Origin of the sequence: Magnetospirillum sulfuroxidans, from assembly GCF_018224925.1 — a bacterium.
GTDB classification, from domain to species: domain Bacteria; phylum Pseudomonadota; class Alphaproteobacteria; order Rhodospirillales; family Magnetospirillaceae; genus Magnetospirillum; species Magnetospirillum sulfuroxidans.
Genome location: NZ_JAGTUF010000010.1, coordinates 56,135 through 112,673 on the forward strand (window position 1 = coordinate 56,135; position 56,539 = coordinate 112,673).

The 56,539-nt window shown below is 63.5% G+C and carries 56 protein-coding genes (2 of these 56 cut by a window edge); 28 read left to right on the top strand and 28 right to left on the bottom strand.

The features are described 5' to 3' along the window. Positions 1 to 10, bottom strand: partial view of a cytochrome b/b6 domain-containing protein gene (locus KEC16_RS11570; protein WP_211549021.1) — the beginning only. The gene continues 641 nt to the left of window position 1, outside the view; only the first 10 of its 651 coding nucleotides appear in the window; the start codon lies at positions 8 to 10; its stop codon lies beyond the left edge, outside the window. Further along, entirely contained in the window at positions 3 to 1,580 is a 1,578-nt protein-coding gene (locus tag KEC16_RS11575; protein ID WP_211549023.1) for a tetrathionate reductase family octaheme c-type cytochrome, read from the bottom strand. The genes KEC16_RS11570 and KEC16_RS11575 overlap by 8 nt, the downstream gene beginning before the upstream one ends. Before the next feature lie 217 nt (positions 1,581 to 1,797). On the opposite strand from KEC16_RS11575, the gene KEC16_RS11580 reads away from it, so the two are divergent. Further along, positions 1,798 to 2,457: a hypothetical protein gene (locus KEC16_RS11580; protein ID WP_211549025.1), complete on the top strand. Its 660-nt coding sequence runs from the start codon at positions 1,798 to 1,800 to the stop codon at positions 2,455 to 2,457. Between the two features lie 3 nt (positions 2,458 to 2,460). Here KEC16_RS11580 and tam read toward each other — a convergent pair whose 3' ends face one another. Next, positions 2,461 to 3,225, bottom strand: a complete 765-nt coding sequence (gene tam / locus KEC16_RS11585; protein WP_211549027.1) for a trans-aconitate 2-methyltransferase — start codon at positions 3,223 to 3,225, stop codon at positions 2,461 to 2,463. A gap of 158 nt (positions 3,226 to 3,383) precedes the next feature. On the opposite strand from tam, the gene rpmH reads away from it, so the two are divergent. The 6 genes from rpmH to argB are packed head-to-tail and all read left to right on the top strand — an operon-like array spanning position 3,384 to position 7,542. Further along, positions 3,384 to 3,518: a 50S ribosomal protein L34 gene (gene rpmH / locus KEC16_RS11590; RefSeq protein WP_211549028.1), complete on the top strand. Its 135-nt coding sequence runs from the start codon at positions 3,384 to 3,386 to the stop codon at positions 3,516 to 3,518. A gap of 11 nt (positions 3,519 to 3,529) precedes the next feature. Further along, positions 3,530 to 3,967, top strand: a complete 438-nt coding sequence (gene rnpA / locus KEC16_RS11595; protein ID WP_211549030.1) for a ribonuclease P protein component — start codon at positions 3,530 to 3,532, stop codon at positions 3,965 to 3,967. Continuing rightward, positions 3,964 to 4,242 (top strand): membrane protein insertion efficiency factor YidD, encoded by a 279-nt coding sequence (gene yidD, locus KEC16_RS11600; protein WP_211549032.1) that lies wholly within the window; start codon positions 3,964 to 3,966, stop codon positions 4,240 to 4,242. Before rnpA ends, yidD begins: the two co-directional genes overlap by 4 nt. Next, a complete protein-coding gene (gene yidC, locus KEC16_RS11605; protein WP_211549034.1) occupies positions 4,239 to 5,966 on the top strand; it encodes a membrane protein insertase YidC in 1,728 nt (575 codons plus the stop codon). Before yidD ends, yidC begins: the two co-directional genes overlap by 4 nt. After that, positions 5,930 to 6,625, top strand: a complete 696-nt coding sequence (gene yihA, locus KEC16_RS11610; protein ID WP_211549037.1) for a ribosome biogenesis GTP-binding protein YihA/YsxC — start codon at positions 5,930 to 5,932, stop codon at positions 6,623 to 6,625. The genes yidC and yihA overlap by 37 nt, the downstream gene beginning before the upstream one ends. Further along, positions 6,622 to 7,542, top strand: a complete 921-nt coding sequence (argB, locus tag KEC16_RS11615; RefSeq protein ID WP_211549039.1) for an acetylglutamate kinase — start codon at positions 6,622 to 6,624, stop codon at positions 7,540 to 7,542. The genes yihA and argB overlap by 4 nt, the downstream gene beginning before the upstream one ends. A 48-nt stretch (positions 7,543 to 7,590) precedes the next feature. On the opposite strand, the gene KEC16_RS11620 is transcribed toward argB, so the two are convergent. From KEC16_RS11620 to hisN, 5 genes are read right to left on the bottom strand one after another with little or no spacing between them, the layout of a single operon-like run. After that, on the bottom strand, positions 7,591 to 9,204 hold the full coding sequence (locus tag KEC16_RS11620; protein WP_211549041.1) for an ABC transporter ATP-binding protein: 1,614 nt from the start codon (positions 9,202 to 9,204) through the stop codon (positions 7,591 to 7,593). Next, on the bottom strand, positions 9,201 to 10,217 hold the full coding sequence (locus KEC16_RS11625; protein WP_211549043.1) for an ABC transporter permease: 1,017 nt from the start codon (positions 10,215 to 10,217) through the stop codon (positions 9,201 to 9,203). Before KEC16_RS11625 ends, KEC16_RS11620 begins: the two co-directional genes overlap by 4 nt. Before the next feature lie 3 nt (positions 10,218 to 10,220). Further along, entirely contained in the window at positions 10,221 to 11,309 is a 1,089-nt protein-coding gene (locus tag KEC16_RS11630) for a microcin C ABC transporter permease YejB (protein WP_211549045.1), read from the bottom strand. Position 11,310: 1 nt separating this feature from the next. After that, a complete protein-coding gene (locus tag KEC16_RS11635) occupies positions 11,311 to 13,101 on the bottom strand; it encodes an extracellular solute-binding protein (RefSeq protein WP_211549047.1) in 1,791 nt (596 codons plus the stop codon). Then, complete coding sequence (gene hisN, locus KEC16_RS11640; protein ID WP_211549049.1) at positions 13,098 to 13,874, bottom strand: histidinol-phosphatase; 777 nt, start codon at positions 13,872 to 13,874, stop codon at positions 13,098 to 13,100. The genes KEC16_RS11635 and hisN overlap by 4 nt, the downstream gene beginning before the upstream one ends. Positions 13,875 to 14,007: 133 nt before the next feature. On the opposite strand from hisN, the gene KEC16_RS11645 reads away from it, so the two are divergent. After that, positions 14,008 to 14,754 (top strand): 3-deoxy-manno-octulosonate cytidylyltransferase, encoded by a 747-nt coding sequence (locus KEC16_RS11645; protein WP_211549051.1) that lies wholly within the window; start codon positions 14,008 to 14,010, stop codon positions 14,752 to 14,754. Next, positions 14,751 to 15,620 carry a prephenate dehydratase gene (locus KEC16_RS11650; protein ID WP_211549053.1) on the top strand — a complete coding sequence of 290 codons (870 nt, stop codon included), beginning with the start codon at positions 14,751 to 14,753 and terminating at the stop codon, positions 15,618 to 15,620. Before KEC16_RS11645 ends, KEC16_RS11650 begins: the two co-directional genes overlap by 4 nt. Here the strand turns inward: KEC16_RS11650 and KEC16_RS11655 are convergent. The 10 genes from KEC16_RS11655 to KEC16_RS11700 form a co-directional block, all read right to left on the bottom strand. Continuing rightward, on the bottom strand, positions 15,601 to 16,746 hold the full coding sequence (locus tag KEC16_RS11655) for a patatin-like phospholipase family protein (protein ID WP_211549055.1): 1,146 nt from the start codon (positions 16,744 to 16,746) through the stop codon (positions 15,601 to 15,603). The two genes, KEC16_RS11650 and KEC16_RS11655, sit on opposite strands and share 20 nt — an antisense overlap. Before the next feature lie 92 nt (positions 16,747 to 16,838). Beyond that, positions 16,839 to 17,459, bottom strand: a complete 621-nt coding sequence (locus tag KEC16_RS11660) for a TetR/AcrR family transcriptional regulator (RefSeq protein WP_211549057.1) — start codon at positions 17,457 to 17,459, stop codon at positions 16,839 to 16,841. 46 nt (positions 17,460 to 17,505) lie between these two features. After that, positions 17,506 to 20,967 carry a double-strand break repair helicase AddA gene (gene addA / locus KEC16_RS11665; protein WP_211549059.1) on the bottom strand — a complete coding sequence of 1,154 codons (3,462 nt, stop codon included), beginning with the start codon at positions 20,965 to 20,967 and terminating at the stop codon, positions 17,506 to 17,508. 2 nt (positions 20,968 to 20,969) lie between these two features. Continuing rightward, on the bottom strand, positions 20,970 to 23,924 hold the full coding sequence (gene addB, locus KEC16_RS11670) for a double-strand break repair protein AddB (RefSeq protein WP_211549061.1): 2,955 nt from the start codon (positions 23,922 to 23,924) through the stop codon (positions 20,970 to 20,972). Further along, on the bottom strand, positions 23,921 to 24,643 hold the full coding sequence (locus KEC16_RS11675; RefSeq protein WP_211549063.1) for a nucleotidyltransferase family protein: 723 nt from the start codon (positions 24,641 to 24,643) through the stop codon (positions 23,921 to 23,923). Before KEC16_RS11675 ends, addB begins: the two co-directional genes overlap by 4 nt. Beyond that, on the bottom strand, positions 24,640 to 25,638 hold the full coding sequence (locus tag KEC16_RS11680; RefSeq protein WP_211549065.1) for an aminoglycoside phosphotransferase family protein: 999 nt from the start codon (positions 25,636 to 25,638) through the stop codon (positions 24,640 to 24,642). Before KEC16_RS11680 ends, KEC16_RS11675 begins: the two co-directional genes overlap by 4 nt. After that, positions 25,635 to 26,099: a tRNA (adenosine(37)-N6)-threonylcarbamoyltransferase complex ATPase subunit type 1 TsaE gene (gene tsaE / locus KEC16_RS11685; protein WP_211549067.1), complete on the bottom strand. Its 465-nt coding sequence runs from the start codon at positions 26,097 to 26,099 to the stop codon at positions 25,635 to 25,637. The genes KEC16_RS11680 and tsaE overlap by 4 nt, the downstream gene beginning before the upstream one ends. A 3-nt stretch (positions 26,100 to 26,102) precedes the next feature. Continuing rightward, complete coding sequence (locus KEC16_RS11690) at positions 26,103 to 27,047, bottom strand: tyrosine recombinase XerC (protein ID WP_211549069.1); 945 nt, start codon at positions 27,045 to 27,047, stop codon at positions 26,103 to 26,105. A gap of 162 nt (positions 27,048 to 27,209) precedes the next feature. Beyond that, positions 27,210 to 27,593, bottom strand: coding sequence for a DUF805 domain-containing protein (locus KEC16_RS11695; protein WP_211549071.1), 384 nt, complete (start codon positions 27,591 to 27,593; stop codon positions 27,210 to 27,212). A gap of 62 nt (positions 27,594 to 27,655) precedes the next feature. Then, on the bottom strand, positions 27,656 to 28,369 hold the full coding sequence (locus KEC16_RS11700; protein ID WP_211549073.1) for a DUF484 family protein: 714 nt from the start codon (positions 28,367 to 28,369) through the stop codon (positions 27,656 to 27,658). 54 nt (positions 28,370 to 28,423) lie between these two features. Between KEC16_RS11700 and KEC16_RS11705 the strand changes: the two genes are divergently transcribed. The 8 genes from KEC16_RS11705 to KEC16_RS11740 all read left to right on the top strand — a co-directional run bounded on the left by KEC16_RS11705 (position 28,424) and on the right by KEC16_RS11740 (position 38,130). Next, on the top strand, positions 28,424 to 30,646 hold the full coding sequence (locus KEC16_RS11705) for a primosomal protein N' (RefSeq protein ID WP_211549074.1): 2,223 nt from the start codon (positions 28,424 to 28,426) through the stop codon (positions 30,644 to 30,646). Between the two features lie 357 nt (positions 30,647 to 31,003). After that, positions 31,004 to 31,558, top strand: a complete 555-nt coding sequence (locus tag KEC16_RS11710; protein ID WP_211549076.1) for a F0F1 ATP synthase subunit delta — start codon at positions 31,004 to 31,006, stop codon at positions 31,556 to 31,558. Next, positions 31,558 to 33,087: a F0F1 ATP synthase subunit alpha gene (gene atpA, locus KEC16_RS11715; RefSeq protein ID WP_211549078.1), complete on the top strand. Its 1,530-nt coding sequence runs from the start codon at positions 31,558 to 31,560 to the stop codon at positions 33,085 to 33,087. Before KEC16_RS11710 ends, atpA begins: the two co-directional genes overlap by 1 nt. A gap of 15 nt (positions 33,088 to 33,102) precedes the next feature. After that, on the top strand, positions 33,103 to 33,984 hold the full coding sequence (locus KEC16_RS11720; RefSeq protein WP_211549080.1) for a F0F1 ATP synthase subunit gamma: 882 nt from the start codon (positions 33,103 to 33,105) through the stop codon (positions 33,982 to 33,984). A 19-nt stretch (positions 33,985 to 34,003) separates the two neighbouring features. Further along, positions 34,004 to 35,428, top strand: a complete 1,425-nt coding sequence (atpD, locus tag KEC16_RS11725; protein ID WP_211549082.1) for a F0F1 ATP synthase subunit beta — start codon at positions 34,004 to 34,006, stop codon at positions 35,426 to 35,428. A 75-nt stretch (positions 35,429 to 35,503) separates the two neighbouring features. After that, positions 35,504 to 35,905, top strand: coding sequence for a F0F1 ATP synthase subunit epsilon (locus tag KEC16_RS11730; RefSeq protein ID WP_211549084.1), 402 nt, complete (start codon positions 35,504 to 35,506; stop codon positions 35,903 to 35,905). Between the two features lie 124 nt (positions 35,906 to 36,029). Beyond that, positions 36,030 to 36,845: an acyl-ACP desaturase gene (locus KEC16_RS11735; RefSeq protein WP_211549086.1), complete on the top strand. Its 816-nt coding sequence runs from the start codon at positions 36,030 to 36,032 to the stop codon at positions 36,843 to 36,845. Between the two features lie 212 nt (positions 36,846 to 37,057). Further along, a protein-coding gene (locus KEC16_RS11740) for an IS630 family transposase (protein ID WP_211549088.1) occupies positions 37,058 to 38,130 on the top strand; the annotation gives its coding sequence in 2 pieces (ribosomal slippage) (positions 37,058 to 37,550 and positions 37,550 to 38,130; 1,074 coding nt in all). 44 nt (positions 38,131 to 38,174) lie between these two features. Here KEC16_RS11740 and KEC16_RS11745 read toward each other — a convergent pair. The 8 genes from KEC16_RS11745 to KEC16_RS11780 form a co-directional block, all read right to left on the bottom strand. Further along, entirely contained in the window at positions 38,175 to 38,687 is a 513-nt protein-coding gene (locus KEC16_RS11745) for a hypothetical protein (protein ID WP_211549089.1), read from the bottom strand. A 122-nt stretch (positions 38,688 to 38,809) separates the two neighbouring features. Then, on the bottom strand, positions 38,810 to 41,266 hold the full coding sequence (locus KEC16_RS11750; protein WP_211549091.1) for a helicase-related protein: 2,457 nt from the start codon (positions 41,264 to 41,266) through the stop codon (positions 38,810 to 38,812). A 4-nt stretch (positions 41,267 to 41,270) separates the two neighbouring features. Beyond that, on the bottom strand, positions 41,271 to 41,801 hold the full coding sequence (locus KEC16_RS11755; RefSeq protein ID WP_211549093.1) for a 6-carboxytetrahydropterin synthase: 531 nt from the start codon (positions 41,799 to 41,801) through the stop codon (positions 41,271 to 41,273). Positions 41,802 to 41,806: 5 nt separating this feature from the next. Continuing rightward, a complete protein-coding gene (queE, locus tag KEC16_RS11760) occupies positions 41,807 to 42,448 on the bottom strand; it encodes a 7-carboxy-7-deazaguanine synthase (protein WP_428846058.1) in 642 nt (213 codons plus the stop codon). A 39-nt stretch (positions 42,449 to 42,487) separates the two neighbouring features. After that, the gene (locus KEC16_RS11765; protein WP_211549095.1) at positions 42,488 to 42,829 is read right to left on the bottom strand and encodes a hypothetical protein; all 342 of its coding nucleotides are present in this window, start codon (positions 42,827 to 42,829) and stop codon (positions 42,488 to 42,490) included. Between the two features lie 28 nt (positions 42,830 to 42,857). Continuing rightward, complete coding sequence (locus KEC16_RS11770) at positions 42,858 to 43,595, bottom strand: 16S rRNA (uracil(1498)-N(3))-methyltransferase (protein WP_346344072.1); 738 nt, start codon at positions 43,593 to 43,595, stop codon at positions 42,858 to 42,860. Further along, positions 43,592 to 44,029 (bottom strand): NfeD family protein, encoded by a 438-nt coding sequence (locus KEC16_RS11775; protein ID WP_211549097.1) that lies wholly within the window; start codon positions 44,027 to 44,029, stop codon positions 43,592 to 43,594. The genes KEC16_RS11770 and KEC16_RS11775 overlap by 4 nt, the downstream gene beginning before the upstream one ends. 2 nt (positions 44,030 to 44,031) lie before the next feature. Then, entirely contained in the window at positions 44,032 to 44,991 is a 960-nt protein-coding gene (locus tag KEC16_RS11780) for an SPFH domain-containing protein (protein WP_211549100.1), read from the bottom strand. A 123-nt stretch (positions 44,992 to 45,114) separates the two neighbouring features. Between KEC16_RS11780 and KEC16_RS11785 the strand changes: the two genes are divergently transcribed. The 8 genes from KEC16_RS11785 (at position 45,115) to KEC16_RS11820 (ending at position 52,599) form a co-directional block, all read left to right on the top strand. Beyond that, positions 45,115 to 46,107, top strand: a complete 993-nt coding sequence (locus KEC16_RS11785; RefSeq protein ID WP_428846059.1) for an NAD(P)H-dependent glycerol-3-phosphate dehydrogenase — start codon at positions 45,115 to 45,117, stop codon at positions 46,105 to 46,107. Between the two features lie 14 nt (positions 46,108 to 46,121). Next, positions 46,122 to 46,403, top strand: coding sequence for a YciI family protein (locus KEC16_RS11790; protein ID WP_211549104.1), 282 nt, complete (start codon positions 46,122 to 46,124; stop codon positions 46,401 to 46,403). 25 nt (positions 46,404 to 46,428) lie between these two features. Then, positions 46,429 to 46,842 carry an EVE domain-containing protein gene (locus KEC16_RS11795; RefSeq protein WP_211549105.1) on the top strand — a complete coding sequence of 138 codons (414 nt, stop codon included), beginning with the start codon at positions 46,429 to 46,431 and terminating at the stop codon, positions 46,840 to 46,842. Further along, entirely contained in the window at positions 46,839 to 47,183 is a 345-nt protein-coding gene (locus tag KEC16_RS11800; RefSeq protein ID WP_346344073.1) for a Rieske (2Fe-2S) protein, read from the top strand. The genes KEC16_RS11795 and KEC16_RS11800 overlap by 4 nt, the downstream gene beginning before the upstream one ends. Before the next feature lie 177 nt (positions 47,184 to 47,360). After that, the gene (acs, locus tag KEC16_RS11805; RefSeq protein ID WP_211549107.1) at positions 47,361 to 49,298 is read left to right on the top strand and encodes an acetate--CoA ligase; all 1,938 of its coding nucleotides are present in this window, start codon (positions 47,361 to 47,363) and stop codon (positions 49,296 to 49,298) included. 111 nt (positions 49,299 to 49,409) lie between these two features. Next, positions 49,410 to 50,219, top strand: a complete 810-nt coding sequence (locus tag KEC16_RS11810) for an alpha/beta hydrolase (RefSeq protein WP_249209135.1) — start codon at positions 49,410 to 49,412, stop codon at positions 50,217 to 50,219. A gap of 85 nt (positions 50,220 to 50,304) precedes the next feature. Continuing rightward, positions 50,305 to 51,882: a hypothetical protein gene (locus tag KEC16_RS11815; protein WP_211549109.1), complete on the top strand. Its 1,578-nt coding sequence runs from the start codon at positions 50,305 to 50,307 to the stop codon at positions 51,880 to 51,882. A gap of 69 nt (positions 51,883 to 51,951) precedes the next feature. Continuing rightward, entirely contained in the window at positions 51,952 to 52,599 is a 648-nt protein-coding gene (locus KEC16_RS11820; RefSeq protein ID WP_211549111.1) for a MarC family protein, read from the top strand. A gap of 62 nt (positions 52,600 to 52,661) precedes the next feature. Here the strand turns inward: KEC16_RS11820 and KEC16_RS11825 are convergent, their stop codons facing one another. Together KEC16_RS11825 and KEC16_RS11830 are read right to left on the bottom strand one after the other, a co-directional pair. Continuing rightward, positions 52,662 to 53,864, bottom strand: a complete 1,203-nt coding sequence (locus KEC16_RS11825; RefSeq protein ID WP_211549113.1) for a pyridoxal phosphate-dependent aminotransferase — start codon at positions 53,862 to 53,864, stop codon at positions 52,662 to 52,664. 26 nt (positions 53,865 to 53,890) lie between these two features. Continuing rightward, entirely contained in the window at positions 53,891 to 54,574 is a 684-nt protein-coding gene (locus tag KEC16_RS11830) for a hypothetical protein (RefSeq protein WP_211549115.1), read from the bottom strand. A 273-nt stretch (positions 54,575 to 54,847) separates the two neighbouring features. Here KEC16_RS11830 and KEC16_RS11835 point away from each other — a divergent pair, with 273 nt between their 5' ends. The 3 genes from KEC16_RS11835 to KEC16_RS11845 form a co-directional block, all read left to right on the top strand. After that, on the top strand, positions 54,848 to 55,285 hold the full coding sequence (locus KEC16_RS11835) for a phasin family protein (RefSeq protein ID WP_211549117.1): 438 nt from the start codon (positions 54,848 to 54,850) through the stop codon (positions 55,283 to 55,285). 165 nt (positions 55,286 to 55,450) lie between these two features. Next, complete coding sequence (locus tag KEC16_RS11840; RefSeq protein ID WP_211549119.1) at positions 55,451 to 56,419, top strand: ABC transporter ATP-binding protein; 969 nt, start codon at positions 55,451 to 55,453, stop codon at positions 56,417 to 56,419. Beyond that, a protein-coding gene (locus KEC16_RS11845; protein WP_211549121.1) for an ABC transporter permease crosses the window boundary here: on the top strand, positions 56,416 to 56,539 show its 5' end (the start). It continues 650 nt past the right edge of the window; only the first 124 of its 774 coding nucleotides appear in the window; it begins with the start codon at positions 56,416 to 56,418; its stop codon lies off the right edge, out of view. The genes KEC16_RS11840 and KEC16_RS11845 overlap by 4 nt, the downstream gene beginning before the upstream one ends.

Genomic DNA, 56,539 nt, shown 5'->3' on the forward strand with positions numbered 1-56,539 from the left:
GTTTAGTCATGGCGGGTCTTCCCTCTCAACACGAAGCGCAACAGGCCGTGCAGCATGACGCCGGCCAAGGCGCCGCCCAGGGCGAGATAGCCCAGCAGATCCAGCCAACGGACGGCGTCGCGGCCGGGCATATAGAAGCCGGGGACTTGGGCCAGACGGCCGTCTTCCCCCTTCATGTGGCATTCGCCACATTTGACCGCCTGTTCCTTCGGCGCCACCATGTGGGTGATCGGCCAGTACATGCGGGTTTCGATAAAGTCGATCTTGCCGCTCCATGGCAATCCGGCATAGTCCATGCCGAACTTGATCGACTTGTTGATGTCGAAATTGGTCCAAAAGGCGCTGTCATCCGGGCCGAAGACGTGGTTGACCAACAAGGTCTTCAGCTCGGGGTCATAGGGCTGCTTGCCCTTCATTTCCTTGAACGGCCAGATGCGGGCCTTGGGGTCGGCGGCGTCGCCGTGCAGCCGGTTCAGCACCAAAATCGACGAATCATCGAATGTATCGCCGGAATTGGTCTGGTCGATGGTGCCGTTGAACCATTTATAGGTCGGGCGGACGTTCTCGCCGTAGTCAAAGTCGCCCTTTTCCGCCGAGTATTTCAGGTGGCCGTGATCGTCTTTGACGAAGAGCGGCTTGCCGTTTTCATCCTTGCGGCCGGCGGTGGACCAGTCCCACCATGTCTTGGTGGCGACGCCGCCACGGGCGAATTCAGGGATATGGCAGGTCTGGCAGGCCACCCGGTCGGTGTGGTCGTTCAGTTTGGCCTGATGGTGGGGCACATCGCCATGACAGGATTCGCAGGTGGCGCGGTTGTGGTCATCCTTGGGCAGATCCTTGCCGTGGCTGTCCATGGCCGTGGGGGCATAGCGTGATCCCGATGGGATATGGTCGTTAAAGGTGTGGCAGGTGGCGCAGGTCATGTCGGCGCCATCGGCGGCCATATGCACGTCCAGGCTTTTCGCCGGCTTGGACAGCGACGAATCCAGGTCGCCGTGCTTGACGCCATCGCCGCCGCCGCCATTGAAGTGACAGGCGCCGCAATTGTCGCGCCCAGGATCGCCGACGCTTTGCGCCACCTTGGCCAGATCGGGGGGCGAGACCAGCTTGCCCTTCATCATGCGGGGTTCGTAGAGCGGGTGACCGGCGTCGGTGGGGACCTTGGAATAGCCGCCGGAACGGTCGTGGCAGACCAGGCAATCGACGTTTTCCGCCACCGGAGCCGGTGGCTGACGAGTATCGGTCCAGCCATAGCCGGCATGGCACGAGGTGCAGCGCGGCTCGTTCGAAACCGGCGATCCGCAAAAGCTGTTCATGGTCCGCGCCTTGCCCAGGCGCTGCCCCGTGGCGGGATTGGTGATGTCCCAGGTCCAGTGAATGGACTTCATCACCTGATGCGAGGCTTCGGTGTGGCAGGCCAGGCAGGCCTTGGTCACCTCGGGGGCCGAGGAAAACGGTCCCTTCAGTGATTCGAATTTCGAATGATCGGCGGTGGATGCCGCCTGAGCCAGCGCCGGCATCAATGCCGCCAGGATCAGGGGTCGCAGCCACCGGCCAAAACGCAGGCCGGGTCGTTTCATTGATCGCGCTCCACCAGACCGCTCCCCCGAGCGGAAAACATGTATTTGCGATATTTAAGGAAACGACACGGACCTGGCATTGCGAAATCGCAAGGGTGCATGCGGTTTTGCTAAAATATCGCTTTCTTGTGTTTCAGGCTGGCTGAATCGCGCCGCCGTGTGTCCTAATGCGGGTATTTCGCGTGGGCAGGTTTCAAAGATTGTGAGGGGGGAGAGGATGGGCGCCATCCCGGCTTTCGGTGTTGTTTGTCGGCATGAGCGGCTGGAATGGCTGACGCCGATCTTGCGGCGGTGGGGGCATCTGATCGACGATTACTGCGAAAGCCATCGCGGGGACACGCCCTATTTTTACAGTGAATGGACCAATGTGGGCATGCTCGCCGGTGCGGCTTGGGGACCGGGGAGCGGGGCGTTGCAGGAATATGCCTGTCGCCGGACAGGGGGAGACGGCGACAGCGGCAGGAGCGGGCGCGCCGATCTTTATCTATACGACCAGAACAATAGCGCCATCCTTGAGGCCAAGCAGCTTTGGGGACATGCCAAGCTGGACAGCGCGCAGGTGAATGGCTGTTTCAGGGCCGGCAATGCCCAGGCGGTCAGCAACCGTGATAGCGACATGGCGGTGGCTGCGGTCTTTTTGACCGTCAAGGTCAAGAAGACCATCGATCCGGTGGCCGACGGCCGGGCGGTGGACGCGGCATCGGCCGCGGCGCTGCGGGCCATGGAAAACGCGGCGGCCCATGCCTGGGCCTGGGCATTTCCGTCTTCCAAGCGGATGTTCGCGGAAACCGAACGGGCGTCCGACACGATGTATTATTGGCCGGGGGTGGTTTTGGGGGTGCGTCTTGCCCATGCCAATTTCGGCCGAGGCAAATAACCCTCAGATCTCGGCGATCAGGAAGAGCCGGCGGAAGGCGAACACTGTCTTGCCATCGGCGCGGCGCGGATAGGCGGCGGCGATGCGCTGGCTGTATTCGGCCAGGAACGCGCGGCGCTGCGGTTCGTCCAAGGCGTCGAGCAGCGGCCGCAAGGCAGTGGCCATGGTCCATTGCACCACCGGATTGTCGCCTTCCAGCACATGCAGATACTCGGTTTCCCAGATATCGAGGCGGCGGGCCAAGGGACTGAGGATGTCATAATAGACAGCGGCGTCGGCGACGGGAAAGCGGCGGGCCAGCGGCCGCAAAAGGGCGGCCCAGGGACCGGCTTCGGCCGCTTGCGCCATGATGCTGTGCGAAGCGGCGTAATGATTGTGGGGCATCTGCACCGCCAAGACCCCACCGGGGGCGATGTGGCCGATCAGTCGCGGCAGCAAGCGATGGTGATCGTCCAGCCAGTGCAAGGCGGCATTGGAAAACAGCACATCGACCTGATCATCCGGGGCCCAGCCGCCGATGTCGGCTTGGCGCCAGGTGATCGGGCTGGCCTGTTCGGTGGCGGCGGCAAGCATTTCGGCCGAAGCATCGACGCCTTCAATCCGCGCCTGCGGCCAGCGCGCCGCCAACAAGCGGGTGACGTTGCCGGTGCCGCAGCCCAAATCGACCACATGGGCTGGGGCTTCACGGTCGATTCGGGCCAGTAAATCCAGCGCCGGGCGCAGGCGGGGGGCGGCAAAAGCGGCGTATAGCTTGGGGTCCCAGGCCATGATAAACCTCCGGGTCAGCGGATTTTCAGCATAATCCGGGGCGGTGGGACGAACATCCCGGGTAATTCCCAGGCAGTGACCGTTGACTCTGGGGCATGGTTGGGCTTATAAGCGCGGCTTCGTATTTTCCGTAGACCGTTTGTTTTGGAGTTACCGACGTGAAGCGCACTTATCAGCCGAGCAAGCTCGTCCGCGCCCGCCGCCACGGCTTCCGCGCGCGCATGGCCACCGTTGGCGGCCGTAAGGTCATCACCAACCGTCGCCGTCAGGGCCGCAAGCGCCTGTCGGCTTAAGCCCGAAGGCCATGCCTGTTTCACTGGCTCGTTTGAAAAAGCGCCCGGATTTCCTCCGGGTTGCTGGCCAGCGTAAGAAATGGGCGGCCCCTGGCTTGATTCTGCAAGTGGCGCCGCTGCCTGCCTCGCAGCCGGATGCGCCCGCACCAAAAGCCGATGCGATACGCATCGGCTTTACGTGTTCCAAGAAGGTCGGAAATTCCGTCGCCCGCAATCGCGCCAGACGGCGCTTAAAGGCGGCGGTGGACGAGATTTTTCCCGATTACGCCCGCGCCGGATTGGACTATGTGGTCATCGGTCGGCGCGAAACAATCGACCGAGATTATTCTCTTCTCTTGCAGGATCTGCGAACCGCGCTAAAACGTGTCGGTGCGTCGCCGCCAAAAGACGAATCCCGTGGGGAAGAGTCCCAGGCGGCGCCGATCAACGGGGAGAGGCCGAGCCCATGAGTCCGCTGGCCTGGGTGCTGACCGGACTGGTGCGCGCCTACCAGCTGCTGATCTCGCCGGTTCTGCCGCCGAGTTGCCGCTTTACCCCATCGTGTTCCGCCTATGCCGTCGAGGCCTTGGCGAAGCACGGGGCGGTTAGGGGCTTGTGGTTGGCGGTGACGCGGGTATCTCGGTGTCATCCCTGGAACGATGGGGGCTATGATCCAGTCCCCGAACCGAAGTGCAAGGCCTGTGCCGGCAATCCGCCGTCCCAGCCCCCGGATAGGACGTCATGAACGAACAGCGCAACCTGTTTCTCGCTATCGCCCTCTCGGTCCTGATCCTGTTCGGGTTCCAGTGGTTGTTCCCCTCGAAGAAGCCGGCGCCGGAAAGCGTGCCGACGGTCGCCTCTGGCGCGCCGCCGGTGCCCGCCGCGGCCGGCGATGCCGCCGTGCCGGTGCCGCAGCAAAGCGCGGCGGTGATCGCCGCCAAAAGCCGCGTCGACGCCTTGAACTCGGCGCAACGGATCCGCATCAACACCCCGACCCTGCATGGGTCGTTGTCGCTGACCGGGGCCAAGCTGGACGATCTGACCCTGGCCGGCTATCGCGAAACGCCCGATCCCAATTCCAAGGAAATCGAGCTGTTGTCGCCGGCCGGTTCGGCCAATCCCTATCACGCAGAATTCGGCTGGGTTCCCGCCGATGCCGGGGTCAAGGCGCCGGGCGCCGACACCATCTGGAACGTGACCTTGGGCGGCGAGTTGAGCCCGAGCTCGGAAGTGGTGCTCAATTGGGATAATGGCGAGGGATTGCGCTTCGTCCGCACCATCAGCGTCGACGAGAACTATATGTTCCAAGTGGCGCAGCGGGTGGAAAATTACGGCCCCAAGCCGGTAACCCTGCACCCCTATGCCCTGGTGTCACGCACCGGAACCCCGCATACGGCGGGCATGTACATCCTGCACGAAGGTCCGATCGGCGTGTTCGACGGCACCTTGAAGGAACATAAATACGCCGATCTGAAGAAGCTGGGCACCGAACGCAGCAAAAGCGTCGGCGGCTGGGTCGGCATCACCGACAAATATTGGCTGACCGCGCTGGTGCCGGATCAGAAGGCCGAGTTGACCGGTCGCTTCGTCTATCAGCAGGTCGATAATTCCGACCGCTATCAGGTGGATTTCACCGGCGCCGCCAAGGTGGTGCAGCCGGGGGCGTCGGACGAGGTCACCTTCCATCTGTTCGCGGGCGCCAAGCAATTGTCGCTGCTGGATGCCTATGCCGAAAAGTTCGGGATCGAGCGTTTCGATCTGGCCATTGATTTCGGCTGGTTCTATTTCCTGACCAAGCCGTTCTTCTATCTGCTCAAGATGATGCATACCGCCCTGGGCAATATGGGGCTGGCCATTCTGGCGCTGACCGTGCTGATCAAGGCGGTGATGTTCCCGCTGGCCAACAAGTCTTATGCCTCCATGAGCAAGATGAAGCTGTTGCAGCCGCAGGTCAAAGCGCTGCAAGAACGCTTTGGTGACGACAAGATGCGCCTGCAACAGGAGATGATGGCCCTTTACAAGAAGGAAAAGGTCAATCCGGTTTCCGGCTGCCTGCCCATCCTGATCCAGATTCCGGTGTTCTTCGCCCTCTATAAGGTGTTGTTCGTCACCATCGAAATGCGCCATGCGCCGTTCTATGGCTGGATTCACGATCTGTCCGCGCAAGACCCGACCACCGTCTTCAACCTGTTCGGTCTGATCCCCTGGGACCCGGCCTTGTATCTGCCGGCCTTCCTGCATATCGGCGTCTGGCCGCTGGTGATGGGCGTGACCATGTGGTTGCAGCAAAAGCTGAATCCGCAGCCGGCCGACCCCATTCAGGCCAAGATGATGATGTTCCTGCCCATCGTTTTCACCTTCATGCTCGGTCAGTTCGCTGCTGGTCTGGTGATCTATTGGGCGTGGTCGAACACCCTGTCGATCGCCCAACAATGGGTGATCATGCGTCGCTACGGGGTCAAGCCCTGAGCGCCGGGGCCGTTACCGACGCGGCGGCTGGCCTGATTGAGGCCGGCCGTCTGCTGTTCGCCCGCGACATCACCTTCATGCGCGGTGCTGTCGATCTGGAAACACTGCCGCCCTTCGGTCTGCCGGAACTGGCCTTTGCCGGACGCTCCAATGTCGGCAAAAGCTCGTTGATCAACGCGTTGTGCGGACGCTCGACGGTGGCGCGGACCTCGAACACGCCGGGCCGGACCCAGGAGTTGAACTTTTTCGACGTCAACAGCCGCCTGATCCTGGTTGACATGCCCGGTTACGGTTTCGCCAGCGCGCCGAAAGACAAGGTCGATGCCTGGACCCGATTGATCAAGGGTTTCCTGCGCGGCCGTCCGACCTTGCGCCGTTGTATCTTGCTGGTCGATTCGCGCCACGGGATCAAGGATAACGACCGCGAGATGATGGACATGCTGGACAAGGCGGCGGTGGTCTATCAGGTGGTGCTGACCAAGATCGATAAGTTGAACCTGGCCGAAATCGAGGCGGTGCGCGAACGCACCCTGGCCGAGATTTCCAAGCGCGTCGCCGCCTATCCCCATCTGATTTTGACCAGCTCGGAAAAAGGCGTCGGCATCCCCGAGCTGCGGGCTGAAATCCTTCAATTGGCCAACCCGGAGACGGCACCATGACCACGCCCGAGACTCCCGATATCCTGCAAGACCGCGCCGCTTGGCTGGAACGGGCCAAGACCTTGTCGGAATCGCTGCCGTTCATGCGGCAGTATTCGGACGAGACGGTGGTCATCAAGTTCGGCGGCCACGCCATGGAATCCAATGATCTGGCCCGTCTGTTCGCCCGCGACATCGTGTTGCTGAAGCAGGTCGGCGTCAATCCGGTGGTGGTTCATGGCGGCGGTCCGCAGATTGACCAGATGCTCAAGCGTCTGGATATCCAGACCCCGCGTGTCGATGGCCTGCGCTTCACCGACGAAGCCACCGTCGAGGTGGTGGAAATGATCTTGTCGGGCAAGATCAACAAGCAGATCGTTTCCGCCATCAACGAAGCCGGCGGGTTCGCCGTCGGCCTGTCGGGCAAGGACGGCCATCTGATCCGCGCCCGCAAGCTGCGTCGGACCAAGAAGGACCCGGATTCCAATATCGAAAAGATCTTGGATTTGGGCTTCGTCGGCGAGCCGACCGAGATCACCCCGCATATTCTTGACGTGTTCCAGCAGACCGACGTGATCCCGGTGATCGCCCCGGTCGGCATGGGTAATGCCGGCGAGACGTTCAACATCAACGCCGACACCGCCGCCGGCGCCATCGCCGCCGCCACCGGCGCGCGCCGGATGATCATGCTGACGGATGTGGCCGGCGTGCTGGATAAATCGGGAAATCTGATCCCGGAAATGACCGCGTCGCAGGTCTCGGGCTATATCGCCGACGGCACCATCTCGGGGGGCATGATTCCCAAGGTGGAAACCTGTCTTGAAGCGGTGAACCAGGGCGTCGAGGCGGCGGTCATCCTGGATGGCCGGGTGCCGCATGCGGTGCTGCTGGAATTGTTCACCCCCCATGGCGTCGGCACCCTGATCAAGGGTGATTGAGGATAGCCGGTCTTATGCGGCGGCGGCGGGGCCAAACGACCGCCGCCCTCAGCCTTCGATGGCTTCCATCCGGAACGCCGCCGCCATCAGCGCCTTGGTATAGCTTTGCTGCGGATTGGTGAAGATGGTTTCGGCGGCGCCGTGTTCAACCACACGACCGTCTTTCATCACCATCACCTCGTCGGCCAGGGCACGAACCACGCGCAAATCGTGACTGATGAACAGATAGGCGATGCGGTGGCGGCTTTGGATGTCGCGCAGCAAATCGACGATCTGCGCCTGAACCGAGACGTCCAGGGCGCTGGTCGGTTCGTCCAGCACGATCAGTTGCGGCTTGAGCACCAAGGCGCGGGCGATGGCGATGCGTTGGCGCTGACCGCCGGAAAATTCGTGCGGATAACGTTCTTGGGTGTCAGGGTCCAGGCCGACCTCGCGCAGGGAATCGGCGATCAGGGCGCGGCGTTCATTGGCGCTGGCGCCGATCTTGTGGACCTCAAGCCCCTCGCCGATGATTTGGCCCACCGACAGCCGCGGCGACAGCGAGCCGTAAGGGTCCTGAAACACCATCTGCATGTGACGGCGGTGCGGGCGTAATTCCGCCGGGCTTAGGCTTTGGATCGGTTGACCGGCAAAATTGATCTCGCCATGCGATTCCAACAACCGCAACAGCGCCAGCCCCAGCGTCGTCTTGCCCGATCCCGATTCCCCCACCACCCCCAAGGTGTGGCCGCGCCGAATTGCGGCGGAGATGCCATCGACGGCCTTGATATGGCCGCTGGTGCGTCGCCACAATCCGCTTTTGATGGCGAACCAAACCTTGAGATCGGTGCATTCCATCACGATCGGGGCATCGGCGGCGGCATTGACCGGCTTGCCCTTTGGCTCGGCCGCCAGCAGCTTTTGCGTATAGGGATGGGCGGGGCGGACGAAAATGTCTTCGGTCAGTCCGGCTTCGACCACCCGCCCCTGATGCATGACGCAGACATGGTCGGCCATCTTGCGGACGATCCCCAGATCATGGGTGATGAACAGCAGGGCCATGCCCAGGCGTCGTTGTAAATCCTTCAGCAATTTCAGGATCTGGGCCTGGATGGTCACATCCAGCGCCGTGGTCGGTTCGTCGGCGATCAGAATGTCGGGCTCGTTGGCCAGGGCCATGGCGATCATCACCCGCTGACGCTGGCCGCCCGACAATTCATGCGGCAAGGCATCCAGGCGCTTTTCCGGTTGCGGAATGCCGACCAGCCTCAGCAGTTCCAGCACGCGGTCACGCTTGGCGGCGCCGCGTAAGCCTTTGTGGATTTCCAGCACCTCGCCCACCTGGGTGGCGATGGAATGCAGCGGGTTCAAGGACGTCATCGGCTCTTGGAAGACCATGGCGATGCGGTTGCCGCGCACGGCGCGCAAGGCTGGTTCCGGCGCCCCCAGCAATTCCTGGCCGTCCAGCACGATGTGGCCCGAAGGGTGATGGGCATGGGGATAGGGCAGCAATTGCAAGATGGACAAGGCGGTAACCGACTTGCCCGAGCCCGATTCGCCGACCAGCGCCAGGGTGTGGCCGCGATCCAGGGTAAAGCTGACGCCCTTGACCGCATCGACCCGGTCGGGGCCGTGCCCGAAGCTGACGGCAAGATTGTCCACGGACAGCAAGATATCGGTCATGCGTTCTTCCTGGGGTCAAAGGCATCGCGCACCGCCTCGCCGACGAAGATCAGCAAGGACAGCAACGCCGCCACCACGATGAAACCGGTCACCCCCAGCCAGGGGGCGTGCAGATTGGCCTTGCCCTGGGCCAGCAACTCCCCCAGGGACGGCGAGCCGGGCGGCAAGCCAAGGCCAAGGAAATCCAGGGCGGTCAGCGAGACGATGGAGCCGTTCAAGATGAATGGCATGAAGGTCAAGGTCGCGACCATGGCGTTGGGCAGCACATGACGGATCATGATGCGGCCGTCATCCATGCCCAGCGCCTTGGCGGCGCGGACATAATCGAAATTGCGGGCGCGCAGGAATTCGGCGCGGACGACACCGACCAACGAGGTCCAGGAAAACAGCACCAGCACCGCCAGCAAGGTCCAAAATCCCGGCGCGATCATCGAGGCGACGATGATCAGGATCAAGAGTTGCGGCAACCCGCCCCAAATTTCCAAGAAACGCTGGCCGACCATGTCGATCTTGCCGCCGAAATAGCCCTGCACGGCGCCGGCGCCGATGCCGATCACCGTGCTGACCACGGTCAGCGACAGGCCGAACAGCAAGGACAGCCGCAGGCCATAGATCAGCCGGGCGAGAACGTCGCGGCCCTGGTCATCGGTGCCCAACAGATTTTCGCCATCGGGCGGCGCCGGGTGCGGGCGGATGCGGTCGTAATTGATGGTGTCGTCGGCGAAGCGGATGACCGGCCACAGCGCCCAGCCCTTTTCGGCGATCTTGGCGGCGACATAGGGGTCGCGGTATTCGGCCCAGGTCTTGAAATCGCCGCCGAAGGTGGTTTCCGGGTAATTGCGGAGGATGGGGAAATACCATGCGTCGTCATAGCGGACGACGATGGGGCGGTCGTTGGCGACCAACTCGGCCGCCAAGGTGATGGCGAACAGCGCCAGGAAGATCCACAACGAAACCCAGCCGCGGCGATTGCGGCGAAAGGCGTCCAGGCGGCGGCGGGCAAGCGGAGTCATGGCTCAGACCTTGCGGCTGGAAAAGTCGATGCGCGGATCGACATAGTGATAGGTCAGGTCGCTGATCAGGTTCAGCACCAGCCCCAGCAGGCTGAACATGTAAAGGGTGCCGAACATCACCGGGTAATCGCGGTTGGTGACCGCCTCGAAGCCCAACAGGCCGATGCCGTCCAGGGAAAAGATGATCTCGACCAGGATGCTGCCGGCGAACAAGATGCCGACCAGGGCGGCGGGAAAGCCGGCGATGACCAGCAGCATGGCGTTCCTGAACACGTGGCGGTACAGCACCTGAGTGTCGCTAAGCCCCTTGGCGCGGGCGGTGATGACGTATTGCTTGCCGATTTCTTCCAGGAACGAGTTCTTGGTCAGCATCACCAGACTGGCGAAGCCGCCGATCACCAAGGCGGTGACCGGCAGGGTCAGATGCCACAGATAATCCATCGCCTTGCCGGCCCAGGACAGGGATTGGAAATCCACCGAGGTCAGGCCGCGCAGCGGAAACCACGCCAGATACCGACCGCCGGCAAAGACGACGATGAGCAAGATGGCGAACAAAAAACCGGGCACGGCATAGCCGATGATCACCGCCCACGAGGTGGCGATATCGAAACCGGAGCCGTCGCGGCGGGCCTTGGCGATGCCCAGCGGGATGGACACCAGATAGATGATCAAGGTGCTCCACAATCCCAGCGAGATGGAGACCGGCATCTTTTCCAAGATCAGGTCGATGACCGAAACATCGCGGTAAAAGCTTTTGCCGAAATCAAAGCGCAGGTAATTGCCGATCATGGTGATAAAGCGTTCATGCGCCGGCTTGTCGAAGCCGAATTGCTTTTCGATTTCGGCGATGAATTTGGGGTCCAGGCCTTGGGCGCCGCGATAGGCCCCCGATTGCTGGCGCACCGCTTGAACCTCGCCGCCGCCGGCGCCGCTGATGCGTTGGGTGGTGGACCCGGCTTGACCTTCGATCCGGGCGATCAATTGTTCGACCGGGCCGCCGGGGGCCATCTGGGCGATGGCGAAATTGATCAGCATGATCCCCAGCAGGGTCAGCGGCATCAGCAGCAGGCGGCGAAGCGCGTAAGCCAGCATGTTATTTCACCTCCGCGCTTTTGGCCCACAGGGCGAACATTTGCCAGCCTTGCAGGGGGATGGTGTCGGGTTGGCCGAACTTGTCCCACAGGGCGACGCGGATCACCGGCGAATGCCATTGCGGGATGACATACCAGTTCCACAGCAAGACCCGATCCAGGGCGCGGGTCGCCGCCACCAAGGCGACGCGGTCGGGGGCGGCGATGACCTTGTCGACCAAGGCGTCCACCGCCGGGTTGCGGATGCCGCCCATATTGCGGCTGCCCGGCTGGTCGGCGGCATCGCTGGTCCAGTACATGCTTTGCTCGTTGCCCGGCGACAGCGACTGGCCCCAGACCTGGACGATCATGTCGAAGTCAAAGGCGCGCACCCGGTTGACGTATTGGGTGGGATCGACGGTGCGGACGGTGGCGTCGATGCCCAGGCGTTTCAGATTGTGGGCAAACGGCAGGGAAACCCGTTCGAAGGCCGGCGAACTGAGCAGGATTTCAAAGCGGAATTGCTGGCCGTCGGCATTGACCAGCCGGCCATCGACCACCTGCCAGCCGGCTTGTTCCAACAAGGCCATGGCCCGGCGTAAATTGGGGCGGTTGCCCAAATCCGGGTCGGTGACCGGGCTTTCGTATGCGCGGGTGAACACAGACGGCGGCACTTGCGCCCGCAAAGGTTCCAGCAATTTCAGTTCCGCGGCGTCGGGCAGACCCTTGCCGGCCAGTTCGGAATTGTCGAAATAGGAATTGGTGCGGGTGTACTGGCCATAAAACAGGTTGCGGTTGGTCCATTCGAAATCAAAGGCCTGGGCCAACGCTTCGCGCACCCGTATATCGGTGAACAGGGGGCGGCGCAGATTGAAGACATATCCCTGCATGCCCGAGGGCAGGTTGTGGCGGAATTCCCGCAGCACCGCGCCGCCATTTTTCACCGCGTCCCAATTGGCGTAACCGGTGGCCCATTTTTTCGCTTCATTTTCCAGCCGCAGATCGTATTCGCCGGCTTTCAGCGCTTCCAACGCGACGGTGCCGTCGCGATAGACGTCATAGCGGATGGTGTCGAAATTATAGCGGCCTTTTTGCGTCGGCAGATCCTTGGCCCAGTAATCCTTGACCCGTTCATAGGTGATGAAGCGACCGGGTTCGAAGGCGGCGATGCGATAGGGGCCGCTGCCCAGGGGCGGCGTCAATGTGGTTTCGTCAAAGGCTTTGTCTTGCCAGTAATGCTTGGGCAGCACCGGCAATTGCCCCAAGATCAGCGGGAGCTCGCGGTTGTCGCCGGGCTTGAAGGTGAATTTGACCCGCCGCTCGCCCAGCTTTTCCACCCGGTCCACCCCGGCGTAATAAAAGCGGTAATGGGGCGCGCCCTTGGTCCGCAAGATATCAAGGGAAAAGATCACGTCGTCGGCGGTGATCGGCTGGCCGTCGTGCCAGCGCGCCTGCGGGCGCACGGTAAAGATCACCCACGAACGGTCCGGCGGCGTTTCCACCGTCTCGGCGATCAATCCGTATTCGGAAAAAGGTTCGTCGGCGGCGGATTCCATCAAGGTGTCGAATGGCAGGGAAACGCCATCGGGGCTTTGCCCCTTGGGGATGAACGGGTTGAGCGAATCGAACGGCCCCTGATCGGCCAGCCGCAGGATGCCGCCCTTGGGGGCGGCAGGATTGACGTAATCGAAATGGGTGAAATCGGCGGGATATTTCAGCCCGCCATGCATGGCCAGCCCGTGCTGGGGGGCCGCCAGGACAGCGCTGAAGGGGGCGGCCAGCAGCAGCAGGCAAACGGCGAAAACCTGCCTCATCCGCGCAAAACCGCAAGGGCTTGCGCATGCAAGCGGGCATCGCCGGCGGCGCAGATGGTGCCGGGGGAATGCAGGGTGACGGGCTCGCCCCGCCAATCGCTGACCGTGCCGCCGGCATTTTCGATCACCGGGACCAGGGCGCAGTAATCATAGGGTTTCAGACCGGCCTCGGCGACCAGATCGACAAAGCCGGTGGCGATCAAGGCATAGGCATAACAATCACAGCCATAGCGCGCCAGCTTGACGGCGGCGGCGATGCGGTCCCAGCCCGGCCGGGTGGCGTCGTCGAAATATTCCGGCCCGGTGGTGTAGGCGTAAGCCTTGGCCAGCGCATCGCAGCCGCGCGTGCGCACCGGCTGACCGTTCAAGCTGGTGGGGTGACCTGATCCGCCGATCCAGCGCTCATTGGTGATCGCTTGATCAATAACCCCCAGGATGGGGACGCCGTTACGACACAGGGCGATCAGGGTGCCAAAGCTGGGCTTGCCGGTGATGAAGGCCTTGGTGCCGTCGATGGGGTCCAGCACCCAGACGTATTCGGCGTCGGTGTTGTGGCGGCCGTGTTCCTCGCCCAGGATGCCATGTTCGGGAAAGGCGGCCATGATCAGGCGGCGCATGGCGGTTTCCGCCTCGCGGTCGGCGATAGTCACCGGGCTGGCGTCGGCCTTGTCGTCGACATCGACCGGAGTGCGGAAATAGTGGCGGATGACCGGACGGGCGGCATCGGCCAGTTGGTGGGCCAGGGCGATGAATTCGGCGGGACAGGCGGTCATGGCGTTTCCTGGTCTGATCTGTGGCCGAAGTTTGGCTTGAAACCGTACTCAATGCCAGAGCCGATAAGACGGTTTCACCCTTGTTGCCGTCGTTATATGGTGGGATTCACATCTTTGTCGCCGGAGCCGGCCCATGTCCGCCTTGAACCCCATCGTCATCATTCCCGCCCGCTTGCCCGCTTCTCGCCTGCCCAACAAGCCGCTGGCCGATATTCACGGCGCGCCGATGATCGTGCATGTGTGGCGTCGGGCGGTGGCCGCCGGCATTGGGCCGGTGGTCGTCGCTGCCGCCGATGCCGCGATCGCCGAGGCGGTGATCGCCCATGGCGGCACCGCCGTGCTGACCGACCCGGATCATCCGTCCGGCTCGGATCGGGTCTGGGAAGCTTTGGAAAAGGTCGATCCCGAACGCCAGTTCGGCGCCGTGGTCAACGTTCAAGGCGATTTGCCGACCATCGATCCGGCGATTATCCGCGCCGTGTTCGAGCCGCTGGCTCATCCCGGCGTCGATATCTCGACATTGGTGGCCGAAATCAGCGTCGAGGACGAGCGCACCAACCCCAACGTGGTCAAGGCGGTGGTCGGGTTCGCCGATCAATCCCGCATTGGGCGGGCGTTGTATTTCACCCGCGCCACCGCGCCATGGGGGGAAGGGCCGCATTACCATCACATCGGTCTGTACGGCTATCGCCGCGATGCCTTGCGCCGCTTCGTCGGCCTTCGGCAGGGCGTGCTGGAACAGCGGGAAAAGCTGGAACAATTGCGCGCCTTGGAAAACGGCATGCGGATCGACGCCGCCCTGGTTGACACTGTTCCGCTGGGTGTCGATACTCCCGCCGATCTTGACCGCGCCCGCGCCCTGTTGAAGCCGAATTCATGACCAAGCCCACCGAAGCCAACAATTCCATCGCCTTCCAGGGTCTGCCGGGGGCCTATTCGCACAAGGCTTGCGTCGCCGCCTTTCCGGCCATGGGCCCGTTGGCCTGTCCGACCTTCGAAGACGCCTTCTCCGCCGTGCGCGAAGGCCGCGCCCGCTATGCGATGATCCCCATCGACAACACCCTGGCGGGCCGGGTGGCCGACGTGCACCACCTGTTGCCTTATTCCGGCCTGCACATCGTCGGCGAGCATTTCGAACGGATCAACCATCACCTGCTGGCGCCCAGGGGGGCGACGCTTGAATCCATCAAGACGGTGGAAAGCCACGTCCATGCCTTGGGCCAGTGCCGCAATCTGATTAGGCGGCTTGGGTTGACGGTGATCGTCGGCGCCGATACCGCCGGGGCGGCGGCCGAGTTGGCCAAGTCGGGCGATCTGACCAAGGCGGCCATCGCCTCGGAACTGGCCGCCGAGATTTACGGGCTGCAATCCTTGCAGGCGAATATCGAGGACGCCGAGCACAACACCACCCGCTTCGTCGTGCTGGCGCGTGAAGCGGTGGAACCCAATCCGAATCAGACCAACGTCACCACCTTCGTCTTTCGCGTGCGCAATGTGCCTGCCGCCCTGTACAAGGCGCTGGGCGGTTTTGCCACCAATGGCGTCAACATCACCAAGCTGGAAAGCTATCTGGTCGGCGGCGGCTTCGTCGCGGCTCAGTTCTACATGGACGTCGAGGGCCATCCGGCCCAGCGCAACCTGCGCCTCGCCCTGGAGGAACTGGAATTCTTCAGCCACGAGGTGCGGATCTTGGGCGTCTATCCGGCTCATCCGGTGCGGGCGACCTTTACGGCGGCGGGGGAATAGCCGGCCATGGTTGCCGCGCCAGCCAGGATTGGGCGGCGCGGCGTCCCAGGTCGCGCAGATAGACCAGGAAATCCCATTCGGTGTTGAATTTGGTCGACGCGGCCAGACGATGGAATTCGTCGTCGGATTCGATCACATGCAGTTTCAATCGGCGATAGGTGGCTTGGTCGATCTCGCCCTGGTCGATCAGCGCGTTGATGCGGGCCAGACTTTCCAGATTGTGGTTCAGGCTGGCGTTGAAGGTGATTTCGTTGATGCGGCTGAAAATCTCACGGGCCGAGCGCGGGGTGCCGGGGCGGAACGGTGGATTGATCGGCACCACCACCAGATTGCCGGCCGAGCCGCATTTCAGCAGCGGCAGCAGCGGCGGATTGCTGGTATAGCCGCCATCCCAATAGGGAATGCCGTCGATTTCCACCGCTTGGAACAAGAACGGCAGGCACGCCGAGGCCATCACCCGGCGGGCGTCGATTTCAGCGGTGGTGAAGATGGTGGGGTGGCCGGTTTGCACATTGGTGGCCGCCACGTGCACGGCGATGCGGTCCTGGTCGCGCAGCGCCTGAAAGTCGATCAGCGAATCCAGCACTTCCTGCAACGGATTGAGCCCCAGCGGATTGGTCTGATAGGGTGAAACGAATTGGCGGGCCATATCCATGAATGCCAGCCAGGGGGAACGGTCCAGGCTCCAGCCGCCGTCCAGATGATCGAACCATGTGCGGCGGAACGGGCTGAGACGGCCGGCTTCGGCGATGCGCCGCCAGAAAGCGGCCAACAGCGCCTGAGCGCCGGGACGGCCGCCGGAGATCAGCCCCGAGGCCAATAGCACCGCGTTCATCGCCCCGGCCGAGGTGCCGGAAACGGCATCGAAGCGGATGGATGGTTCGTCGAGCAGACGGTCCAGCACCCCCCAGGTAAAGGCGCCGTGGGCTCCGCCGCCTTGCAGGGCGATGGCGACGACATGCTCGGTTTCGCTCAGCGGCAAGGGGGGCGGGGCGGCCAAGACGGGGATTGGCGAAAGCGGCGGCGGCGGCGCGTCGGTCCCGCGAATCCACTGCCCCAGCCGGCGGGCCAAGGTGGTGACCGAAGGTGGAACATCCCACGGAAATGTAAAGATGGGCGGCGACATGATGGCGGGGCCTTATGCTGCACTGCATCATAAAGGTCGGCCGGTCCGGGCCATCTGTCAAGGGATGCAAACGTGACGATGCAAAAAGGGGGTCAGGTTTTGGCGGCGCAGGCCTTCAACATCAGATCCACCGCCGCCGCGACCGTGGAATCGGGAGAAAAAATCGGGTTGGGCGGCAAATCGATCAGGGCGCGGTGAAAGCATTCGCCGCGCAGCGTGCCGACGAAGATGTCGACCACGCGGGGGGCGTCGTCATAGGTCAGCAAGCCGCGGGCCTTCATCTGTTCGAACAATTCCACCAGCCGGGTCTTGCCGCGCATGGGGCCGGCCTCGTACCAGATGCGGGCCAGTTCGGGATGACGCGGCGCTTCGGCGATGACCATGCGATAGATGCCCATGACCTGGGGGCTGAGGAACAGGGCCAGCAGCCGCTGGGCAATGGTGGTCAACAGCGTGCGGGCGTCGTTGCCCGGCGGCAGGCTCAGCGACGACAATCCTTCGGCCTGATCATCGCAGCGCCGGCAGATGATGGCGCTGAACAGGTCATCCTTGCTGTTGAAATGGGCATAAATGGTCGCCTTGGACACCCCGGCCCGGGATGCCACTTCATCGACACTGGTGCTGGTATAGCCGCTTTCCAGAAAACAGGCCTGGGCGGCGTCCAGCATGGCGGCACGCTTGGCGGCCGAGCGGGGGGTGAGGGGCTTTTCCATGTCCACAAACTAAACTACTCGGTTCAGTTTGTGAAGCCGTTCGCGTTTAGCCCACCATGGCGGCCAAGGCGTCGTCGAGCAAACCGGCATCAATCTCGCGCAAGGACGGGCCGTCGGTCCACACCAGGGCGCAGCGGATGCGGTGGTGCGGATAGATACAGGCCAGGGCCAGCCGATAGGCGGCCATCTGCCGCACATAGATGTCGGGAATACCATCATCGGCGGCGGGGGGATGGCGGTTGGTCTTGTAATCGACCACCAGCACCTCGGTCGCGGTGACCACCAGCCGGTCAACCTGACCCGAAAGGGCGCGGCGGTCGCCGATCAGGCCGACGATGGGAACCTCGGCCCGGCTGCCTGGCGCGAACAGCGGGGCGAAATTGGGATGATCCAAGATGTCGCTGACTTCGTTGGCCAGGGCCAAGGCGGTCGCGGTTTCCAATTGGCCATTGCCCTTAAGGAAACGAATGGCCGCTTGGGCTCGGCGGTCGCGCGGCAGTTCCGGCAGGATTTGCAGCAATTTATGGATCAGCTTGCCCCGGCGGAAACGGGCCAATCCATCGCTGCCGGCCAATGGCGACCGCACCGGCGGTTCCTCGCCCTCGGGCTTGGACGGCGCCAGCGGGCGCGGCGGCGCCGGTTCAGGCGGGGCGGCGCTGGCGGCCCAGAGCGGCAATTCGGTCAGAATTCGCGGTGTCTCGGCGACGGTCTCGGCTTCGACGGCGAGGTCTTGCCGGCAGCTGAGCCGCAACACGGTGGCGTCGTCGGTTTCGCCGGCCGCCGCCAGGAACGGGTCTTCCACCTCGGCCGCCTGGGGGGCAAGGCCGCTGCGGATCAGATTGTACCAGCATTCGGCCGGCGCTGCCCGCAGGGTCTCCCAGCCGCATACATACAGGCGGTCCTCGGCGCGGGTCATGGCGACATAGAGCAGGCGACGATATTCGCGTTCCCGCGCCAGCTTGGCGGCGTCGCGGGCGGTTTCGCAGGTTTCGTCGGCCAGTTCGGCCCGGGGCGGCCACAGCAGGATTTCGTCCTCGGGCGTTCCCGTCCACAGCAGGCGCGGACCCTTGGTCGGCATTTGCAAGGTATCGGGCAGGAAGACGATGGGGGCCTGCAATCCCTTCGAGCCATGCACGGTCATGATGCGGACGGCGTCGCGACCACCTTGTTCCAGGTCGCGCTTGATCTCGGTGCCGCCGCTTTCCAGCCAGCGCAAAAACCCTTGCAGCGACGGCGGATGGCCGCGCTCGAACGCCATGGCCAAGCCGATGAATTCGTCCAGCGGGTCTTCGGCTTCCGCCCCCAAGCGGGCCAACAGCGCCCGCTTGCCGCCCAGCTTGCCCAGCACATGGGCATAAAGGGCGAAGGGCGGCAGGCGATCGGCCAAGGCCAGCAGGCGCGACAGATAATCCTCGGCCCGGCCGAAAGCGCTATCGGTTCCGGCCTTGGCCTTCAGGGTTTCCCACAGATTGGCCTTGCCGCGATTCCAGGCCAGCTGGAACAACGCGTCTTCGCTGAGGCCGACCAGCGGACCTTTGAGCACGGTGGCCAGGGTCAAGTCATCTTCCGGCAGCAGCAGGAAATTGCCCAACGCCATCAGATCCATCACCGCCATCTGCTCGGTCAGCACCATGCGGTCGGCGCCGGCCACCGGGACTTTCAGTTCTTTTAAGGCGCGGACCAGATCCTCGACAAAGCCGCCGCGCCGGCGCACCAGAACCAGGACGTCGCCGGCCCGCACCGGGCGGTTCTGGCTGTCCAGGGTTTCGCTTTCGATCATGGCGGCAATGCGCCGGGCGATCAGCCGGGCCAACCGGGTGCGGGGCGAATCGCCGCGCAGCCGCTCGATCGGCGGCTTCCATGCCGCAATTTCATCGGCCGGGCGGGGCTTGACGGCGGGCCACACTTCCACCAATCCGGCCTGGCCCAGGCGAAAGGCCAGATGTTCGGGGTGCGGGTCGGCGCTGGTGACGCCGTCGCGGCCCGGTCCGGTTCCGGCGAAGACCGCATCGACGGCGTCCAGCACGGCGCGGGTCGAGCGGAACGACAGATTAAGCGGGATTTCCCGCCAGAGCTTGTCGGCGGCGGGCACATGAACGGCGAAGCGCTGGCGCATGTCGTCAAAGGCCTTGGGGTCGGCGCGTTGGAATGAATAGATGCTTTGCTTGATGTCGCCGACGGCAAACACCGTGCGCATTTGCTCCCGCGCCCCCAGGCCGGTAAAGAATTCCTCGGTCAGCGCCGCCACCACCGCCCATTGGTCGGGATTGGTGTCTTGGGCTTCGTCGATCAACACATGGTCGATGCCGCCATCCAGTTTGTACAGCACCCAAGGGGCGAATCCGGGCCGGCCCAGCAGATCGCGGGCGGCCAGGATCAAATCGTCGTAATCCATCAGGGCGCGGCCCTGTTTGCGTCGCTCATAGGCGATCAGCAGGGCGTGGCCCAGCCGCAGCAAGGCGCTGGTCGATTGGGCGATCTGCGCCGATTTCAGCCGGGCATTGACCCGGATCAGCCGTTCGGCCTCGGTGTTCAGCGCCGGTTCCAGCCAGGGATGGGCGTCGCGCAGGGCATTGGTGACCAGCTTGGTGCGGGTTTCGCCTTTGGCGGTCAGCACGCTGAGGCAATAATCGGAAAACCCCGCCTGGCGCCGGGCCGGATCGGCCAGCCATGCCGCCAGCCGGTTGCCCTTTTCCTGGTCGCTTTTGCCCCCGGCCAGCAAGATGGGCACCGCCTGACGCAAGGTTTCGGCGGCGCAGGCCTCCTCGGCGCAGGCGGCGGCCAAGATTGTTGACGCCGTCTCTCCCGCTTCCAGGCCCAATTTGCCGCGGGCGTCGGCGATGGTCGGCTCGACCCCGCCGTGACGGTCCAGCAGGCGTTTCAGGCGGCCGCGATCGCTGGCCAGTTCGGCCAGCAATTCTGGAAAGGCGGTTTCGTGGATGTGGCGGGTGATGTCGTCAAGGGCGGCGGCCAAGGTCGGGTCGGTGTCGCCGCGGGCGGCGATCAGCACCTCTTCCTTGGCATCTTCCAGCAATTCGCCGGCATCGCGGTCGTCCATGACCTGAAAGTGCGGAGCGATGGCGGCTTCCAGCGGAAAGCGGCGCAGCAGCGACTGGCAAAAGGCATGGATGGTTTCGATATGCATGCCGCCGGGAGCGTCCAGCACCAGGGCGAACAGCCGGCGGGCGCGGGTGGTTTCCGCCTCGGTGGCCGGCCGGCCCAGCAATTCGGCCAGGGCCTTGGCCAGAGGGGCATCGTCGGCGATGGCCCAACCGGCCAGTTTGCCGTTGATGCGGTTGCTCATCTCGGCCGCCGCCGCCTTGGTAAAGGTCAGGCACAGCAATTTATGGGGAGCATTGCCGGCCAGCAGCAGGTTGAGCACCCGGTCGGTCAGCACCTTGGTCTTGCCGGTGCCGGCCGACGCCGCCACCCACACCGAAGCGGCGGGATCGGCGGCTTCATGCTGTTTGCGCGTGGCATGGGCGATCAGCTCATGGATTGCGGTCATGCTCATTCCCCGTCCTCTTCCCCGGCGGCGGCCCATTCCTTGACCCGCGCAAGATGCAGATAGTCGGAATATTTCGGCGCCCGGTCGGGATGGGGGCGGGCTTCATAGGGCGTGTTGGGGTCATCAAAGGCGGCGATCAGGCCGTACAGGCCGTCAAGGGCTTCGTCGGTCAGGCGCTGGGGATCGGGACCGGCGGATTTTTCCTCGCCGCCCTGGACGCCGCCCATCAACCGCCAGTACAGCATCTGAGACACCGCCGCCGGGGCGATGCCGGCGAAGCCGCCAAAGCGGGCGATGGCCGCTTCCAGGGGCAATTGCGGGGCATAGCCGGCGGCGACTTCTTTCGGGCTGGGCGGTTGACCGGTCTTGTAATCGATCAAGGCCAAGGTGCCGTCCTTGAGTTCATCGATACGGTCGGCGCGGGCCTGCAGCAGGAACGATCCGGCCGGCCCTTCCATCTCCAATTCGCCGTTGATCTCGGTGTGGATGGCGGCGATGTCGCGGCGGCGTTGTTGTTCGTGGCTGGCCAGCCAGCGGGCGACGGCGCGAAAGCGCGGCCACCAAAACGCCCATACGCCGGGGCGTTCCAGCGCCTGGGCGAACACGTCCTCGCCCACGGCCAGCAATTTGGCCTCGGCGTCGTCGGGCAGGTTTTGGTGCGGATAGGCATCAAGGAATTTCTCGACCGCCTTGTGCACCAGCGAGCCGTAATCGGCGGCGCCGGGATCGGCGTCGATGGGGTCAAGGGCGCGCAATCCCAAGATGTGCTTGGCATAGATGCCGTAAGGATCGCGCATCCAGGTTTCCACCTCGGTCACCGACAGCCGGCGGGGCCGCGCGGCCACCGGCGGGCGCGGGGCGGGGCGGTCAATGCGGGCGCGCTGGTCGGGGCGGTCCAGCAGGGCATGCCAGGCCAGCCATTCCCATTCCGCTTGGGCAAAGGCCAGATGGCGGGCGGTCATCACCGCATCCAGCCGCATCAGCCAGCGTGACGGCACTGTCGGCGTGCCCTCGACGCGGGCGGCGCGGCTGAGCAAAACCCGCGGGGCGGCGAAACCCTGGGCGAAATCGTGGGCCATCTGGCCGATGCGCCGTTCCGGCGACGGCAGGCCAAAGGCCTTGCGCATGGGCCGGCTCATCCACGGGTCAGCGTCGGCCTTGGCCGGCCAGGTGCCTTCGTTCAGGCCGGCCAAGACCATCAGATCGGCATGTTGCAGGCGGGCCTCCATCGGCCCCCAGATGAACAGGCGGGGATGACGGCCCCAGATGGGGCGAACCACCTTGCCCGACAGCAATTCATCGAACAAAGCCGGATAAAAACGCGGCGGCAGCAGCGCGAACATCGGGCCGATGGCGGCCAGGGCCTCGGCCAGATCGCCGGCGAAACGGCCCAGCGCCTCCCCCGCTTCGCCCCGCCACAGCCGGGCGGCGCCGGGGATCAGATGATCGGCGGCCAGGGCCTCGGCCGCTTCCATATGGGCGCGCAGCAGATCGGCCAAGGCCACGGTTTCGGCCTTCATCAGGCTGATGAACGGGGCCAGGGCGGCTTCCAGGCTGTCGAGCCACTGGATCAGGGCCGGGTCGCGGGCGCAGGCGGCGCGCAGGCCGCCGATGCCGGCGGCGGGGCGGGGGCCGCGCAATATCTTCGCCGTTTCCAGCCGCCGGGCCAAGGCACGGAAGCGGGCCGGGTCCAGGCCGGCGGCGGCAAGCGGGTGCTTGGCCAGGGCGAGAACGGCGTGCGGGGTGAATTCCTCGGCCACCGCCGTGGCCAGCAGACGGACAAAGGCGCCGGGTTCGGTCAGCGCCAGCGGCCGGCCGGCGGAATCGTCGATGGCGATGTCCCAGCGTTCCAACTCGGCGGCGACGCGACGGGCGAGGTCGCGGTCGGGGGTGACCAGGGCGGCGGTCTGCTCGTCCACCTCCAAGGCTTGGCGCAGGGCCAGGGCGATGGCCCCGGCTTCTTCGCGCGGGGTGGGGGCGTCGATCAGCGAGACATCGGTCAGCGCCTGGGGGAAATCGCGCAGATGCCGCCATGCCTCGCAGGTGGCGGCCGGACGCAACGCCTCGGCCAACAAGGCCGAACGGGCGGCGCGCAGGTCGGGTTTGGTCGACAATTCGGCCACGGCGCGGCGCGGCGCGTCCAAGCGGGCCAGCAGGTGCTTGAGGGCGTATTGCGGATGGCTGTCATCCAGGCATTGCCACGAGGCCTCGTCCATGTGCAGGTCCAGGCCGGGCAGCACCACCATGCCGGTCGGCAGGGCGGCGATGGCGGCCATCAGCCGGGCGGTGGCCGGACGCGATCCGGTGGAGCCGGCGACGATCACCGGATGATCGGGCGGCTGGGCGCGCCAGCGTTCGGCCTGGGCATCCAGTATCCGGTTGACCCAATCCTGATGGTCGATGCGGCCGCCCAGCAGGGCCGGCCAATGGGCGGTGACGATTTTCAGGAAGTCGATGGTGATCTGCCAATGGGCGGCGTAATCGTCGGGGGCCAGGGCATCCAGATGGGCGAACGACACTTCTTCGATCTGCACGCTGTCGAGCAGGTCGCCCAATTCTCGCGCCAGCCGCGCCGCCTGATCGGGGCTGGGGGGCAGCCCGCCCCGTCCAGCCCCCATCTGCAAGACCAGCCGGGTCAGGATCAGGTGGCGCTCGATCGGGGGAATGGGCGGCGGCAGGTCCAAGCCGTCGGGCGACAGCAGATCAAGGTCGGCGACGTCGTCTTGATCCGGCTCCAGCGGCTTGAGGCGCGGCAGCAGCAAGGGCTTGCCGCCCGACAGCCGCAAAAAGGCTTCCTTTAGCGCCCGGCAGGCCCGGCGGTTGGGCAGCAGCACCACCGCTTCGGCCAGCCGCAACGGGTCGCCGTCGGCCTGACGCAACAGATGGTCGGCCAGGACGTCGACAAAGGCCTGACCGGGGGCGATGGTGAAAACCGAACCGGCGGCCGTTCCGGTCATGGCTGTTGGTGTTCCTGGGCCAGGGCCTGCTCGACTTCCGGCAGGGCTTCAGGGGTGCCGACATGATACCAGTGGCCATCATGGACCAAGCCGAACAGCCGGTTTTCCTCTAAAGCGCGATCATAGAGCCGGTTGAGCGAGAATTTTCCCGCCGGGGCGTCACGAAAAAGGCGCGGCGACAAAATCTGGACCCCGGAAAACAGCAGGGGGGCGACGGGGCGGGCGCCGCGTCGGCTGGGGACGCCGTCGGCGGACAAAAAGAAATCGCCCTGACCATCATAGCCCAAGGCGGTGGTGGTGCGCTGCATCAGCAGCAACGCGTCCATCCGCTGGTCGTCCCACCGCGCCGCCAGCCGGCGCAACGCCGTTTCGCCACCGCCATCGGTCCAGATGATATCGGAATTGACCACATAGAACGGCCCCGTCCCCAAAAGCGGCAAAGCCAATGCGACGCCGCCGCCGGTTTCCAGCAATTCCGCTTCCAGCGACAAGGTGATATCGGTGCGCCCGGCCACATGGGCGGCGATTTTTTCCGGCAGCCAGTGCGCGTTGACCACTTTGTGGGGGATGGCGGCCCGGTCCAGGTGATCGAGCGCCCGGTCCAGCATGGTGCGGCCGGCGACCGCGACCAGTGGCTTGGGGATGGTTGCGGTGATCGGGCGCATGCGCAGGCCAAGGCCGGCGGCCAGGACCATGGCGTGGGTGGGGGCGCAACTCATGGTGTCGGCACCGTGCGCTGGCGCTGTGGCATATGAATGTCCAGCCAATGCTTGATCCCGGCCAAAGCGGGATGAGCCAGGGATTGTTCGAGGAGACGCCAGAGCCGGGGAATGTGGATCAGATAGCCGGATTTGCCGTCGCGTTCGCACAAACGGGTGAAGATGCCGATGACCTTGGCATGGCGTTGGGCCGCCAGCACCGCCCATGACGCGGCGAAAGCTTCGGCCTCCACCTGCGGCAGGCGGGCGAGATAACGCGCCTTCATCCGTCCGATCATGGCCGGATCGATGTCGCGGCGGGCATCTTCCAGCAGGCTCATGGGATCATAGGTCAACGGGCCGGCCACCGCGTCTTGAAAGTCGAGCAGGCCGCAGGCGGCCAGGCCGGGGCGATCCAGCAGCATCAGATTGTCGACGTGGAAATCGCGCAAGACCAAGGTGTTGGGAACGGCGCGGGCGATGGGGAACAGATCGCGCCACAAACGGCAATATTCCGCCCGCGCCGCCGGGTCGGTATCGGCCCCCAGCACCGCCGGCATGTACCAATCGGTCAGCAGGCAGGCTTCGGTCAGCAGGCGTTCGTCATCATAGGCGGGGGTACCGACCGGGATGGTCTCGGCTGGGGGGCGCTGGTGCAAATCGGCCAGCACATCCATGGCCAGGGCGTACAGTTTTTCCTCGTCCTCGCCATTGGCCAGGCAGCGTGTATAGGTGGAATCGCCCAAATCCTCCAACAGCAAGAAACCGTTTTCCACGTCCTCGGCCAGCAGGCGGGGGGCGGAATAGTTCAGCCGTTCAAGCTGGCGGGCGATGCGGATGAAGGGGCGCACGTCTTCTTGCGGTGGCGGCGCATCCATCAGCACGGCGCGTTCCTCGCCCCGGCGCAAGCGGTCATAGCGACGGAAGCTGGCGTCGCCGGCCAGGGTGGCGCGTTCGGCGGCGCCCCAGCCGGCGGCGCCGAGGAAAGCCTGCAACAGATCCAGGCGGTGACTCATGCCTTCAAGTCCTTCAGACGGTCGTGCCATTGCGTGTGGGAAACCAGCTCGGCCCGGCGGCCGGTGGCGCCGGCGTCCAGCGACAAGGTGATGTCCAGACGGTCGCGCGGCATCAGCCGGCCCAGGCGTTCCGGCCATTCCAGCAGGCTGATGCCATCGGTGAAGGCATCCTCGATGCCCAATTCGAAGGCGTCGTCCGGTTTGTTCAGGCGGTAAAGGTCGAAATGCCAGAGAGCGCCGCTGTGGCCTTCGTACATCTGGACCAGGGTGAAGGTGGGGCTGGGCACTTCCTCGGCGGCGGAGGTCAGGGCGCGGATGAAGGCCCGCGCCAATGTGCTTTTGCCCATGCCCAAAGTCCCGTGCAGGGCGATGATGTCGCCGGGGCGGGCCAGGGCGGCCAGGGCGGCGCCCAAGCGGGCGGTGGCGGCCTCGTCGGCCAGATCGCGGGTCAGGCTTTGCATTGTTCAACCCTTGGCGCGGGGGTGGGCATCGCGGTAGACCCGGCTCAGGCGCTCGGCATCCACCTGGGTATAGCGCTGGGTGGTCGAAAGCGACGCATGGCCCAGCAATTCCTGAATAGTGCGCAGATCGCCGCCGCCGGCCAGCAGGTGGGTGGCGAAGGAATGGCGCAATGCGTGCGGGGTGGCGGTATCGGGCAGGCCCATCAACATGCGCAACCGGCGCATTTGCCGCTGAACCACACCGGGATTGAGCGGACCGCCGCGGGCGCCGACGAACAGCGGCCCGTCGGCCGGCAACGGATGCGGGCACAAGCTGACATATTCGCCGATGGCTTGGCGGACGATGGGCAGCACCGGCACCACCCGTTGTTTGCGGCCCTTGCCGGTGATGGTCATGGCGTCGTGGGCGGGAATGTCACGCTTTTGCATGGACAAGGCCTCGCCCAGGCGCAGGCCGCAGCCATAAAGCAAGGTGAACAGGGCGATGTCGCGGGCGGATAGCCAGGGTTCGTCGTGCAATTCACCGGCGGTGGACAGCGCCTCGATGGCGTCCTCGGCGGTCAGCGGCTTGGGCAGCGATTTCGGCGGCCGAGGCGATTTTACCGCCAGGATCGCCGGGTTATGCAGCAGATCGTGACGGTCCAGGTATTTGAAGAAGCCGCGCAGCGTGCTCATCAGCCGGGCCATGGACGACCGTCCCAGGCCGTCGGCCTGGCGGGCGGCAAGGAAAGCGCGGAAATCCGTGGGCTTTAGCCCCGCCAGGGCGGACAGATCGGCCTCGGCCCCGAGGTGGAGCCGCAAAAAGGCGGTGAACGCCGACAAATCACGGGCATAGCCGTCCAGGGTATGCGGGCTGGCCCGCTTTTCCCCCCGCAGCCAATCGCGCCACTGACCGATGGCTGCGGTCAGATCCGGGCGAGCGGCGAAAAAGATGGGGGCGGGGGGCATCAGCGCCGCCCCTCGCGGATCGGGGCGGCCTTGGAGTGGACTTGGCTGATGCTGGCGGCATCCAGATAGCGGACGACCACGGAACCCATGATGTGATCTCTGTCAGTTGCTTGTCTGGTGAATATCCACGCGGACAAATGATAGCAACGGACAAAGGCCAACTCAAGCGGCGGCCGGCTGCGGCGCGGCGGCGGCGGCGGGGCCGAAGCGATTATCGGTAACGTCGCTTTTGGTGATGTACCAAATCAGCAAGACGATCATGCCGACCAACGGGATGAGCCACAGCAACTGCCACCAGCCCGACTTGTCGATATCGTGCAGGCGGCGGCAGGCGACGGCAATGTTGGGCACCAGGGTGGCGATGCTGAAGATGGTTGCCAGCACCCCCAGGTCACTCTTGAGGATGGCGGCGTCGATTACCATGGCGACAAGGTTCACCAGCAACAGGAAAAGCTGGAAGAACCAGAATTCCGAGCGGCTGGCGCGACCGGAAAAGGTGGCGTAATTGGTGAGGATGCAGCTTTTAACCGCAGCTTGAAAATCCATGATTGCACCTGGGGTTTAGTTGGTTGGCGCGGATCATACATTTCTTTGGTTGGCTGTAAACCTCAGCCGACGAAACGATGGACGCAGGTGTCGGCGACACGGGCGAGGAAGGTGATGAGTTCGGTGCCCTGGCCGGAATGGAAGGTGCGACCATGGCGTGATCCCAGCGCCAGCAGACCGGGCGGGCATTGACCGCCGGCGCTGAGGCGGACCAGGGCCGAGGACGACACCAGTCCGGCGCCGTCGCCGAACACCGCCGGGTCGCCGGGCATCTGTTCATTGAGGGCGCAATCGTGATCGGGGCCGCCCATGATGCGGTCAACGCTGCCGGCGGCCAGCCGCAGAATGCCGGGCGCGGTCAGCGACGGCAGGGCGGTTTCGCATTCCTCGAAGGCCAGGGCGGCGACATCCACATCCAAGATCGCCGCCAGATCGTCGGCCACCACCTGGGACAGGCTGGCCATGTCGGCGGATGACAGCAGGGCCAGCACCGCCTCGTGCGTGCGGTTCTGCGTGCTCATGTTCGAGCGGCTGGTATGGATCAGGGTTTCCGCCGCCCCCTTGATGCGGTCGATTTCTTCTTTGAGCCGTTCGATCATGAAGGCTTGCATATCGACGATGCCATCCGAGCCGGGCCAGCGGGACGGCGGCGACAAGGTGGTGACCAATTCAGTGTGGCGCAGCAGGAAGTCAGGGTGCAGGCGCAAATAGCCGGCCACCTGCTTGTCGGTGAGTGCCGGCTCGCTCAATAGGGCATCGTCGCGCTTGCGCACCATCACGTTTCCTAACTGGGTGATTGCTTCTTCGCTCTTGGCGGCTAAGTTTAGACCATGGTTTCCGTCGCCGCCAACCCCACCCGTCAATTTTCTCCGCATTCGCGTGTCGCGGTGCTGTTGCCGCTGCCCTTGGCCGGGCTTTACGATTACCTGGCCGGGGCGCACCATCTGCATCCGGGCGATTTCGTCGTCGTGCCGCTGGGCCGGCGCGAGGTCGTTGGCGTCGTCTGGGGCGAAGGCACCGACGCGGTCGCCGCCGCCAAGCTGCGCCCGGTGACCCGCCGGCTGGAATGCCCGCCTTTGCCCGAGGTCAGCCGGAAATTCGTTGATTGGGTCGCCGGTTACACCCTGGCTCCGCCTGGGGCGGTGTTGCGCATGAGCATGAGCGTGCCGGCGGCGTTGGAGCCGGTGCGCGATCTGGTCGCCTGTCGGGTCGCCGCGACGCCGCCCGCGTTCAAGCTGACCGAAGCGCGACGCCGGGTGTTGGCTGTCGCCGCGGCCTTGCCGCCGTTGGTCGCCGCCGATCTGGCGCGGGAAGCCGGGGTGGGGCCGGCGGTAATCAAGGGCTTGTTCGAGGCCGGGGCGTTGGAGCCGGTGCCGCAGGCGCCGCCGCCGCCTTTCGCCCATCCCGATCCCGATCATCCCGGCCCGGTTCTGTCGGTGGGCCAGCGGGCGGCGGCCGACCATCTGTGCGAAGCGGTCGCGGGCGGGTTTTCCGTCGCGGTGATCGATGGCGTCACCGGTTCGGGCAAGACCGAAGTCTATTTCGAAGCCATCGCCGCCGCCCTGGCCGCCGGCCGGCAATCCTTGATCCTGTTGCCGGAAATCGCCTTGTCGGCGCAATGGCTCGAACGATTCCGCCGTCGCTTCGGCACGTTGCCGGCGCAATGGCACTCGGAATTGTCCGACGCCAAGCGCCGCGATACCTGGCGGGCGGTGGCGGCGGGGACGGCGAAGGTGGTGGTCGGCGCCCGTTCCGCCCTGTTCCTTCCTTATAAGGAGTTGGGGCTGGTGGTCGTCGATGAAGAACACGACGCCGGGTTCAAGCAGGAAGAAGGGGTTGCCTACCACGCCCGGGACATGGCGGTGGTGCGCGGGCAATTGGGCGGCTGCCCGGTGGTGTTGGCGTCGGCGACGCCGTCGATGGAGACGGTGACCAACATCGCCGCGGGACGCTATACCCGTCTGCATCTGCCGGATCGCCATGCCGGGGCCTTGCTGCCCGAGATCGGCCTGATCGATCTGCGCCGCCATCCGCCGCCGCGCGGCTTTTGGCTGTCGCCGCTGCTGGTGGCGGCGGTCGAGGAAACCCTGGCGGCCGGCGAACAGGCCATGCTGTTCCTGAACCGGCGGGGCTATGCGCCGCTGACCTTGTGTCGCAAATGCGGGCACCGTCTGCAATGTCCCCATTGCACCGCCTGGCTGGTCGAGCATCGCTACGGACATGGCGGCGAAGCCGGCGGCACGGGGCGTCTGGTCTGTCATCATTGCGGCCACCATGTTCGTCCGCCGACCGCGTGCCCGGAATGCGGGGCCGAAGACAGCTTCGCCGCCTGTGGCCCGGGGGTCGAACGCATCGCCGAGGAAGCCGCCCATCGTTTTCCCGCCGCCCGTATTGCCCTGATGGCCTCGGACACGGTGGCGGGGCCGCAGGCGGCGGCCGATTTGATTGGCAAAATCGCCGATCACCAGATTGATTTGCTGATCGGCACTCAGATCGTCGCCAAGGGCTATCACTTTCCCATGCTGACCCTGGTCGGGATCGTCGATGCCGATCTGGGCCTGGATGGCGGCGATTTGCGGGCGGGCGAGCGGACCCACCAATTGCTGTCGCAGGTTGCCGGCCGCGCCGGTCGGGCCGAGCGGCCCGGACGGGTGCTGTTGCAGACCTTTCAGCCCAGCCATCCGGTGATGGCGGCTTTGGCCGAAGGCGACCGCGATGCCTTTGTCGCCACCGAGGCCGAGGCTCGGCGCGCGGCCGGCATGCCCCCCTTCGGCCGGCTGGCGGCGCTGATCGTTTCCGGTCCCGAAGCGGCCGCCTTGGACGATTTCACCCGCAAGCTGGCGCGGGCCGCGCCAAGATTAGAGGGATTCCAGGTTATCGGGCCGGCGCCGGCACCGTTGGCTTTGTTGCGCGGACGTCATCGCCGCCGCTTCTTGATTAAAGCGCGGCGCGATGTCGCCTTGCATGCGCCGCTGCGCAAATGGCTGGAAAGTGCGCCGCCCCCCCATGGAATCAGGGTTCAGGTGGATATTGATCCCTATGGATTCCTTTAGCGGTTCGATCCCAGCCGACATTTCATTGGAACGAGCGGTCTGTTTGGTGAATCGGCCCACAAAATCAACGAATTGCGCACTGGCCCATTCAGAGGGTCAGCGCGCCGTCCGAATGGATCGGTATGCGGGGGTAGGGGGTGGGGTGGAGTGAGCCCCGCCTGACCGGGTGGGCAACTTTCTCGCCATGGTCGAGCCCAAGGCTTGCGGAGTCGTCTTGCAACGCAATACCCAATGTGTTAGTTAACCTCCGCGCTCGTGGGAGGGGGAAACGTCTGCTGCGACGCAAAATATTGAAATTCAATGCTTTATTGGCTGCCGGCGAATTCGTTTTCGACCTGACCCGAAGGACTTGCCCAGGTGCCCTCAGAAACTACTGGCGTGATCGCCGACCGCTACGCTACCGCGTTGTTCCAACTGGCCGAAGGCCAGGACGCTCTCGACCAGGTGGCGGGCGACCTCAAGAGCCTGAAGGTGATGATCCGCGAAAGTGCGGATCTGCAACGCCTTCTCGATAGTCCCGCGCTGAAGCGCGCCGAACAGGGGAAGGCCATGGCCGCCCTGGCCGACGCCGCCCAGTTCCATGGACTGACCAAGAATTTTCTCGGGTTGGTGGCTAGCCAACGCCGGCTTCATGCGATTTACGGCATGGTCGAGGCTTTCCTCGGCTTTCTCGCCAAAAAGCGTGGTGAGGTTTCCGCCAAGGTGACTTCGGCGGCGGCTTTGAGCCAGGACCAATTCGATGCTCTGGTTTCTGCCTTGAAGGCGACCTATGGCGGCCAAGTGGCCGTTGATGTCGCCGTTGACCCCAGCCTTCTCGGCGGGATGGTCGTCAAGGTTGGTTCCCGTATGGTTGACAGCTCGTTGAAGACGAAGCTGCAGCACCTTAAGCTTGCCATGAAAGGGGTTGGATAATGGAAATCCGCGCGGCTGAGATCTCCGCGATCCTCAAGCAACAGATCGCCAATTTCGGCACCGAGGCGGAAGTCGCCGAGGTAGGCCAGGTGCTCTCGGTTGGTGACGGTATCGCCCGTGTGCACGGTCTGGACAAGGTCCAGGCCGGTGAAATGGTTGAATTCCCCGGTGGCGTCAAGGGGATGGCGCTGAACCTCGAAACCGACAATGTCGGTATCGTGATCTTCGGCGACGACCGCGCCATCAAGGAAGGCGACACCGTCAAGCGCACCGGCGCCATCGTGGAAGTCCCCGTTGGTAAGGGTCTGCTGGGGCGCGTCGTCGACGGTCTGGGCAATCCCATCGACGGCAAGGGTCCGATCGAAGCCGCGGGCGTGTCCCGCGTCGACGTCAAGGCTCCGGGCATCATTCCGCGTAAGTCGGTGCACGAGCCGATGTCCACCGGCATCAAGGCCGTTGACGCCTTGATCCCGATCGGACGCGGTCAGCGCGAATTGGTCATTGGTGACCGTCAGACCGGCAAGACCGCCGTGCTGATCGACACCATCATCAACCAGAAGCGCTGGCACGACGCCTCCGACGAAAAGGCCAAGCTGTTCTGCATCTACGTCGCCATCGGCCAGAAGCGTTCGACCGTCGCTCAGATCGTCAAGACGCTGACCGATTACGGCGCGATGGAATACACCATCGTCGTTGCCGCCACCGCCTCGGAAGCCGCTCCGCTCCAGTTCATCGCGCCGTACACCGGTTGCACCATGGGCGAGTATTTCCGCGACAACGGCATGCATGCCCTGATCATTTATGATGATCTGTCCAAGCAGGCCGTCGCTTATCGTCAGATGTCGCTGTTGCTGCGCCGTCCGCCGGGCCGCGAAGCCTATCCGGGCGACGTGTTCTATCTCCACTCGCGTTTGCTGGAACGCGCCGCCAAGATGGGCGACGCCGCCGGAAACGGCTCGCTGACCGCTTTGCCGGTCATCGAAACCCAGGCCAACGACGTTTCCGCCTATATTCCGACCAACGTGATTTCCATCACCGACGGTCAGATCTTCCTGGAAACCGAGCTGTTCTATAAGGGCATCCGCCCCGCCGTGAACGTCGGTCTGTCGGTGTCGCGCGTCGGCTCCGCTGCCCAGATCAAGGCGATGAAGCAGGTTGCCGGCACCATCAAGATGGAACTGGCGCAGTATCGTGAAATGGCCGCCTTCGCCCAGTTCGCCTCGGACCTCGACCCCGCGACCCAGAAGCTTCTGGCCCGTGGCGCCCGTCTGACCGAATTGCTGAAGCAGCCCCAGTTCGCCCCGATGTCGACCGAAGAGGAAGTGGTTTCCATCTTCGCCGGCGTGAAGGGTTACCTGGACAAGCTCGACGTTCGTGACGTCGGCCGCTTCGAGAAGGGTCTGCTGGCCGAGATCAAGTCCAAGGCCCCGGAGATCCTGACCGCCATCGCGACCGAGAAGCAGATCAGCGGCGAAACCGATGGCAAGCTGAAGGCTTTCCTCGACGGTTACGCCAAGACCTTCGCGTAAGGGGTTTAACACCCGATGCCGAGCCTTAAAGACCTCCGGCTGAGAATCGTCAGCGTCAAATCGACGCGGAAGATCACCTCAGCCATGAAGATGGTCGCAGCCTCGAAACTCCGTCGCGCCCAAAGCGCGGCGGAGGCGGCGCGGCCCTTCGCCGAACGCATGGAACGGATGCTGGGGACCCTGGCGGGTTCGTTGGCTGGTCAGGCGGGCGCTCCCGCCATGCTGGCCGGCACCGGCAAGTCCGACGTGCACCTGATCGTCATGGTGACCGCTGATCGCGGTCTGTGTGGCGGTTTCAATTCGTCCATCGTGCGTGATGTTCGTCGGTTTACCGCCGAATTGATCCGCGAAGGCAAGACGGTGAAGATCATGCCCGTGGGCCGCAAGGGCCGCGAGCAGATCAAGCGCGATTTCGGTTCGAACCTGATCGAGGGCTTCGAAGGTCTTGGCCGCAAGGGCATCACCTTCCCCGAAGCCGACATGGTGGCCTCCAAGATCACCTCCATGTTCGAGAACGGCGAATTCGACGTCTGCACCGTCGTCTACAACCGCTTCCAATCGGCCATCGCGCAAGTGGTGACCCGCCAGCAATTGATCCCGTTCGCCGTCACAGCGGGCGAGGACAAGTCTGGCGAGCTCAAGGCCACTTACGAGTTCGAGCCGAACGAAGAAGAAATTCTGGCCACCTTGGTGCCGCGCAATCTGGCGATCCAGATTTTCCGCTCCACCTTGGAAAGCCAGGCGTCCGAACAGGGCGCGCGTATGACCGCCATGGACAACGCGACGCGCAATGCGGGCGACATGATCAACGGCCTGACCATCAAGTACAACCGGTCGCGTCAGGCTCAGATCACCAAGGAACTGATCGAAATCATCTCCGGCGCCGAAGCGCTGTAAGGAAAAGTAGGAGCTCACAATGGCTAACACTACCGTCGGCACGATTACCCAGGTTTTGGGCGCCGTCGTGGACGTGCGCTTCGAGGGCCAGCTGCCGGCCATCCTGAACGCGCTTCACACCCGCAACCAGGGTAACCTCCTGGTTCTCGAAGTTGCTCAGCATCTGGGCGAAAACACCGTCCGCGCCATCGCCATGGACTCGACCGATGGTCTGGTTCGCGGTCAGGAAGTGTCGGATACCGGTTCGTCGATTCAGATGCCCGTCGGCCCCGAGACCCTGGGCCGCATCTTGAACGTCATCGGCGATCCCATCGACGAACGTGGTCCGGTTGGCAACACCCAGACCCGTCCGATCCACGCCGAAGCCCCGGCCTTCATCGAACAATCCACCGATGCTGAAGTTCTGGTCACCGGCATCAAGGTCATCGACCTGCTGGCTCCGTACCTCAAGGGTGGCAAGATCGGTCTGTTCGGCGGCGCCGGTGTCGGCAAGACCGTGACCATCATGGAACTGATCAACAACGTCGCCAAGGCGCACGGTGGTGTGTCGGTGTTCGCCGGTGTCGGCGAGCGTACCCGTGAAGGCAACGATCTCTATCACGAAATGATGGAATCGGGCGTCATCAAGACCGATGGTCCGGGCTCCAAGGTGGCCCTGGTCTATGGTCAGATGAACGAACCGCCGGGCGCCCGCGCTCGCGTCGCTTTGTCCGGTCTGACCGTCGCGGAATATTTCCGCGACGAAGAAGGCCAGGACGTGTTGTTCTTCGTCGACAACATCTTCCGCTTCACCCAGGCCGGTTCCGAAGTGTCCGCTCTGCTGGGCCGCATCCCGTCGGCCGTGGGCTATCAGCCCACCCTGGCCACCGATATGGGTGCCTTGCAGGAACGCATCACCTCGACCAAGAAGGGGTCGATCACCTCGGTGCAGGCTATTTACGTGCCGGCCGACGATTTGACCGATCCGGCTCCGGCCACCTCGTTCGCCCACTTGGACGCCACCACCGTGTTGTCGCGCTCCATCGCGGAACAGGCCATTTTCCCGGCCGTCGATCCGCTGGACTCGACCTCGCGCGCGCTTGATCCCCGCATCGTCGGTGAAGAGCATTACGGTGTCGCCCGTGAAGTGCAGCGTATCTTGCAGACCTATAAGTCGCTGCAAGACATCATTGCCATCTTGGGCATGGACGAGCTGTCGGAAGAAGACAAGCTGGTTGTGACCCGCGCCCGTAAGATCCAGCGCTTCCTGTCGCAGCCGTTCCACGTGGCCGAAATCTTCACCGGTTCGCCGGGCAAGCTGGTGGCCATCGAAGAAACCGTCAAGTCGTTCAAGGCGATCTGCGCCGGTGAGTACGATCACCTGCCGGAAGCGGCCTTCTACATGGTTGGCGGAATCGAGGAAGTGGTGGAAAAGGCCAAGAAGTTGGCTTCCGACGCCGCGTAAGTTAGTCGAGTTGGGAGCCCCGGTTTTCCGGGGCTCCCGCCCGCTCCTCGGGTTCAAGCGTAAGGAACACGGCGCATGGCCGAGAAGATCAAGTTTGAACTGGTGTCGCCGGCTAAGCTGCTGGTGAGCGCCGCTGTCGACATGGTGGTGGTTCCCGGCTCCGAAGGTGACTTTGGCGCCATGGCCCAGCATGCCCCGATGATCACCACTGTTCGTCCTGGCGTCATCGACATCCATGACGGCGGCAAGATCGGCAACCGTATCTTCGTTGCCGGCGGCTTCGCCGAAGTGAACGAAGAGCGCGTCACCGTTCTGGCCGAAGAAGCCATTCCGGTGGCCGATATCACCGCCGATATGGCTTCGGCCCGCTTGCAGGAAGCACGCGAGGCTATCGCCGACGCCAAGACCGATGCCGAAAAGGCGGTTGCCGCTCAGCGTCTGCTGATCGCCACCGCCCTTGAGGCCGCCACCCACTAAGGGTGGGGGATACGATTACGGAAAGGGTCGGCTTGAATGCCGGCCCTTTTTCGTTTTAGACCTTGAAACGCCACGCCGTTGTAACACAAAGTGAGCGCGGCACAGGCAAGAGTGGATCGCAAAAATGACGCACTGGACCCCAGAGGACATTCCGTGGGCCGAGTTTGACGCCAGTAAGTTGTCCCCTGATATTTTGAAAGTGGTCAAGGCGGCGTCGATGGTTGAACGCAATGCCGGCGACTACACCGAATATCTGGGCAAAGTCTTCGCCAGTGATCCCGCGTTCAAGCAATTGGCGGTACAGTGGCGCAAGGAAGAAGTTCAACACGGCGACGTTCTGGGGCGTTATGCCGAACTGGCCGATCCCGAATTCAACTTCCAAGAACGCTTCAAGCGTTTCACCGATGGCTACAAGGTGCCCATCGATCTGGAAACCTCGGTGCGTGGATCGCAGACCGGCGAATTGCTGGCCCGCTGCATCGTCGAAACCGGCACTTCGTCATTCTATAGCGCTTTACGCGATGCCAGCGACGAACCGGTGCTCAAGGCGATCTGTCATCGGATTGCCGGCGATGAGTTCCGCCATTACAAGTGGTTCTATGAATACATGAAGCGCTACATGGCCATGGAAGGCGTCGGTGTTTTTCGCCGGGCCATGGTTGCCATTGGCCGCATCAAGGAAACCGACGACGACGAATTGGCTTTTGCCTATCACGCCGCCAATGATGCCGCCGAAACCGCCTATGATCGCGCGCGCTGCAACCGTGAATATGCGGTGCGGGCCTATGGCTTTTATCAGCCCAAGCACACCGAGCGGGCGGTCAACATGATCTTGAAGGTGGTCGGGCTTGATCCGCAAGGCTGGCTGGGCAGCGCCGCCAAAAGCTTTGCCTGGAAAAAAATGCGGTCGCGGGCCGAAGCGATGAAGCAGGCGGCATAATACCGGCCGCCCTTTGAAATGATCCGTTCCGGCGGCCGGCAAGCCCGAGCGGCATTTGAGCCGGTCGTCTCGGCATGAACTGATCCAACGGATCAGATCATTGGCCGGGCGGCATAATACCAGCGGCCGAAACGGCTGACTCTCGTTAAAGGGGCTTGTGCTCGCTGACGTCCCGTGATTCGCTTTATCTCGTAGCGATTCACGGAGGGGACATGCCGCCAGCAGTGATGGTGACGCGGACGGAGTACACGGCGTCCGATCTTCGGCGCGAGGCCGGTCGGGCGCGGGATGGCAACGCGGCCCGGCGGATGCTGGCGATCGCGCTTGTTCTCGAAGGTGCCTCCCGTGACGATGCGGCCCGCACCTGTGGGATGGACCGGCAGACTCTGAGGGATTGGGTACACCGGTTCAACGGGCAGGGCCTGGCCGGTTTGTCCAACGACAACAGCAAAGGCGGGCGACGGGCGCGGCTGACGCCAGAGCAAAAGGCGGAGTTGGCCGAAGTCGTGCGCAAAGGGCCGGATGTGAAGGTCGATGGCGTTGTTCGTTGGCGCCGGATCGATTTGCAGTCGGCGATCCGGGAGCGCTTCGATGTGGAATTGGCCGAGCGCACGATCGGCACGATCCTGCATGAACTCGGTTTTCGACGCCTGTCGCCACGGCCTTTCCACCCGAAAAAGGATGAAGAGGCCCAGGAGGCTTTTAAAAAAACTTCCCTGACCTTGTTGCCGCCGCCCTGCCGGAAGCCGCGAAAGGCAAGCCCCTTGAAGTCTGGTGGCAGGACGAAGCGAGAGTCGGACAGCAAGGAACCCTGAGCTACGCTTGGGCTGAACGCGGATCACGCCCTCCCGCACCGCGAGACTGTCGCTATACCTGGGTCTACATCTTCGGCGCCGTCTGCCCGGCGCGAGAGACAGCGGCAGCGCTGGTCCTGCCGACGGTCAACATCGAAGCCATGACCTTGCACTTGGCCGAAATCAGCCGCCAAGTCGCTCCGGGCGCCCACGCCATCCTCATTCTTGACGGCGCAGGTTGGCACAAGACCGGTGGCGCGCTGGTGGTCCCGGACAACATCACCTTGCTGCCGTTGCCCCCCTACGCCCCGGAATTGAATCCGGTCGAAAACGTCTGGCAATACCTTCGCCAGAACGCCCTCAGCCACCTCGTCTGGGAAAGCTACGACGCCGTCGTCGATGCCTGCTGCGACGCGTGGAATGATTTCCTCGCCACGCCCAGCCGCATCAAATCAATCGCCTCTCGCCAGTGGGCGTCGGTCATTGGTTAAGGCCGTTGGTATAAGACAGCAAAAGGCGGCGCAAGCCGCCTTTTTCAGCGCTGGAAGGCGGCGAGGGAGCCGCGCACCTGATCCAGCGCGTTGCGCATTTCCACTTGGAAGCGCTGCGAGGTTTCCTGGGCGTATTGCGCTTGTTGCGCCGGCATGTTGCGCAGCAATTGTTCGGTCGCCGCCTGGGTGCCGACGATGCCAGCCTCGACGGCGTCGACGACTTCGTTGGCTTGCTTGATCTGGGAGGCGGCGCCGCTGGCCAGTGTCTGCGCATCGGCCATGGCCAATAAATGGCCAAGTCCGGTCACCGCGTTCTTCAGTTGCGCCCCGGCCGAGGAGACAGCCACCGCCGCCCCCTGTTGGACGGCGTTGTCGTTCAACTGCCGCACGGCGGCGATCATGGTCTGGATTTGCTGGGTGATATCGTTGGTCTGATTACTGTCTTGGGATTGACGACGCTCGTGGGTGCCGCCGGTCCCTTCGGTCAGACGGCCGGAATCGGGCAGAGTTTCGTCCGAGGCGGCAACCGCGGAGGCGGATTCCGACGCAGGAGACAAAGAACTCAGGAATGAGGCTATTCTGCCGATTCCCATGAGTGACACCCCAAAAAAAGCACCCTTTGGGTGCGGTCAGGTCCCAACCCGAATGGGTCCAGCATAGCCCTAATGATCCGCGGATTTCAATGCTTTGCGGCGCTGTGCTGGCGCAGGACGGCAAAAGGGGACGAATCCGGGGTTTTTGGTGGCCGCGGCGCCGGTGGTTTCTGGCGACGCGGCGCCAGCCAGCCGGTTTCGCCCTGACGCCAGCCGAGATTTTGCAAGGCGCTGCTGACATGGGCGGGCTTGGCCGCCAAAGTGGACAAAATCGATGGCGGCAGCATGAAGCCATGGGGATGGGCGCGGGCGAGCCCGCGCAATTGCGCCGTCACCCGTTCTAAAATATCGACCCGCACCGCCAGTTCGCCCAGGCAGCGATAGCCGATGGCGGTCAGATAGGGGCGGGACAGGGCGCCGATACTCAGGCTGGCTTGTCCGCGCGGCAGACTGGCCAGGGGGTGACCGCTCTGGACGGACCATAACAGGGCCCGCATTCTTTGTGCCGCCGGTTTCAGCAAGGCCGGGGCATAAAGGCTTTCCAGGCCAAAGCGGATATCCATGCGCGCCAATGTTTTGCGGTCCTGGTCTGACAAGGCGGTGATTTGGCCTTCGGCTTGGGCGCGCGACAGAGAGCCCAAACCCTCGGCCAATTGGTGCAGCAATCCCCGGCCCGGCCCGCCCAGATCGGCTGGCGGGTGCAGCAAGGGGGCAAACAGTGGCGCAAGGGCTCCGGCCAGGAACAGCCCCAGGCGTTTGAGCAGCCGTTCGCGTTGCCCCGGCTCCACCAGATCCGAGGGCAGCATCTCGAGCTGCGGTGCGAAAGCGGTGTGGCCGGGGCTTAGCCGGGCCACGGGTTGGCCTTCCCACAACACGCGGCCGTGATCGTCCACGGCAAAAGCGGTATCGTCAGCCGCAATCAAGCGGGCCACCCGTCCGGCGATTTCCGGTTTCAATGAACGCGCCGCCGCCGCCAGCACGGTCTTGGCCGCCGCGGCCCCCTCGGCCGCATCGGCGACAAAGTTGAAGCCGTCCAGGTGGCCGACGAATTGCCCTTCGACCACCACCTCGCCGGTTTTGGCCACCGCCCCCACCAAGCCGTTGTCGTCCCGCATGGCCCGGACCAGCGCCGAGGTGCGGCGATCGACGAAGCGTTGGGTCAGACTGTGGTGCAAGGCGTCGGAGAGCTTGTCCTCGATGGCGCGGGTGCGCTCCTGCCAGTGGCTGGGGTCGGCGATCCAATCGCCACGGTGCGAGACATAGGTCCAGGTGCGGACATGGGCGATGCGGGCCAGCAAGGTGTCCATCTCGCCATCGGCACGATCCAGGCGATTGACGTGATTGGCCAGCCAATCGGTGGGCAGGCGCCGGCCCGGACCGCAGAGATGACGGAAAATCTGCCCGAGCAAACGGGTGTGGTTGTCGGCCATGACCTTGCGGAAATCGGGAATCTGGCAGATTTCCCACAACAATTTCACCCGCTCGGGATGGGTGGTCAGGCGCTTGATGTCGTCATCGGCGGCCAGGATGGTCAGGGCCAGATGGTCGTCGGCTTCCCGCGCCCGGATCAGACCCTGTTGTTCCGGGGCGCGCTCGAGACTGGCCAGCAGCGCTGCGGTGGTGGCGAAGCGCAGAGCGGAATTGCGCCATGACAAGGCGGTCAATGGCTGGAAAACGTGATTTTCCACCGCTTCGACCACATCCGGGTCAATCCCGGTGACATCGGCCGTGGTGCCGAAGGTGCCATCATTCATATGGCGGCCGGCGCGGCCGCCGATTTGGGCGATCTCGGTGGCATCCAGCCGGCGGGGCGCGCGGCCGTCGAATTTGCGCAGACCGGCAAAGGCGACATGATCGACGTCCATGTTCAGCCCCATGCCGATGGCGTCGGTGGCGACGATATAATCGACCTCGCCGGCTTGATACAATCCCACCTGGGCATTGCGGGTGCGGGGCGACAGCGCCCCCAGCACCACCGCCGCGCCGCCGCGTTGCCGGCGCACATATTCGGCCATGGCATAGACTTCGGCGGCGGAAAAGGCGACCACGGCGGAACGCGGCGGCAGCCGGTTCAGCTTTTTCGCCCCCGAATAGGTCAAGGATGACAGGCGTGGGCGGGTGGAAAAGGCAACGTCGGGAACCAATCGGCGCAGCAGCGGCTTGATGGTTTCGGCCCCCAGGAACACCGTTTCTTCAAGCCCGCGCGCGTGCAGCAATCGGTCGGTGAAGATATGGCCGCGTTCGGGATCGGCGCAAAGCTGGATTTCGTCGATGGCCAAAAAGGCGACGCGGCGATCCAGCGGCATGGATTCGACGGTGCAGACGAACCAACGCGGATGGGCGGGGATGATCTTTTCCTCGCCGGTGATCAGCGCCACCTGGGCCGCGCCCTTCAGCTTGACGATGCGGTCATAATTTTCCCGCGCCAGCAAACGCAGGGGAAAGCCGATCATGCCGCTGGCATGACCGAGCATGCGGTCAAGGGCGAAATGGGTCTTGCCGGTATTGGTCGGGCCGAGAACGGCCATGATCCGACCGGCCATCGCCTTATTCCCCGTATTCGGCGGCGCAGTTGGGGGTTTCGAACACCCGCACCATCACCAGCCGCGCCGCCCCGCCGGAACGCTGGCGGACCGGTTCGGCCAGCTTGACGAACCAGTGGCGGGCCAAACATTCGGCGGTGGGCTGAAACGGCACCACGGTCAGCTTGGTGGTCAGGCGGGTGTCGGTGGTGGTGGCCTCGCCTTTTGCCCGCACCTCGGCTTCCAGGGCATTGCGCCAGTGCGCCGGATCGCGGCCTTGCGGCGTGAACATCTCCAGCAATTCGGCATCGGCCAAGGCGGCGATGAAGCCGTGATCGCACGGCTCGTCGATGGCTTTGACCATTTCGGCCTTAAGGAAGCCGAAATCCAGAACCATGTCGGTCTGTTCACCGTCGTGGTGCAGGTCGACGGCCTCGCACACCGCTTCGATGCCATAGCGATGGCCGTGCAGGTGACGGCATTTCGAGCCATGGGTCATGATGCGGTGACCGGCATCGATGTCGATGCGCCGCGTGATGCGGTAAGGGGCGGGCATGGTGATTACGGGATTCCCAGAATCTTGTGTGTCTGCAAACTGAGCCGCCAGCGCGGATGGGTCAAGCAGAAGGATATGCAGGCTTGCATATGGGCGGCGCGGTCGGGGCCGTCCATGGGCTGGAGGAAATAATGGCGAAACGGCAATCGTTCCAGGCTGGTCGGGTCGATGCCTGCTTGCGGCCAGACCAGCTTGATCTCGTCGCCGGCGGTGATGTGCAGATCGGTGCCGGCCTTGGGGCTGATGCAGACCCAATCAATTCCGTCGGGCAGGGCGATGGTGCCGTTGCTTTCCACCGCGATCTCCAAGCCCCAGCGGTGCAGGGCGTGGATCAGGGCTTCGTCCAGTTGCAGACCGGGTTCGCCGCCGGTAACCACCACCAAGGGCTGACCACCGCCGCCCTTGGGCCACAGGGCGGCGACGGCGGCGGCCAAGATGTCGGCATCGGCGAATTTATCGCCGCCGACGAAATCGGTGTCGCAGAATCGGCATTGGGCGGTGGCGCGGTCGGCCTCGCGGCCGCTCCACAGATTGCAGCCGGCAAAGCGCAGGAAGATGGCGGCGCGGCCGGCTTGGCCGCCTTCGCCCTGAAGGGTGTAAAACAGTTCCTTGACCGTATAGGCCATGGTCGGGTGCCTTTTGCTCACTGCGTCATCTCGGCTTGTGGCCGAAGGACGATCAGGCAATCAATGATCGCTGCCGTGCAAGATGGCCTTGTCCGGGCCGACATCGTAATTTTGTCCCTCGACCGTCAGGGTGACGGCATGGGGGAAGATGGCGCGGATCAGGCCCTTGCGCTCCAGCGCCGCCCACACCGCCGGATTGCTCAGGCCCGAGGCGTCCTTGGTCATCGCCACCTTGTCGCCGACGTGAAAATGGTTGCCGTGCGGGCGCGGCAGGGTGGTCAGCAGCTTGTCGCCGTTGTCGTGGGTGTTGGCGGTCTCGGGGTGACGGGCCAATTCCTGGAACAACACCAGGGTCTTGCATTGCAACGGGTTCAGCTTGAGCGGGTTGGCTTTCGGCGGCATTCATCTTCTCCGACAAAGGGGCCGGGCATTATGAAGCACGCGGGCGATGGTTCCAATCCCCAAGCAGGGCCTGGACGATGGCCAAGCCGGCAATGGCTGCGGTTTCCGCCCGCAAGATGCGCGGTCCCAGCGAAACCGGTACAGTAAAGGGTTGCCGGGCCAGCAAGGCCCGCTCGTTTTCGTCGAATCCGCCTTCGGGGCCGACCAGCAAGGCCAGCTTGCCCGGCGGCACCGTCGCCAGCGCCTGGGCGATGGGGGCGCCGCCGCCGCTTTCGTCGAGAAACAGTAACGGCCGCGCGGCGTCCCAACCGGCCAGGGCCTTGTCCAGCGCCGCCGGTTCGTGCATGGACGGGACGGTAAGGCGCTCGCATTGCTCGGCCGCCTCGGTCATGTTGGCGGCCAAGCGGTCGGTGTTGACCCGGCTCATCACCGTGCGGCGGGTGAAGACCGGCCACAGCATCGAGATACCCAATTCGCTGGCTTTTTCCGCCACCAGATCGATGCGATCCTTCTTGATCGGCGCCGCCAGCAGCCACAAATCGGGCTCGGGCATTTGCGGCCGGGTCTGGGCGACCAGTCTGACCGAGACGCCATTTTTGCCCACCGTTTCCAGATCGCCCCGCCATTGGCCATCGCGGCCGTTGAACAAAGCGATCGCTTCGCCCGCTTTGACCCGCATGACGTTGGCGAGGTAGTGCGATTGTTCCTTGCCCAGCCCGATGGTGGTATCGGCGAACAAGTCATTGGTGACGTAAAGACGAATCACGATGCCGCTTCCACCTTCAAGACAATGCCGTCGGCGCCGACGACCGTGACCCTGGCCCCGGTGGGCAGGTCGGGGCCGCAAACCTTCCAGGTGGTGTCGCCCAGCTTCATCCGGCCATACCCATCCAGAATCGGGGTGTCCAGGGTATGGATGGTGCCGACCAATTGGGCGGCGCGCCTGTTGAGCAAGGGGGCCTGACTCGCCGGTTCCTTCAGCCGGCTATACAGCTTGCGCCCGGCCACCGCCGCCACCACGGTCAGGGCGGCGAAGATGACGGCATGGATTTCCCACCCCAGGCCGGGGGCCATATAGGCGACCATGCCGGTCAGGAAGGCGGCGATTCCCGGCCATAACAGATAGGTGCCGGGGACCATGGCCTCGGCTCCGATCAGGACAACGCCGGCAATCAGCCAATGCCAGAATACCGGTTGCATGATCAGCCCCCCGCGTTGGGAAGGCCGGCGCGGCGCGGCTTGGCGGCGGTGCCGTCGCTCAGGGCATCCTTGGCGATTTCGGCGATGCCGGCGACCGCGCCGATGATGCCGGAGGCCTCCAGCGGCATCATGATCAGCTTTTGATTGGGGGCTGACGCGACCTTTTCCAGGGCGCCGACATAGCGCTGAGCGATGAAGTAATTGACCGCCATCGCCTCGCCACCGGCCACCGCCTTGGAGACCACGTACACCGCCTTGGCTTCGGCCTCGGCCTCGCGCTCGCGTGCTTCGGCGTCGCGGAAGGCGGCCTCGCGCCGGCCCTCGGCCGCCAGGATCTGCGCCTGTTTTTGTCCTTCCGCCTTCAACACCTCGGCTTGCTTCAGGCCCTCGGCCTCCAAGATGGCGGCGCGTTTGTCGCGCTCGGCCTTCATCTGCCGGCCCATGGCATCGACCAGATCGCGCGGCGGCGCGATGTCCTTGATCTCGATGCGGGTGACCTTGACGCCCCAGGGCTGGGTCGCTTCATCGACGACGACCAGCAGCTTGGTGTTGATCTGGTCGCGCAGGGACAGCAACTCGTCCAAATCCATGCCGCCCATCACCGTGCGGATGTTGGTCATGATCAAATTCAAGATGGCGATTTGCAGATGCGCCACTTCATAGGCGGCGCGCGCGGTATCGAGCACTTGGAAGAACACCACCCCGTCCACCGTCACCATGGCGTTGTCGCGGGTGATGATTTCCTGGCTGGGAACGTCGAGCACCTGCTCCATCACGTTCAGCTTGCGGCCGACGCGATCGACCAGCGGCACGATCAGGTGCAGGCCGGGGGACAGGGTGCGGGTATAGCGGCCAAAGCGTTCGACGGTGAATTCATACCCTTGGGGCACCACCTTGATGCCCATGAAAACCAGGACCAGACCCAGGGCTACCAGGGCCAGGGCAAAGGCGGCGACGTCCATGATCCGTAATCCCTTCGCATGTGCAGCTGAAACGAGCATAGCGCCAACCCGCCGGGTTGTCGTTGACCAAGTGTTTTGCGACGGGGCATAACCCTGGGACCAGGGTTGATGGAAAGAATGGGCATGCAGCGGATTGGCATCATCGGCGCGGGCGCTTGGGGAACGGCGTTGGCGGTAGCAGCCAGACGGGCGGGGCGCGATGTGGTGTTGTGGGCGCACGAACCCGACGTCGCCGCCGCCATCACCGCCATGGGCCGCAACACGGTTTATTTGCCCGACATCCATCTGGATCCCAGCATCCGCGCCACCACCGATCTGGCCGATGCGCTGGATGCCGACGCGGTGTTGCTGGTGACCCCGGCCCAGCATCTGCGCGCCAGTCTGAAGCAGGCCGCCCGCCATTGGCGGCGCGGAGTGCCGGCGGTGATCTGCGCCAAGGGGATCGAGCAGGGCAGCGATTGCATGATGACCGAGGTGGCCGAGGCGGAATTGCCCGGCATCCCGTTGGCGGTGCTGTCCGGCCCCACTTTCGCCATCGAGGTGGCGCGCGGCCTGCCCACCGCCATCACCTTGGCGTGTGGGGATGCCGCCTTGGGGGCCAAGCTGGTCGACGCCCTGGGCACCCCGGCCTTCCGCCCCTATCTGGCCGCCGATCTGGTCGGGGCGGAAATCGGCGGCGCGGTCAAGAACGTGCTGGCCATCGCCTGTGGCATCGTCGAGGGCAAGGGCTATGGCGACAATGCCCGCGCCGCCCTGATCACCCGTGGACTGGCCGAAATGTCGCGCTTGGCCATGGCCAAGGGCGGGCGGATGGAAACCCTGATGGGGTTGTCGGGGATGGGGGACCTGATCCTTACCGCGTCATCGGCGCAATCGCGCAATTATTCGCTCGGTCTGCTGCTGGGGCAGGGGCAAAGCCTGGCGGATATCCTGGCCGGGCGCAAGGCGGTGACCGAAGGGGTGTGGAGCGCCGGGGCGGTGGTCGATATGGCCCAGCGCCTGGGCATTGAAATGCCCATTTGCGCCGGCGTCGATGCGGTGCTCAACCGCGCCTGTCCGTTGGATGAAGCCATCATGCAATTGCTATCGCGGCCGTTCACGTTGGAAGGCCGCTAACCGGAGGAAACGCCATGACCCTTTACATCATCACCTGTATCGACAAGCCCGATGCGTTGGATCTGCGTCTGGCCAATCGTCAGGCCCATTTGGATTACGCCCGCGCCTGGACCGACAAGATGCTGATGGGCGGGCCGCTGTTGTCCGATGACGGCGAATCCATGCAAGGTTCGATGTTGGTGCTGGACGTGGAAGACCGCGCCCAGGTGGACGATTTCATCGCCAATGACCCCTATGGTCTGGCCGGTCTGTTCGCAAGCGTCACCGTGCGTCGCTACAAGAAGGTTCTGCCGTGATCGGCTCCATTCCGGGAGGAAGGCAATGAAACGCTGGCTGGTCAAATCCGAACCGGGCGCGTGGTCGTGGGACGATCAGGTGCGCGACGGCGTCACCGCCTGGACCGGGGTCCGCAACTACCAGGCCAGCAATTTCCTCAAGGCGATGAAAGTCGGGGATCGCTGCTTCTTTTACCATTCGGTCAATGAGAAGCGCATCGTCGGCATCGTCGAGGTGGTGCGCGAGGCCTATCCCGACCCCACTTCCGACGATCCGCGCTGGGTCTGCCCGGATTTGAAGGCGGTGGCTCCGGTTCCCCATCCGGTCGCCCTGGCCGACATCAAGGCCGATCCGCGTCTGGCCGACATGGCGCTGATCCGCCAATCGCGCCTGTCGGTGATGCCCGTCGATGACGCCAGTTGGGGAATCATCTGCGGGTTGGCGGGGGTGGCGTCGTGATCTTGTGCCGGCTGGCCGATCTGTCCGATCCGGGGGCCAGGGGGCCGTTCATCGTTACGTTGGCCGGCGAGCGCAAGCAGGTGTTCGTGGTGCTGACCGATGGGCAGGTGCGGGCCTATGTCAATTCCTGCCCGCATGTGGGGGCGCCGCTGGAGATGGAGGAGAATCGTTACCTTGATCTGACCGGTTCGGAAATCATTTGCGCCGTTCACGCCGCCCGTTTCGATCTGCTGACCGGCGATTGCACCTGGGGACCGTGCCGAGGGCGCCGGCTGACCCCGGTCGCCATCACCATCGCCGATGGCATGATCGTCGCCGATAATCCACCAAATCTTTCATAGTTGTGTCACATCGTTGCGTGATTGCGACTTAAAAGAATCGAATCGTTGCGCGGCGGGGGTTGAGTCGGGCGGCGAATATGACCATAATTCCGGCCAGCATCGGGGAATAGAATGCCGCGCACCCTCAAAACGAGGGGCGTGCACGAAACGAATATAAAATTTGGGAGACAACCTGACATGACCGAACTTTTTCCCGTTCCCACCGAATTCGCCAAGCAAGCCCTGATCGACGAGAAGACCTACCAGGAATGGTATGACCGCTCGGTCAATGATCCGGATGGCTTCTGGGGCGAACACGGCAAGCGCCTGGATTGGATCAAGCCCTACAGCAAGGTCAAGGATGTCTCCTATTCCGGCGATGTCAGCATCAAGTGGTTCGCCGACGGAACCCTGAATGTCGCCGCCAACTGCCTGGATCGCCATCTGGCCACCCGTGGCGACCAGACCGCCATCATCTGGGAAGGCGACGACCCGAACGATTCCAAGCACGTCACCTATCGTGAGCTGCACGAGCAGGTTTGCCGCCTGTCCAACGCCATGGTCGATCTGGGCATCAAGAAGGGTGACCGCGTCACCATCTATCTGCCGATGATCGTCGAAGCGGCCGTCGCCATGCTGGCCTGCGCCCGCGTCGGCGCCATCCATTCCATCGTCTTCGGCGGCTTCTCGCCCGACGCTTTGGCCGGCCGTATCCAAGATTGCGATTCGTCCCTGGTCATCACCGCTGACGAAGGTCTGCGCGGCGGCCGCAAGGTGCCGCTCAAGGCCAATGTCGACAAGGCGCTGGAAACCTGCTGGTCGGTGAAGAACGTCATCGTCGTCAAGCGCACCGGCGGCAATATCCACATGGTCACCGGCCGTGATCATTGGTACGAGGATCTGTCGGCCAAGGCCGCCCCGACCCACACCGCCGAGGAAATGAACGCCGAAGACCCGCTGTTCATTCTCTACACCTCGGGGTCGACCGGTAAGCCCAAGGGCGTGCTGCACACCACCGGCGGCTATCTGTGCTATGCCGCGATGACCCACCAATATGTCTTCGACTATCATGACGGCGATGTCTATTGGTGCACCGCCGATGTGGGTTGGGTGACCGGTCACTCCTACATCGTCTATGGCCCGCTGGCCAATGGCGCCATCACCTTGATGTTCGAAGGCATCCCGACCTATCCCGACGCCTCGCGTTTCTGGCAGGTGGTCGACAAGCACAAGGTCAACATTTTCTACACCGCGCCGACCGCCATCCGTTCGCTGATGCGCGAGGGCGAGGAAATCGTCAAGAAGACCAGCCGCTCCAGCTTGCGTCTGCTCGGTTCGGTGGGCGAGCCCATCAACCCGGAAGCGTGGCTGTGGTATCACCGCGTCGTCGGCGACAACCGTTGCCCGATCGTCGATACCTGGTGGCAGACCGAAACCGGCGGCATCCTGATCACGCCCTTGCCGGGCGCCACCGCGCTCAAGCCCGGTTCGGCCACCCGTCCGTTCTTCGGCGTCAAGCCGCTGATGGTCGATGCCGAAGGCAAGGTGCTGGAAGGCGCCGTCGAGGGTAATCTGTGTCTGGCCGAACCCGGTTGGCCCGGTCAGATGCGCACCATCTATGGTGACCACGAACGCTTTGGCCAGACCTATTTCTCCACCTATCCCGGTCTGTATTTCACCGGTGACGGCGCTCGTCGCGATACGGATGGCTATTACTGGATCACCGGCCGCGTCGATGACGTGATCAACGTGTCCGGTCACCGCATGGGGACGGCGGAAGTGGAATCGGCGCTGGTCGCCCATCCCAAGGTGGCCGAAGCCGCCGTGGTCGGTTACCCGCACGAGATCAAGGGCCAGGGCATCTATGCCTATGTCACCCTGATCCAGGGCGAAGAGCCGACCGAGGAACTGCGCAAGGAATTGGTGGGGTGGGTCCGCAAGGAAATCGGCCCGATCGCCAGCCCCGATCTGATCCAGTGGTCGCCGGGCCTGCCCAAGACCCGTTCGGGCAAGATCATGCGCCGCATCTTGCGCAAGATCGCCGAGAATGAGTTCGGCGCCCTGGGCGATACCTCGACCCTGGCCGATCCGACCGTGGTCGAAGACCTGATCGAAAACCGCATGAATCGCGGTTAGGACCGGTTGACGTGATCAAGGCCCGGCGGCGACGCCGGGCCTTTTTCTTTGAGTCCTAGCTTTGCCGGACCATCATCCCTATGTTGAAGGCAGGATTAAAGGATCGAACACTTGATCGGAGAAGTCGTGGCGGTATTCGCGGGTGGATTAGCGCTGGCCATGGGAGGGCTGGCATTCTTCCAGCGCGACATGATCTATCATCCGGGCACGGAACGGATCGACCCCGCCGATGCGGGCGTGCCCGAAATGGTGCAAGTGCCCATTCGCACCCATGACGGCTTCATGGTCACCGGCTGGTACGCGCCGCCGCGCGACCGGTTTCAGCCCACCTTGGTGTTGTTTCACGGCAATGCCGGCACTGTCGCCAACCGCGCCCACAAGGCGCGGGCCTACATGAATGCCGGCTTCGGCGTGCTGTTGGCCGGCTATCGCGGCTATGGCGGCAATCCCGGCTCGCCGTCGGAAGAAGGGCTGTACGCCGATGCCCGTGCCGCGATGGGCTGGCTGATCAGTCGCGGTGTGCCGGAAGGCCAGATCGTGGTTTATGGCGAATCCTTGGGGACCGGGGTGGCGGTACAGATCGGCACCGAGCATCCCAATCTGGTGGCGGTGGTGCTGGAAGCGGCCTATACCCGTCTGCCCGAACTGGCCCCGGCCTATGTGCTGCCGGGTTTTGCCGAGATGGTGATGCTTGATCGCTATGACAACCGCGCCAAGGTCGGTCAGGTCAAGGCGCCGCTGCTGATTATGCACGGCCAGCAAGACGGCGTTGTTCCGGTTTCCATGGGGCGGGAATTGAAGGAGCGGGCGCGCATGGGCGTCGAAGCGCATTTCATCGCCGCCGCCGGTCACAACGACCTTTACGATCACGGCGCCGCCGCGATCACGGTTGCTTTCATTCGCAAGCAGCTGGAACCCTGACCGTACGTTGATGTGGGGCCGGGGGAGGGTGACGCCCCAGGTTGCCTGCTGCTAGGCTTGCGCCAAACCAGCGAATGGAGATGGGGTGAGCCGTAATCCGACCAAGTCCCGCCCTGGCTTGGCGCCGCCGCCGACTGCTTTTGCTCCGGCGACCGGCACAGCGCAGCGGAAAGCGACAGCCGCACCGACGAAGCCCGGCGCCATTCCGGCGCCGCCCACCGCTTTTGGCCCCAAACCGGCTTCCAGCGTGCAGCGGGCGAAGGCGGGGGCATCGTCTTTCGCCCCACCACCCACCGCTTTTGGCCCCCCCTCCGCCGCGATGCAAAGGCTTGCCGCCCCGGCTGCGCCACGATTCGTCCCGCCGCCAATCGCTTCCGCCGCGAGGCCAGGGGCCGGTGTGGTGCAGCCTTTGCTGCAAATCACCGATGCCGGCAAGTTCTTCGACAACGAAGCTCAGGCAATCGATTATCTGACCCAGCGCTATCGGCAGATTCTGCAAGGCAAAGGCAGCATGCGGGCCTTAACCCCCGACGAGAATGGGCGGATCAAATTTCTGGCGGCCGCCGCCAAGGACCCGCGCATGGTGTATCCTATCGCCAGCTTGCAGCAGGCGATGGGATACATCGAGGCGGCGACGTCGTTTCCCAGCATTGCCTATGACCGCTATCCCGACCGGACGCCCGAGCGTGTCAATGATGATGCGACGGATTGGGGCTTTACCTACTTCACCCAAGACACGGTGCCGACACGTTACGATATTCCGCAATCTCCGCAGCATTACAGCCTGTTCGATGATCAGCAGGTGCGGCAGTACCAGCAGCTTCACCTGGAGCAGGAGATGAGTGAGGTTCAGTACGGCATCGATATATGGAAACAAGATTACGCCACCAAATCCCACCTGGGGTTGAACCACTACGCCTATAATCTGAGAATCGATTATCGGCTGAGCGAGTTGGAAGCTTTCACCGATCTGAGTGGCGAAATCTCGTACGCGCAATCTTCGACAAATCCCCCCTCTAACAAAAAAGAAAGCACGGGCAGTACTTTTTACACGAGCACGGGGTTCATTCCCTCTCAAGCGAAAAAAGGAAGAAAAATAGATGTAAGAACAAATATGAAAACAAAAATACAGGATTTGTATGATAATTATAGAACAGGGTCTTTTGCTGAAACTTATATGTTTAATCAAGCGCGGCCGCCAAATTATTTTGTTAATGCAGAGGCCAAATCAATCGGCACCAGATATTTTCATTCCGAGGTGCAAGCCGCCTCGGATATGAATGGAGCCCGCAAAGTGGCGCGTGACGCCGTCGATCAAGTGGTGGCGGAGGCCCAGAAATTCATCGGCAGCAAGACCGCGATGTTCTCTTTGGTGGTCACCGCCGTGACCATCGTCGGTTTTTCCGACAGCCGCACCGTCTGCGGAAATTGCTGCAAGATCGCCTTGGCCGACCTGGCCAAGACCCTGGAAACCGAGGTCAACACCTATCTGGCCACTCAGAAAACCGTGGCGGGCAATTTGAAGGTGCGGCGATCGCGCTTTTTCAGCGTGTCGTCCCATGTGGGGGCGCTGATGGACATCACGGGGTCGACAGTCGGCGCTGTCGTCAATACCGGCACCCCCAGCCTGTCACACCATTGCGTGCACGAATACAAACCGTGATGTGACCGAGGTTGATGGGCGTCGGGGGCGGCGTTATGGTCAAGACCCTTTGTCGGCGCCGGGGTGGCGATGTCTGCGTTTTTGGCCAGTTTTCTGCTGGTGTTCGGCTCGTTGTTCCCAATCGTCAATCCGCCGGGCAGCGCTTTTATGTTTCTGGCTCACACCCGGACCGTCAGTCATGCCCAGCGGGCTGAACTGGCGTTGCGGGTGGCGCTTTATGCGTTCTTGATCGTGATCGGTTCGCTTTACGTCGGGGCGGCGGTGCTGGGGTTGTTCGGCGTGTCCATCCCGGCCTTGCGCGTTGGCGGGGGATTGGTCATCGCCGTGGCCGGCTGGCGGCTTTTGAATGCCAAGCCCGGCGCCACCGGGGGGGATGTCGAGGTGGAAAACACCCCGGAAACCTTGCGCACCGCCGCTTTCTATCCCCTGACCATGCCGCTGACCACGGGTCCGGGCACCATCGCCGTGACCATTGCGCTGGGCACGGGGCACCCCTTTGGCCATGGCGCCTTGTCCCTGGGCACATTGGGGGCATTGGGTGCCGCCTTGTCGATCAGTGTGTTGATATATCTAAGTTTTCGCTTCGCCGACCGGCTCGAGACGTTGTTGGGGCGGGCATTGACCGATGCCTTGATGCGGCTGTTCGCTTTGCTGCTGTTGTGCATCGGCGTCGAAATCATCTGGCGCGGCATTGCCGAGATGATCAAAAGCCTGTGAAGACAAAAGGGGCGCCCCGTTGCCAGGGCGCCCCTTAAGATTTTGTCCGGCGAGGCCGGCGATCAGGTCAGGCTGTCGCAGAACCGCTTGATGCGCTCGCAGGCCTTTTGCAGTGCTTCGGTCGACGTGGCATAGGAGATGCGGAAGTACGGCGACAGGCCGAAGGCCACGCCCTGGACCACGGCGACGCCTTCGGATTCCAGCAGAAAGGTGGCGAAATCGCTGTCGCTGTTGATCACCTTGCCTTCGGCGGTCTTCTTGCCGATCACTCCGGCGCAGGACGGATAGACATAGAAGGCGCCTTCGGGGGTGCGGCAGGTCAGGCCCTTGCACTGGTTCAGCAGCGTGACCACCAGATCGCGCCGCGCCTTGAAGACCTCCTGGTTCTTCGGAATGAAGTCCTGGGTGCCGTTCAACGCTTCGACCGCGGCGGCTTGCGACACGGTGGCGGTGTGGGTGACCGATTGCGACTGGATCATGTTGATGGCCTTGATCAACGGCAACGGGCCGGCGGCATAGCCGACGCGCCAACCGGTCATGGCATAGGCCTTCGACACACCGTTCATGGTCAGCGTGCGCTCATACAAGCTGGGCTCGACCTGGGCCGGCGTGCAGAACTTGAAGCCGTCATAGACCAGATGTTCGTACATGTCGTCGGACATGATCCACACATGCGGGTGCTTGACCAGCACGTCGGTCAACGCCTTCATCTCGTCCCAGGAATAGGCGGCGCCGGTGGGGTTGGACGGCGAGTTCAGCACCAGCCACTTGGTCTTCGGCGTGATCGCCGCTTCCAGATCGGCGGCCTGCAACTTGAAGCCGGCGCTTTCCGGGCAAGCGACGAATTTCGGCACGCCGCCAAACATCAGGGCGATGTCGGGGTACGACACCCAATAGGGCGCCGGCACGATCACTTCGTCGCCAGGATTGATGGTGGCCATGAAGGCGTTGAAAATAACGCCCTTGCCGCCGACGCCGACGGTGATCTGATCGACGGTGTAGTCCAGGCTGTTCTCGCGCTTGAACTTGGCGGCGATGGCCTTGCGCAGCTCGACGGTGCCGGCCGGCGGGCCGTACTTGGTCGCCCCGTTGTCGAGGGCCAGCTTGGCGGCGGCCTTAATGTTGTCGGGCGTATCGAAATCGGGCTCGCCCGCGCCCAGTCCGATGACGTCGCGGCCGGCGGCTTTGAGCTCGGCGGCCTTTTGCGTCACGGCGATGGTCGGAGACGGCTTGATGGCCGACAGCCTGTCAGCGATGAACGGCATGGTCTTCCCCATGAATTAAAGAGAAATCAAGATGCTGAAAGTACTTGCGCGGCTGATCTTGTGCAAGCGGGATCACGGGGGGGGCGGGGGTGGCGCGCGGGGGTTTTTTCCAAAACCACGGCGGCGGCCGACCAATGTTCGTGGCCATCGAAATTGACGTCTCGGGCGGTCAGTCGGCATTTCCAGCCGGGCAAGCGGATATCGTCGGTGCAATCGGCCAGGCGCGACAGCCGGTCTTTCAATATGAACCCGCCCTTGACCTGGCCGTTGCCCATCACGGTGCTGCTAAAGGCGATCATGCCCAGTTGAAAGGATGATGACGGGGCGGCCAAGGTGGTGCGCAGGCGCTCGACATCGGCGGCGATCTTGCCCCAGCCATCGACATTGCGCTTGGTCTCGATGATGGCGTGCGGCTGTTGAGGGTCGCGATAAAGCAGCAGGTCGGCGCGGCGGCTGGCGTCGATGCGGCCGGGCGGGCGGGGGTGGTTCGGGCTGGCTTCGCGCAGGGCATCGCTAAGGCGGAATTCCGGCCATACCGTCAAGGGGGCGCACCATTCCCAGATTGATTGCGCCACGGAAACGGTGATCAGATATTCCGGCGCCCACGAGAAATAACCGCCATTGCGGGTCCAGGCGGCATGGGTATTGCGCGCATCCTCAATTCCTGCGAGTGCGGCATTGACGATGGCGGAATTCGTGCCAGAGGACATCCCGTGTTCTCCAATAAACGGCGCATTGCATGCATTCAATGCATACAAAGGTTGCGAGCACGGAGTCAAGGCAAAACAACCCTTAATCAGTGTGTAATTGCAATCAACTTTCAATTAATGATTGAATCCCTTCGGGGGTTCGGCGGATTGGCTGTCTTGTGCGTATACTCAAGTATCAATTGAGGGTTTCGGTGACTCAATTGATTGACGCGAATTGGCGCGAGCGGTTATCTTCGCTGCGCCGCAACATACCCCCGGTTGGAGGAATTCAAGATGGCCAGCAAGCAGGCAGAGCAGCTTTTCGATTTCGATATCAGCAAGTATATGGGCGAGTTCAAGGTTCCCGGCGTCGACGTGGAAACCCTGGTCGGCAGCCAGCGCAAGAACATCGAAGCCCTGACCCAGGCGAACAAGTTGGCCTATGATGGCTTGCAGGCCGTCCTCAAGCGTCAGGTCGAGATTCTGCGCCAGACCATGGACGAAGTCGCCGTCGTCTCCAAGGACATCGCCGAGCCCGGCAATCCCCAGGACAAGGCCGCCAAGCAGGCCGAACTGGCCAAGGATGCCTTTGAGCGTTCGCTGTCCAACATGCGCGAACTGGCGGAAATGATCGCCAAGGCCAACAACGAAGCCTTCGAATTGCTGAACAAGCGTTTCACCCAGAACCTGGACGAAATGCGTGACGTGTTCGTCAAGGCGGCGAAGAAGTAATCTTCGGATTTTGTAAAGACGGCCGCCTTTCGCAAGAAAGGCGGCCGTTGTCGTTTGCGGATGGCGGCGGCGCTGCGAGATCGACGCATTAAATAATAATAAGCTGTACCCGATGGCGTGATGGGTTAGCTTGCACCCGATCTCCGCCTGGGGTAAGCAAAACCCATGATTCAAATTCAGTCCCTGACCCACACCTATCCCGCCAGCCGCAAGCAGGCGCCGCGCGTCGCGTTGGCTGATCTGACCCTGTCGGTGGCGGAAGGTGAATTCGCCATCCTGTCCGGCCCCAACGGCTCGGGCAAATCGACGCTGTTCCGCATTCTGTGCGGTCTTGCCTTGCCCAGTTCCGGCAAGGTCAGCATCGGCGGCTTCGATCTGTTCGCCCAGCCGCAACACGTGCGCCGCATTTTGGGCGTGGTGTTTCAAAGCCCGGCGGTGGACAAGCACCTGACGGTGGCGGAGAACTTGCGGCTCCATGCCGATCTGTACGGTATCGGTCGGGGCGATTTTTCCCGTCTGCGCGACGACGCCCTGGCGTGGAGCGATTTGGCCGATCGGTTGGAGCAAAAGGTCGAGACCTTATCCGGCGGCTTGGCCCGTCAGGTGGAGCTGGCCAAGGTGCTGATGACCCGGCCGCGCGTGCTGCTGCTGGACGAACCGACCACCGGCTTGGATCCGGCATCGCGTCGCAATTTTCTCGGCGCCTTGCAAAAACTGCAACGAGAGCGCGGCATGACCGTGTTGATGACCAGCCACGTCTTTTCCGAGGCGGAAGAGGTCGACCGCGTCGCCATTCTGCGCGAAGGCAATCTGCTGGCCTATGACAGCCCTCAGGCGCTGAAGGCGCTGATCGGCACCGAGATGGTGGTGGTGCGGCCGCAAGGCGACGCCGAGGCTTTGGCGGCCAGTCTGCGGGCCGAGCTGGGATTGGCGGTGCGCCGGCATGGCGACGAGCTGCGCCTGGAAGAGACCGAGAACGGCGAGGGGCTGCCCATGCTGGAAAGCATCTTGGAACGCTGGCGCGACCAGATCCGCTCGATTTCCATCAAGCAGCCCGATCTTGAAGACGTTTTTGTCCATGTCACCGGACGGGCCGAGCCCGAGCGGGCCAGCCACAAGGAGTTGGGCCAATGATGGGCGTTGCCCTGGCGCTGGCTAAGCGCGAATTCACCCGTTTTGCCCGTCAGCCGCAGCGGGTGATCGGCGCGGTGGCCCAGCCGCTGATGTTCTGGCTGTTTCTTGGCGCCGGCATGG

Coding starts and splice junctions, on each gene's coding strand:
- KEC16_RS11735 (WP_211549086.1), top strand. CDS start 36,030: ATGACGCACTGGACCCCAGAGGACATTCCGTGGGCCGAGTTTGACGCC.
- rnpA (WP_211549030.1), top strand. CDS start 3,530: ATGCCTGTTTCACTGGCTCGTTTGAAAAAGCGCCCGGATTTCCTCCGG.
- KEC16_RS11620 (WP_211549041.1), bottom strand. CDS start 9,204: ATGACCGATATCTTGCTGTCCGTGGACAATCTTGCCGTCAGCTTCGGG.
- KEC16_RS11835 (WP_211549117.1), top strand. CDS start 54,848: ATGGCCAGCAAGCAGGCAGAGCAGCTTTTCGATTTCGATATCAGCAAG.
- argB (WP_211549039.1), top strand. CDS start 6,622: ATGACCACGCCCGAGACTCCCGATATCCTGCAAGACCGCGCCGCTTGG.
- KEC16_RS11580 (WP_211549025.1), top strand. CDS start 1,798: ATGGGCGCCATCCCGGCTTTCGGTGTTGTTTGTCGGCATGAGCGGCTG.
- tam (WP_211549027.1), bottom strand. CDS start 3,225: ATGGCCTGGGACCCCAAGCTATACGCCGCTTTTGCCGCCCCCCGCCTG.
- KEC16_RS11795 (WP_211549105.1), top strand. CDS start 46,429: ATGAAACGCTGGCTGGTCAAATCCGAACCGGGCGCGTGGTCGTGGGAC.
- KEC16_RS11785 (WP_428846059.1), top strand. CDS start 45,115: ATGCAGCGGATTGGCATCATCGGCGCGGGCGCTTGGGGAACGGCGTTG.
- tsaE (WP_211549067.1), bottom strand. CDS start 26,099: ATGCAAAGCCTGACCCGCGATCTGGCCGACGAGGCCGCCACCGCCCGC.
- KEC16_RS11750 (WP_211549091.1), bottom strand. CDS start 41,266: ATGGCCGGTCGGATCATGGCCGTTCTCGGCCCGACCAATACCGGCAAG.
- KEC16_RS11635 (WP_211549047.1), bottom strand. CDS start 13,101: ATGAGGCAGGTTTTCGCCGTTTGCCTGCTGCTGCTGGCCGCCCCCTTC.
- KEC16_RS11650 (WP_211549053.1), top strand. CDS start 14,751: ATGACCAAGCCCACCGAAGCCAACAATTCCATCGCCTTCCAGGGTCTG.
- KEC16_RS11820 (WP_211549111.1), top strand. CDS start 51,952: ATGTCTGCGTTTTTGGCCAGTTTTCTGCTGGTGTTCGGCTCGTTGTTC.
- KEC16_RS11840 (WP_211549119.1), top strand. CDS start 55,451: ATGATTCAAATTCAGTCCCTGACCCACACCTATCCCGCCAGCCGCAAG.
- KEC16_RS11630 (WP_211549045.1), bottom strand. CDS start 11,309: ATGCTGGCTTACGCGCTTCGCCGCCTGCTGCTGATGCCGCTGACCCTG.
- acs (WP_211549107.1), top strand. CDS start 47,361: ATGACCGAACTTTTTCCCGTTCCCACCGAATTCGCCAAGCAAGCCCTG.
- KEC16_RS11775 (WP_211549097.1), bottom strand. CDS start 44,029: ATGCAACCGGTATTCTGGCATTGGCTGATTGCCGGCGTTGTCCTGATC.
- KEC16_RS11825 (WP_211549113.1), bottom strand. CDS start 53,864: ATGCCGTTCATCGCTGACAGGCTGTCGGCCATCAAGCCGTCTCCGACC.
- KEC16_RS11705 (WP_211549074.1), top strand. CDS start 28,424: ATGGTTTCCGTCGCCGCCAACCCCACCCGTCAATTTTCTCCGCATTCG.
- atpD (WP_211549082.1), top strand. CDS start 34,004: ATGGCTAACACTACCGTCGGCACGATTACCCAGGTTTTGGGCGCCGTC.
- KEC16_RS11695 (WP_211549071.1), bottom strand. CDS start 27,593: ATGGATTTTCAAGCTGCGGTTAAAAGCTGCATCCTCACCAATTACGCC.
- yihA (WP_211549037.1), top strand. CDS start 5,930: ATGGGTGATCATGCGTCGCTACGGGGTCAAGCCCTGAGCGCCGGGGCC.
- yidC (WP_211549034.1), top strand. CDS start 4,239: ATGAACGAACAGCGCAACCTGTTTCTCGCTATCGCCCTCTCGGTCCTG.
- KEC16_RS11765 (WP_211549095.1), bottom strand. CDS start 42,829: ATGCCGCCGAAAGCCAACCCGCTCAAGCTGAACCCGTTGCAATGCAAG.
- KEC16_RS11575 (WP_211549023.1), bottom strand. CDS start 1,580: ATGAAACGACCCGGCCTGCGTTTTGGCCGGTGGCTGCGACCCCTGATC.
- hisN (WP_211549049.1), bottom strand. CDS start 13,874: ATGACCGCCTGTCCCGCCGAATTCATCGCCCTGGCCCACCAACTGGCC.
- KEC16_RS11645 (WP_211549051.1), top strand. CDS start 14,008: ATGTCCGCCTTGAACCCCATCGTCATCATTCCCGCCCGCTTGCCCGCT.
- addA (WP_211549059.1), bottom strand. CDS start 20,967: ATGACCGCAATCCATGAGCTGATCGCCCATGCCACGCGCAAACAGCAT.
- KEC16_RS11655 (WP_211549055.1), bottom strand. CDS start 16,746: ATGTCGCCGCCCATCTTTACATTTCCGTGGGATGTTCCACCTTCGGTC.
- KEC16_RS11780 (WP_211549100.1), bottom strand. CDS start 44,991: ATGGACGTCGCCGCCTTTGCCCTGGCCCTGGTAGCCCTGGGTCTGGTC.
- KEC16_RS11675 (WP_211549063.1), bottom strand. CDS start 24,643: ATGAGTTGCGCCCCCACCCACGCCATGGTCCTGGCCGCCGGCCTTGGC.
- KEC16_RS11660 (WP_211549057.1), bottom strand. CDS start 17,459: ATGGAAAAGCCCCTCACCCCCCGCTCGGCCGCCAAGCGTGCCGCCATG.
- KEC16_RS11755 (WP_211549093.1), bottom strand. CDS start 41,801: ATGCCCGCCCCTTACCGCATCACGCGGCGCATCGACATCGATGCCGGT.
- atpA (WP_211549078.1), top strand. CDS start 31,558: ATGGAAATCCGCGCGGCTGAGATCTCCGCGATCCTCAAGCAACAGATC.
- KEC16_RS11730 (WP_211549084.1), top strand. CDS start 35,504: ATGGCCGAGAAGATCAAGTTTGAACTGGTGTCGCCGGCTAAGCTGCTG.
- KEC16_RS11625 (WP_211549043.1), bottom strand. CDS start 10,217: ATGACTCCGCTTGCCCGCCGCCGCCTGGACGCCTTTCGCCGCAATCGC.
- KEC16_RS11720 (WP_211549080.1), top strand. CDS start 33,103: ATGCCGAGCCTTAAAGACCTCCGGCTGAGAATCGTCAGCGTCAAATCG.
- KEC16_RS11790 (WP_211549104.1), top strand. CDS start 46,122: ATGACCCTTTACATCATCACCTGTATCGACAAGCCCGATGCGTTGGAT.
- addB (WP_211549061.1), bottom strand. CDS start 23,924: ATGACCGGAACGGCCGCCGGTTCGGTTTTCACCATCGCCCCCGGTCAG.
- yidD (WP_211549032.1), top strand. CDS start 3,964: ATGAGTCCGCTGGCCTGGGTGCTGACCGGACTGGTGCGCGCCTACCAG.
- KEC16_RS11680 (WP_211549065.1), bottom strand. CDS start 25,638: ATGAGTCACCGCCTGGATCTGTTGCAGGCTTTCCTCGGCGCCGCCGGC.
- KEC16_RS11700 (WP_211549073.1), bottom strand. CDS start 28,369: ATGGTGCGCAAGCGCGACGATGCCCTATTGAGCGAGCCGGCACTCACC.
- KEC16_RS11830 (WP_211549115.1), bottom strand. CDS start 54,574: ATGTCCTCTGGCACGAATTCCGCCATCGTCAATGCCGCACTCGCAGGA.
- KEC16_RS11690 (WP_211549069.1), bottom strand. CDS start 27,047: ATGCCCCCCGCCCCCATCTTTTTCGCCGCTCGCCCGGATCTGACCGCA.